The sequence below is a fragment of the Actinophytocola xinjiangensis genome (assembly GCF_001921215.1).
In the GTDB taxonomy this organism is placed as follows: domain Bacteria; phylum Actinomycetota; class Actinomycetes; order Mycobacteriales; family Pseudonocardiaceae; genus Actinophytocola; species Actinophytocola xinjiangensis.
Genome location: NZ_MSIF01000014.1, coordinates 55,699 through 113,369, shown reverse-complemented (window position 1 = coordinate 113,369; position 57,671 = coordinate 55,699). Strand labels below are relative to the sequence as shown.

General features: G+C 69.6%; 49 protein-coding genes and 2 pseudogenes (2 of these 51 only partly in view). 13 read left to right on the top strand and 38 right to left on the bottom strand.

Going from position 1 to position 57,671, the window contains the following annotated elements; genetic code table 11:
• From topA to BLA60_RS25945, 5 genes are all read right to left on the bottom strand, one after another.
• A protein-coding gene (topA, locus tag BLA60_RS25965; protein WP_075135613.1) for a type I DNA topoisomerase crosses the window boundary here: on the bottom strand, positions 1-1,191 show its beginning. 1,596 nt of this gene lie to the left of the window's left edge; only the first 1,191 of its 2,787 coding nucleotides appear in the window; its start codon is at positions 1,189-1,191; its stop codon lies beyond the left edge, outside the window.
• A 133-nt stretch (positions 1,192-1,324) separates the two neighbouring features.
• A complete protein-coding gene (locus BLA60_RS25960; protein ID WP_075135612.1) occupies positions 1,325-1,924 on the bottom strand; it encodes a hypothetical protein in 600 nt (199 codons plus the stop codon).
• Between the two features lie 42 nt (positions 1,925-1,966).
• On the bottom strand, positions 1,967-4,252 hold the full coding sequence (locus BLA60_RS25955) for a hypothetical protein (protein WP_075135611.1): 2,286 nt from the start codon (positions 4,250-4,252) through the stop codon (positions 1,967-1,969).
• 92 nt (positions 4,253-4,344) lie between these two features.
• Entirely contained in the window at positions 4,345-4,929 is a 585-nt protein-coding gene (locus BLA60_RS25950) for a hypothetical protein (RefSeq protein ID WP_075135610.1), read from the bottom strand.
• 22 nt (positions 4,930-4,951) lie between these two features.
• Positions 4,952-7,246, bottom strand: a complete 2,295-nt coding sequence (locus tag BLA60_RS25945) for a sodium-translocating pyrophosphatase (RefSeq protein WP_075135609.1) — start codon at positions 7,244-7,246, stop codon at positions 4,952-4,954.
• A gap of 264 nt (positions 7,247-7,510) precedes the next feature.
• Between BLA60_RS25945 and BLA60_RS25940 the strand changes: the two genes are divergently transcribed.
• Together BLA60_RS25940 and BLA60_RS42375 are read left to right on the top strand one after the other, a co-directional pair.
• Entirely contained in the window at positions 7,511-9,841 is a 2,331-nt protein-coding gene (locus BLA60_RS25940) for a DEAD/DEAH box helicase (protein ID WP_075135696.1), read from the top strand.
• Between the two features lie 159 nt (positions 9,842-10,000).
• A complete protein-coding gene (locus BLA60_RS42375; RefSeq protein ID WP_084735270.1) occupies positions 10,001-11,740 on the top strand; it encodes an eCIS core domain-containing protein in 1,740 nt (579 codons plus the stop codon).
• A 731-nt stretch (positions 11,741-12,471) separates the two neighbouring features.
• Here BLA60_RS42375 and BLA60_RS25925 read toward each other — a convergent pair.
• The 10 genes and pseudogenes from BLA60_RS25925 to BLA60_RS25885 all read right to left on the bottom strand — a co-directional run bounded on the left by BLA60_RS25925 (position 12,472) and on the right by BLA60_RS25885 (position 19,620).
• A complete protein-coding gene (locus BLA60_RS25925) occupies positions 12,472-13,104 on the bottom strand; it encodes a bifunctional DNA primase/polymerase (protein WP_075135608.1) in 633 nt (210 codons plus the stop codon).
• 221 nt (positions 13,105-13,325) lie between these two features.
• Complete coding sequence (locus BLA60_RS25920) at positions 13,326-13,769, bottom strand: Rv3654c family TadE-like protein (protein ID WP_245812152.1); 444 nt, start codon at positions 13,767-13,769, stop codon at positions 13,326-13,328.
• 1,025 nt (positions 13,770-14,794) lie between these two features.
• Positions 14,795-15,151, bottom strand: coding sequence for a TadE family type IV pilus minor pilin (locus BLA60_RS25915; protein WP_075135607.1), 357 nt, complete (start codon positions 15,149-15,151; stop codon positions 14,795-14,797).
• Positions 15,151-15,342, bottom strand: a complete 192-nt coding sequence (locus tag BLA60_RS25910; RefSeq protein WP_075135606.1) for a DUF4244 domain-containing protein — start codon at positions 15,340-15,342, stop codon at positions 15,151-15,153. The genes BLA60_RS25915 and BLA60_RS25910 overlap by 1 nt, the downstream gene beginning before the upstream one ends.
• A gap of 10 nt (positions 15,343-15,352) precedes the next feature.
• Positions 15,353-16,045 carry a type II secretion system F family protein gene (locus tag BLA60_RS25905; RefSeq protein ID WP_075135605.1) on the bottom strand — a complete coding sequence of 231 codons (693 nt, stop codon included), beginning with the start codon at positions 16,043-16,045 and terminating at the stop codon, positions 15,353-15,355.
• A 54-nt stretch (positions 16,046-16,099) separates the two neighbouring features.
• A complete protein-coding gene (locus BLA60_RS25900) occupies positions 16,100-17,143 on the bottom strand; it encodes a type II secretion system F family protein (protein ID WP_075135604.1) in 1,044 nt (347 codons plus the stop codon).
• Entirely contained in the window at positions 17,137-17,304 is a 168-nt protein-coding gene (locus BLA60_RS46575; RefSeq protein ID WP_425427090.1) for a hypothetical protein, read from the bottom strand. Before BLA60_RS46575 ends, BLA60_RS25900 begins: the two co-directional genes overlap by 7 nt.
• Positions 17,305-17,364: 60 nt before the next feature.
• A pseudogene (locus BLA60_RS46570) lies at positions 17,365-17,427 on the bottom strand (hypothetical protein); the annotation flags it as partial.
• Positions 17,428-17,440: 13 nt separating this feature from the next.
• Positions 17,441-19,126 (bottom strand): recombinase family protein, encoded by a 1,686-nt coding sequence (locus BLA60_RS25890; RefSeq protein WP_075135603.1) that lies wholly within the window; start codon positions 19,124-19,126, stop codon positions 17,441-17,443.
• Positions 19,123-19,620 (bottom strand): hypothetical protein, encoded by a 498-nt coding sequence (locus BLA60_RS25885; protein WP_075135602.1) that lies wholly within the window; start codon positions 19,618-19,620, stop codon positions 19,123-19,125. Before BLA60_RS25885 ends, BLA60_RS25890 begins: the two co-directional genes overlap by 4 nt.
• Before the next feature lie 447 nt (positions 19,621-20,067).
• On the opposite strand from BLA60_RS25885, the gene BLA60_RS43585 reads away from it, so the two are divergent.
• Complete coding sequence (locus BLA60_RS43585; protein WP_154814579.1) at positions 20,068-20,241, top strand: hypothetical protein; 174 nt, start codon at positions 20,068-20,070, stop codon at positions 20,239-20,241.
• A gap of 41 nt (positions 20,242-20,282) precedes the next feature.
• Here the strand turns inward: BLA60_RS43585 and BLA60_RS25880 are convergent, their stop codons facing one another.
• The 21 genes and pseudogenes from BLA60_RS25880 to ssd all read right to left on the bottom strand — a co-directional run bounded on the left by BLA60_RS25880 (position 20,283) and on the right by ssd (position 42,404).
• A complete protein-coding gene (locus BLA60_RS25880; RefSeq protein WP_075135601.1) occupies positions 20,283-21,038 on the bottom strand; it encodes a GntR family transcriptional regulator in 756 nt (251 codons plus the stop codon).
• Between the two features lie 505 nt (positions 21,039-21,543).
• Complete coding sequence (locus tag BLA60_RS25875) at positions 21,544-22,005, bottom strand: hypothetical protein (protein WP_075135600.1); 462 nt, start codon at positions 22,003-22,005, stop codon at positions 21,544-21,546.
• A 9-nt stretch (positions 22,006-22,014) separates the two neighbouring features.
• On the bottom strand, positions 22,015-24,894 hold the full coding sequence (locus BLA60_RS25870; RefSeq protein WP_075135599.1) for a hypothetical protein: 2,880 nt from the start codon (positions 24,892-24,894) through the stop codon (positions 22,015-22,017).
• Positions 24,891-25,937 carry a phage tail tape measure protein gene (locus tag BLA60_RS25865; RefSeq protein ID WP_075135598.1) on the bottom strand — a complete coding sequence of 349 codons (1,047 nt, stop codon included), beginning with the start codon at positions 25,935-25,937 and terminating at the stop codon, positions 24,891-24,893. Before BLA60_RS25865 ends, BLA60_RS25870 begins: the two co-directional genes overlap by 4 nt.
• 3 nt (positions 25,938-25,940) lie before the next feature.
• Entirely contained in the window at positions 25,941-26,165 is a 225-nt protein-coding gene (locus BLA60_RS25860; protein WP_075135597.1) for a hypothetical protein, read from the bottom strand.
• The gene (locus tag BLA60_RS25855) at positions 26,162-26,575 is read right to left on the bottom strand and encodes a hypothetical protein (protein WP_075135596.1); all 414 of its coding nucleotides are present in this window, start codon (positions 26,573-26,575) and stop codon (positions 26,162-26,164) included. The genes BLA60_RS25860 and BLA60_RS25855 overlap by 4 nt, the downstream gene beginning before the upstream one ends.
• The gene (locus BLA60_RS43580) at positions 26,572-26,727 is read right to left on the bottom strand and encodes a hypothetical protein (RefSeq protein ID WP_154814578.1); all 156 of its coding nucleotides are present in this window, start codon (positions 26,725-26,727) and stop codon (positions 26,572-26,574) included. Before BLA60_RS43580 ends, BLA60_RS25855 begins: the two co-directional genes overlap by 4 nt.
• 13 nt (positions 26,728-26,740) lie before the next feature.
• Positions 26,741-27,082: a hypothetical protein gene (locus BLA60_RS25850; RefSeq protein ID WP_075135595.1), complete on the bottom strand. Its 342-nt coding sequence runs from the start codon at positions 27,080-27,082 to the stop codon at positions 26,741-26,743.
• Positions 27,083-27,094: 12 nt separating this feature from the next.
• Positions 27,095-27,502: a hypothetical protein gene (locus tag BLA60_RS25845; RefSeq protein WP_075135594.1), complete on the bottom strand. Its 408-nt coding sequence runs from the start codon at positions 27,500-27,502 to the stop codon at positions 27,095-27,097.
• Position 27,503: 1 nt separating this feature from the next.
• Positions 27,504-27,917, bottom strand: a complete 414-nt coding sequence (locus tag BLA60_RS25840) for a hypothetical protein (protein ID WP_075135694.1) — start codon at positions 27,915-27,917, stop codon at positions 27,504-27,506.
• Positions 27,914-28,303, bottom strand: coding sequence for a hypothetical protein (locus BLA60_RS44900; RefSeq protein WP_211288847.1), 390 nt, complete (start codon positions 28,301-28,303; stop codon positions 27,914-27,916). The genes BLA60_RS25840 and BLA60_RS44900 overlap by 4 nt, the downstream gene beginning before the upstream one ends.
• Before the next feature lie 240 nt (positions 28,304-28,543).
• The gene (locus BLA60_RS25830; RefSeq protein ID WP_075135592.1) at positions 28,544-28,864 is read right to left on the bottom strand and encodes a hypothetical protein; all 321 of its coding nucleotides are present in this window, start codon (positions 28,862-28,864) and stop codon (positions 28,544-28,546) included.
• Between the two features lie 3 nt (positions 28,865-28,867).
• Entirely contained in the window at positions 28,868-29,215 is a 348-nt protein-coding gene (locus tag BLA60_RS25825) for an SAP domain-containing protein (RefSeq protein WP_075135591.1), read from the bottom strand.
• A gap of 42 nt (positions 29,216-29,257) precedes the next feature.
• Positions 29,258-32,230, bottom strand: coding sequence for a phage portal protein (locus BLA60_RS25820; RefSeq protein WP_162293009.1), 2,973 nt, complete (start codon positions 32,228-32,230; stop codon positions 29,258-29,260).
• A 576-nt stretch (positions 32,231-32,806) separates the two neighbouring features.
• Positions 32,807-34,360 (bottom strand): terminase, encoded by a 1,554-nt coding sequence (locus tag BLA60_RS25810; protein ID WP_245812151.1) that lies wholly within the window; start codon positions 34,358-34,360, stop codon positions 32,807-32,809.
• 19 nt (positions 34,361-34,379) lie between these two features.
• Complete coding sequence (locus BLA60_RS25805; protein WP_075135587.1) at positions 34,380-34,844, bottom strand: SAP domain-containing protein; 465 nt, start codon at positions 34,842-34,844, stop codon at positions 34,380-34,382.
• Between the two features lie 1,407 nt (positions 34,845-36,251).
• The gene (locus tag BLA60_RS25795) at positions 36,252-38,120 is read right to left on the bottom strand and encodes an AAA family ATPase (RefSeq protein ID WP_075135585.1); all 1,869 of its coding nucleotides are present in this window, start codon (positions 38,118-38,120) and stop codon (positions 36,252-36,254) included.
• A 128-nt stretch (positions 38,121-38,248) separates the two neighbouring features.
• Positions 38,249-38,614 carry a helix-turn-helix domain-containing protein gene (locus tag BLA60_RS25790; RefSeq protein WP_075135584.1) on the bottom strand — a complete coding sequence of 122 codons (366 nt, stop codon included), beginning with the start codon at positions 38,612-38,614 and terminating at the stop codon, positions 38,249-38,251.
• A 319-nt stretch (positions 38,615-38,933) separates the two neighbouring features.
• Entirely contained in the window at positions 38,934-39,278 is a 345-nt protein-coding gene (locus tag BLA60_RS43575) for a hypothetical protein (RefSeq protein WP_154814576.1), read from the bottom strand.
• 131 nt (positions 39,279-39,409) lie between these two features.
• Positions 39,410-40,249 (bottom strand): annotated as a pseudogene (locus tag BLA60_RS25785) (ATPase, T2SS/T4P/T4SS family); the annotation flags it as partial.
• Between the two features lie 1,060 nt (positions 40,250-41,309).
• Complete coding sequence (gene ssd / locus BLA60_RS25780) at positions 41,310-42,404, bottom strand: septum site-determining protein Ssd (RefSeq protein WP_075135583.1); 1,095 nt, start codon at positions 42,402-42,404, stop codon at positions 41,310-41,312.
• Positions 42,405-42,812: 408 nt separating this feature from the next.
• On the opposite strand from ssd, the gene BLA60_RS25775 reads away from it, so the two are divergent.
• From BLA60_RS25775 to BLA60_RS25750, 6 genes are all read left to right on the top strand, one after another.
• The gene (locus BLA60_RS25775) at positions 42,813-43,673 is read left to right on the top strand and encodes an HAD family hydrolase (protein ID WP_075135582.1); all 861 of its coding nucleotides are present in this window, start codon (positions 42,813-42,815) and stop codon (positions 43,671-43,673) included.
• Between the two features lie 687 nt (positions 43,674-44,360).
• Positions 44,361-46,127, top strand: a complete 1,767-nt coding sequence (locus tag BLA60_RS25770; protein WP_075135693.1) for a glycoside hydrolase family 3 protein — start codon at positions 44,361-44,363, stop codon at positions 46,125-46,127.
• Positions 46,124-47,395 carry an exo-beta-N-acetylmuramidase NamZ family protein gene (locus tag BLA60_RS25765; protein WP_075135692.1) on the top strand — a complete coding sequence of 424 codons (1,272 nt, stop codon included), beginning with the start codon at positions 46,124-46,126 and terminating at the stop codon, positions 47,393-47,395. Before BLA60_RS25770 ends, BLA60_RS25765 begins: the two co-directional genes overlap by 4 nt.
• A gap of 16 nt (positions 47,396-47,411) precedes the next feature.
• Entirely contained in the window at positions 47,412-49,193 is a 1,782-nt protein-coding gene (locus BLA60_RS25760) for a serine hydrolase domain-containing protein (protein WP_075135691.1), read from the top strand.
• Positions 49,194-49,370: 177 nt separating this feature from the next.
• A complete protein-coding gene (locus BLA60_RS25755) occupies positions 49,371-50,288 on the top strand; it encodes a MurR/RpiR family transcriptional regulator (protein WP_075135581.1) in 918 nt (305 codons plus the stop codon).
• Between the two features lie 22 nt (positions 50,289-50,310).
• A complete protein-coding gene (locus tag BLA60_RS25750) occupies positions 50,311-51,237 on the top strand; it encodes an N-acetylmuramic acid 6-phosphate etherase (protein ID WP_075135580.1) in 927 nt (308 codons plus the stop codon).
• Between the two features lie 300 nt (positions 51,238-51,537).
• Here the strand turns inward: BLA60_RS25750 and BLA60_RS25745 are convergent, their stop codons facing one another.
• Together BLA60_RS25745 and BLA60_RS25740 are read right to left on the bottom strand one after the other, a co-directional pair.
• Positions 51,538-52,350, bottom strand: coding sequence for a methyltransferase domain-containing protein (locus BLA60_RS25745; protein WP_075135690.1), 813 nt, complete (start codon positions 52,348-52,350; stop codon positions 51,538-51,540).
• Positions 52,351-52,560: 210 nt separating this feature from the next.
• The gene (locus BLA60_RS25740; protein ID WP_075135689.1) at positions 52,561-53,295 is read right to left on the bottom strand and encodes a Fic family protein; all 735 of its coding nucleotides are present in this window, start codon (positions 53,293-53,295) and stop codon (positions 52,561-52,563) included.
• Positions 53,296-53,442: 147 nt separating this feature from the next.
• Here BLA60_RS25740 and acs point away from each other — a divergent pair, with 147 nt between their 5' ends.
• The 4 genes in view from acs to BLA60_RS25720 are tightly spaced (at most 55 nt apart) and all read left to right on the top strand, a layout consistent with a single transcriptional unit that may run on beyond the window.
• Complete coding sequence (gene acs, locus BLA60_RS25735; RefSeq protein ID WP_075135579.1) at positions 53,443-55,428, top strand: acetate--CoA ligase; 1,986 nt, start codon at positions 53,443-53,445, stop codon at positions 55,426-55,428.
• Positions 55,429-55,448: 20 nt separating this feature from the next.
• Positions 55,449-56,159 carry a VIT1/CCC1 transporter family protein gene (locus BLA60_RS25730; RefSeq protein ID WP_075135578.1) on the top strand — a complete coding sequence of 237 codons (711 nt, stop codon included), beginning with the start codon at positions 55,449-55,451 and terminating at the stop codon, positions 56,157-56,159.
• 55 nt (positions 56,160-56,214) lie between these two features.
• A complete protein-coding gene (locus tag BLA60_RS25725; protein WP_075135577.1) occupies positions 56,215-56,742 on the top strand; it encodes a phage holin family protein in 528 nt (175 codons plus the stop codon).
• A 27-nt stretch (positions 56,743-56,769) separates the two neighbouring features.
• Positions 56,770-57,671 carry the 5' portion of an alpha/beta fold hydrolase gene (locus BLA60_RS25720; protein ID WP_075135576.1) on the top strand. 40 nt of this gene lie beyond the right edge of the window, so 902 of the gene's 942 nt are visible here — the first part of the coding sequence; the start codon lies at positions 56,770-56,772; its stop codon lies beyond the right edge, outside the window.

Below are 57,671 nucleotides of genomic sequence, written 5' to 3'. Positions count from 1 at the left end.
GAACACCTCACCGGCCGGGCGGATCGCCTCGTGCGCCTCCTGCGCGTTCTTGACCTTGCGGTTGTACTGGCGCGGCTGCGGGGAGACGTAGGCGTCCCCGTACAGCTCGCGGGCCTGCGCGCGGGCCGCCGCGATCGCCGTCTCCGACAGCGTCGTGGAGTCGGTACGCATGTAGGTGATGTAGCCGTTCTCGTAGAGCCGCTGGGCGACACGCATCGCCCGCTCCGCCGAGAACCGCAGCTTGCGACCCGCCTCCTGCTGCAACGTCGAGGTCATGAACGGCGCGTACGGCTTGCGCGTGTACGGCTTCTCCTCGACGTTGGAGACCGCCAGCGCCGCGCCGGTCAGCGCCTCGGCCAGCCGGCGGGCCTCGGCCTCGTCCAGGCGCAGCACGGTGGAGCCGGACTTGAGCTGGCCGTCCTGGCCGAAGTCGCGGCCGGTGGCCAGGCGGGTGCCGTCGACCGACAGCAGCCGGGCGCCGAAGTTGCGCGGCTCGGCCTCCTCGCCGGCGTCGAGCTTGGCGGAGATGTCCCAGTAGGAGGCGGGGACGAACTTCATCCGCTCGCGCTCGCGGTCGACCACGATCCTGGTGGCCACCGACTGCACCCGGCCGGCCGACAGGCCACGGGTGATCTTCTTCCACAGGACCGGGCTGACCTCGTAGCCGTAGAGGCGGTCGAGGATGCGCCGGGTCTCCTGGGCGTCGACCAGGTCCTGGTCGAGCGGGCGGGTGTTCTCGGCAGCGGCGCGGATGGCCGACTCGGTGATCTCGTGGAACACCATCCGGCTGACCGGCACCTTGGGCTTGAGCGCCTCCAGCAGGTGCCAGGCGATCGCCTCGCCCTCGCGGTCACCGTCCGTCGCGAGGTAGAGCTCGTCGACGGTCTTGAGCGCCTCTTTCAGCTCGGTGACCGTGGACTTCTTGTCCGGGGTGACGATGTAGATGGGCTCGAAGCCGTTGTCGACGTTCACGCCGAGGTTGGACCACGACTCACCCTTGTACTTCGCCGGCACCTCCGCCGCCTTGCGCGGCAGGTCGCGAATGTGGCCGCGTGAGGACTCCACGACGAAGTTCCGGCCGAGGTAGGAGGCGATCTTGCGCGCCTTGGCCGGTGACTCGACGATCACCAGCCGGCGCGGCTGCGCCCCGTTGTTCGTGCCGCCGCTCTTCGTCCCCGTAGACCCTGCCACTCGTGTCCCGCTCTCTTGTCAAGCTCACTCTCAGCTCGACAGTGTGCACGTTGCCGTCCGTGATACCTACCCCCAGGTGCTTCCCAGCACACTTCGTCGAGGGGGTATTCCCCGTTACCTGGGTAGCACACGTTCAGGCGCTCTGGCGCACCCGGGATACCGCCGGCCAGGTCGGCTCGGCGGCCTCCAGGGGCGGCCGGCCGACCAGCTCGGCCAGCCGAGCCAGCCTGCGTCTGCCCGATATTCGCAGGCCCGGACCCTCGTCACGGCCACTGTGGAGGGTGGCGGGCAGGCCGGCGCCGGCGACAACGAGAGCCAACCGCTCGTGGGTCGCGGGAGCCAGCGGATCCAGTGCCAGCCGGTAACCGCCGTCGGTCCAGTCACCGGCGGCGAGCACCCACAGTCGTAACGCCCCGCCACCGAGCGTGAGCCCGTCCGGCGCGGTCTTGCCGTCCTCGCCGCTGCTCCACGCGGCCGCCAGCGCGCTCAGGTCGGCCCGGAAGGCGGTGCGGACCAGCAGGCCCTCGGGGCAGGTGTACAGGCTCGCCTCGACACCCCGGTCGGCCAGCGCGCGCACCAGCGCACGACCCCGCCAGGTCTGACCGACGGTGACCGACAGGCGCGCGGCGACACCGCCGAACGCGGCGATCCGCCCCGGCCCGCACAGCAACCCCGCGAGGTCACCCCTGGCCGGCGGGTTGGCCTCGGCGGAGTAGAACGACAACTGCGCCACCCGCCCAAGGATAGAACACTCGTTCGATCACGGGAAGCGCGATCAGTGATCGAGCCGGAACAGCGTGCCATCGGCCGCCCTGACCAGCGCACCGCCCTCCACGCCGAACAGCCGCGCGCCGCGCAGCCGCTCGTCCTGGGCCACGACCACCGGATCACCGGCCGCCGACAGGCCGAGCAGCACGTCGTCGTCGAGCACCAGCGGCCGGCCGGCGACGTCGAAGGCGACCGTGGTCTGGTCCAGGGTCAGCGCCGAGGGCGCGGTCCCGTGCGCCAGCTGCACGGCCACCGGCACCTGGTCGGTCCCGCGCGGGTCGATCACCGCACGGGCCTTGCCCGCCGAGTCCGGGTCGAACACGAACAGGCCCTTGTTCGACACCGCCCAGCCGCGCCCGTCCGGGCCGACCGCCACCCGCAGGCACTGGGTGAACTCCGCCAGCGCCGGCACCGGCCGCTCCGCGCCGCCGGCGAACCGCACCGGCACACACGTGCCGACCAGCGGCTGCCCGCCGGACAGGTCCAGCGCCAGGTCGATGTCGTCCCCGCCGGGCACCCGGCCGAACCGGCGGACCTCGCCGCCGGCGGTGGCGTGCACCAGCCGCCGGGTCTGCAACGGGTTGGTGCCGCCGGTCTCGTCGGTCACCGGCGTGTTCGGCGGCACCGTCTCCAGCCACCACACCCCGCCCGAGCCGTCCGGGACGATCTCCCGGCGGTCCTGCTCGTCGATCCGCGGGTCGTCGATCCGCCGGCCCAGCGTGGTCCGGGCGCCGCTGGGAGCGACCGCCACGACCGTGCCGTCCCCGGTGACCTCCGCGCGGCGTCCGTGCACGTCAAGGGGCAGCGCGGCCGTGGTGTCGTAGCGTGCCGCCAGCGGCACCAGCCGTGCCGGCTCACCGACCTCGGGGTGGGCCGCGCAGTCGGCCGGCGGGTCGGGCAGCTCCTGGACGGCGTCGGCCGGCAGCCGCCACAGGCCGGTACGGGACACCGCCAGCAGCGAGCCGTCGGCGGCCTCGGCCAGACCGCTGAACGCCCCCACCACCCGGACCGCCGGGGCCGCCCGCAGGACCCCGTCGCCGGTGACGGTCAGCAGCCGGGAATCCCCGCCCGGGCTGGTCGCCAGCCACCAGCCGTCCGCGCCGGCCGGGGCGACCGAGTCCACGTCGACCAGGTAGGACTCCACGGCACGGTTGTTCAGCCAGCAGGTCTCGTCGTAGCCGCCGGCCAGCGGCGCCCAGTCCCCGTCGCCCTGGCCCGTGGACACCAGCCGCGCGCCCGGTAAGTGGTCGCTGGCCACCAGCCGCCGCGAGCCGGGGTGCTCCCGCACCGGGAACGAGCCGCCCGGCGCGTTGCCGATCAGCGCAACCATGCTCGGGGCCGCGACCTCGGGCAACGAGTCGGCCGCGACGTCCTCGCCCGGGGTCAGCCCGTCGGTGACGTCCAGCCGCCGCAGCACCGGGTCGCCCCGGTCACCGGTGGTCACCAGCATCGTGCCGGCCGCCGACAGCGGGCCGGCCGACAGCGCCCCGCTCACCGTCGCCGCCTTCTCACCCGGCGCGACGACCCGCACCTCGCGGTCCGGGCCGCGCACGACCAGCCGGCCCTCGACAACGCCCTCCAGCGAGACCTGGGAGTCGTGGTTGCGCACCAGCACGACCACCCGGTCGTCCTCGACGGTCACGATGCCCTCCGGCAGCGACACCGCCGGTCCGCCGGGCGCCGGGACCAGCCCGTAGTGCCCCTCGGTCGCCGGCAGCAGCGACGCCCCGCCGCGCGGGGGCTCCGTCGAGCGTCGGTCGGCGGCGGCCAGCACGAGGTCCAGCGGCGCCGCGTCCGGGCGCTGGTAGCCCGGGTCCTCGACGGTCACGAACCACACCGGGACGGCCAGCAGCGCGGTCGCCGCCGCCAGCACCCGCCGCCGGCCGTCCAGCGTGCCGACCAGCAGGGTCAGTGCGCCGCCGAACAACACCAGTCCCGCGCCCAACGTCACCGCCGACCCGACGGCGAACCCCCACGACCAGACCGTCGCCACCGCCACCCCCGACCCCACCGCGCCCGCCCCGGCCAGCCACCACCACGTCGTGGGCGACTCCCGCCGCGAGTCGTTGGCCACCGCCACGACCACCACGAACGCGGTCAGCACCAGCAGCCACACCACGCCGCCGCCGACGACCTCGGTGCCGCGCAGGGTCTGCCGGCCCTCCTCGGTCAACGCCCCGTCCTGGTACCGCAGGGTCACCGCCGGCGCGCGCCACCACGGCAGCCACAGCGCACCGGCACCCAGTGCGGCCAGCAGCGCGCCGCCCCAGGCGATCCAACGAGTCCGGTCCATGTCGCCCCCAGGTGACGAACGAACTGTGACAAACGAAACGGTCCTGCCCCGGCATCATGCCGGGGCAGGACCGTCCGCGTGTGCGATTCGACTCAGGAGACCGAGTTCTGGAGCTCCTTGCAGGACGCGGCCTCCTTGAAGGCCTTGTCCAGCTCCGAGTTGTCCTCGAACTCGCCCGTCGGGTCGAGGTCGGACAGCGACTGCAGGTTCCCGACGGCGGTCGTGACCGCCTCCTGGAAGCCCTGCGGGTCGTCGACCGACGCGCCCTCGACCGTCGTCTTCGCCTCGGTCACCGCGTCCTTGGCGTTGCCCACCTGCTCGATGAACTTGTCCAGCGACGCCGAACCGTTGTCCACCGGCGGCGGGCCGGCGTCCTCGACCGCGCTGGCCATGCCGTCCAGCGAGGTCTCGATCTTGCCGAGGAACGCGACCAGCGAGTCCTTCGCGGCCTGCGGGCTGGACTGGTCCATCTCCGGCGGGGTGCTGATCGCCTCGATGTCGTCCTTGATCGACGTGCAGACCGTGTCGGCCCAGGCGACCGGGTCGCCTCCGCCGCTACCGCCGCCGTCGCCGCTTCCCCCGCTGCCGCCATCGCCGCTGCCGGATCCGCTGTCCGAACCACAGCCCGTGACCGCGAAAGCGATCAGCGCCGCGAACGCGACTACCCGTGACTTCACTCGTGCTCCTCTGGTTGCAGGGTCAGGAGACGCCGTTGGAGACCGGCGAATCCGCCGGGTTCTCCGCGATCGCCGTACCGCGCCGCTTGGAGATGAAGACCGCACCAGCGATCAGCAGCGCCGCGACGATGGCGATGGCCACCCGCAGACCCGTGTTGGCGTCAGCGCCGACGGAGAAGGTCACGACCGCGGGAGCGATCAGCAACGAGACCAGGTTCATCACCTTGATCAGCGGGTTGATCGCCGGACCGGCCGTGTCCTTGAAGGGGTCGCCGACGGTGTCACCGATGACAGTGGCGGCGTGGGCCTCGGAGCCCTTGCCACCGTGGTTGCCGTCCTCGACCAACTTCTTGGCGTTGTCCCACGCACCGCCCGCGTTGGCCAGGAAGACCGCCATCAGCGTACCGGTGGCGATCGCGCCGGCGAGGTACCCCGCCAGCGGCCCGACGCCCAGGCCGAAACCGACGGCGATCGGGGCGAGCACCGCCATCAGACCCGGCGTCGCCAGCTCACGCAGCGAGTCGCGGGTGCAGATGTCCACCACGCGGCCGTACTCCGGACGGACCGTGCCGTCCATGATGCCGGGGTTGGCGTGGAACTGGCGGCGCACCTCGAACACGACCGCGCCGGCCGCCCGGGACACCGCGTTGACCGCGAGACCGGAGAACATGAACACGACGGCCGCACCGATCGCGATACCGACGAGCACGTCCGGGCTGAACACGATGAAGTCCATCAGGTCCAGTGTGGACGCCGCCTCGGCCAGTGCCTCGGTGATCGCCGTCAGGTACGAACCGAACAGTGCCGTGGCCGCCAGTACGGCGGTGGCGATCGCGATGCCCTTGGTGATGGCCTTGGTGGTGTTGCCGACCGCGTCCAGCTCGGTCAGGATCGCCGCGCCGTCACCCTCGACGTCACCGGACATCTCGGCGATGCCCTGCGCGTTGTCCGACACCGGACCGAAGGTGTCCATGGCCACGATGACGCCGACCGTGGTCAGCAGACCACAACCGGCCAGGGCGATCGCGAACAGCGCCACGAACAGCGACCCGGACAGCAGGAACGCGCCGTAGACCGACGCGCCGATGACCAGCGCGGTGTAGACGGCCGACTCGAAACCGACCGAGATGCCGGACAGGATCACCGTCGCCGCACCGGTCAGCGAGGACTTGCCGACATCCTTGACCGGCTTGTACTCGGTGCCGGTGAAGTAGCCGGTCAGCCACAGGATGACACCGGCCAGCACGATGCCGATGATCACCGCGACGGCCGCGATCAGCGCCGGGCTGCCGCTGGTGTTCGGGTCGGCTGCCTCGGTCAGCTCGGAGAACGACGTCGGCAGGAACACGAACGCCGCGATGGTGCACAGCACCGCGGAGATCAACGCGGAGATGTAGAAGGAGCGGTTGATCGCCGTCAGGCCACTCTCGCCGGGCTTCGCGCGGGTGATGTAGACGCCGATGACCGCGGTGATCACGCCGAGCGCCGGCACGATCAGCGGGAACAGCAGGCCCTGCGCGCCGAACGCGGTGGAACCCAGGATCAGCGCGGCGACCAGGGTCACCGCGTAGGACTCGAACAGGTCGGCGGCCATGCCGGCGCAGTCACCCACGTTGTCACCGACGTTGTCGGCGATGGTGGCGGCGTTGCGCGGGTCGTCCTCGGGGATGCCCTGCTCGACCTTGCCGACCAGGTCGGCGCCGACGTCGGCGGCCTTGGTGAAGATGCCGCCGCCGACCCGCATGAACATGGCGATCAGCGCGGCGCCGAAGCCGAAGCCCTCGAGCACCTTCGGCGCGCCGCCCGCGTACACCAGCACCACGACCGCGGCACCGAACAGGCCCAGGCCCACGGTCGCCATGCCGACCACGCCACCGGTGCGGAACGCGACGCGCATCGCGATCTCACGCCCGCCCTCCTCGCGGGAGGCGGCGGCGACACGCAGGTTGGCCTGGGTGGCCAGCCACATGCCGAGATAGCCGATGCCGAACGAGAACACGGCACCGATCACGAAGAACAGCGAGCGGCCTATCCGCTCACCCCAGCCTTCCGCCGGCAGGAAGAAGAGCACGACGAACACGATCGACCCGAAGATCATCAGCGTGTTCCGCTGACGCTTCAGGTACGCGCCGGCGCCCTCCTGCACGGCCTTGGCGATGTCCTGCATCTTGGAGGTGCCCTGGCCAGCGGCCAGCACCTCCTTGAGCAGCACGTAGCCAACGGCCAGGGCAGCGAGAGCGATCACGGCCACCACGACCACGACGCCGCGATCACCGCCGGTCAGCGGCGGGCCTTCCGCTAGGTACTGCCAGGACATCGGTCCTCCAGGTACTTCTGCCTCTGTGGGCGCGATCGCCGGCCGGCCTGGAGCGGCCGTGGCAAAGCCCCTGTTCGGGACGGGTGCGCCACCAGGTATTGATGGGACGACGGCGGAGTCTATTGGTTGGGGTGGCGGCGTTCGCGAGCCGTCCCGCCAACTGGGGTTTCCACGCCTTTGACGAGGTCAGGCATGATCGATTTAGAGTATCGATCAAGTCCGGGGCCGGTGGGTGCGTCGGTGGCGTGTGCGAAGCTGCGTGCCGTGGGTACACAGGCAGGCGCGGGCCGTGGCACCCGGTTGCTGGAACGTGTGCTCGCCGGGGTGGTGGCGGGCGAGCAGCCGTTGCGGCACGTCAGGGAACTCCCGCAACGCCCGGCGACGTCCGTGGAGTGGCCGGGGTGGGTGCCGGAGTCGCTGCGCGCGTCGTTCGCGCGCGGCGGTGTCGTCGCGCCGTGGGCGCACCAGGCCACCGCCGCCGAACACGTGCGCGCCGGCCGGCACGTGGTGATCTCGACCGGGACGGCGTCCGGGAAGTCACTGGCCTACCAGCTGCCGGTACTGGCGGCGCTGGGCGAGGCACCGAAGGCGACGGCGTTGTACCTGTCGCCGACCAAGGCGCTGGGCGCCGACCAGCTGCGCGCGCTGACCGCGCTGTGCGACCCGTCGGTGCGCCCGGCGGCGTTCGACGGGGACACGCCGCTGCAGGAGCGGGACTGGGTGCGGGCGTACTCGCGGTGGGTGTTCACCAACCCGGACATGCTGCACCGCGGGATCCTGCCGGCCCACGCGAAGTGGGCCCAGTTCTTCCGTCGGCTCACCCACGTGGTGGTCGACGAGTGTCACGGGTACCGGGGTGTGTTCGGCTCGCACGTGGCGCTGCTGCTGCGCCGCCTGCGGCGGGTGGCGCGCCGGTACGGGTCGGACCCGGTGTTCGTCCTGGCGTCGGCGACGGTGTCGCAGCCGGCGGCGTCGGCGACCCTGCTGACCGGCGTGCCGTGCGTGGCGGTCACCGAGGACTTCTCGCCGAGGGGCGCGCGCACGGTGGCGCTGTGGGAGCCGCCGCTGCTGCCGGAGCTCGCCGGGGAGAACGGCGCGCCGGTGCGCCGCACGGCCGGCGCGGAGACCGCGCGGATCCTCACCGACCTGGTGATCGAGGGCGCGCGAACCCTCGCGTTCGTCCGGTCCAGGCGAGGCGCCGAGCTGACCGCGTTGTCGGCACGACACGCGTTGTCCCAGGTCGACGCGTCCCTGCCGGACCGAGTGGCGGCCTACCGCTCCGGTTTCCTGCCCGAGGACCGCCGCGCCCTGGAACGGTCCCTGGCCGACGGCACCCTGCTGGGCGTGGCCAGCACGAACGCGCTGGAACTGGGCGTGGACATCGCCGGCCTGGACGCGGTGGTGGTCGCCGGCTACCCCGGGACCCGGGCGTCGTTCTGGCAGCAGGCCGGTCGCGCCGGCCGGGCCGGCGACAGCGCCCTGGTGATCTTCGTGGCCCGCGACGACCCACTGGACACCTACCTGGTGCACCACCCGGAGGCGGTCCTGGACACCCCGGTCGAGGCCACGGTGATCGACCCGACGAACCCGTACGTACTGGCCCCCCACCTGGCCTGCGCCGCCGCGGAGCTGCCGCTCACCGAGGCCTGCCTGGCGGATTTCGCCGCCCCAAGGCGGATGCTGGACGACCTGGTCGCCGACGGCGCCCTCCGCCGCCGCCCCACCGGCTGGTTCTGGACCGCCCGGCAGCGCCCGCATCCCGACGTCGACATCCGAGGCTCAGGCGGCGACCAGATCGCGGTCGTCGAGTCCGACTCGGCCCGGATGCTGGGCACCGTCGACTTCGGCTCGTCGTTCACCACCGTCCACCCCGGAGCGGTGTACCTGCACCAGGGACAGTCCTACGTGGTGGACGACCTGGACCTGGAGTCCGGCCTGGCGCTGGTCCACCAGGAAGACCCGGAGTGGACGACCCAGCCGCGCACGGTCGTGGACATCACGGTTCTGTCGACGGACACCACCACCGATTTCACCGACACGACAACGGTGTCCCTCGGCGACGTGGCCGTCACGTCCCACGTGGTCGGCTACCTGCGCAAACTCCCCACCGGCGAGGTCCTCGACCAGATCCCCCTCGACCTCCCCGAGCAAACCCTGACCACGAGAGCGGTCTGGTACACCCTCACCTCCCAGGCCCTGGCCGCCACCGGCCTCCCCAAGGCGGAGGTCCCCGGCGCTCTCCACGCCGCCGAACACGCCGCGATCGGCCTGCTCCCCCTGTTCGCCACCTGCGACCGCTGGGACATCGGCGGCGTCTCCACGGCCCTGCACCCCGACACCGGCGAAGCCACGGTCTTCGTCCACGACGCCCACCCCGGCGGCGCCGGCTTCGCCGACCGCGCCCACGCCTCCCTCACCCCCTGGCTCACCGCCACCCGCGACGCCATCGCCGCCTGCGAGTGCCCCGCCGGCTGCCCTTCCTGCGTCCAGTCCCCCAAGTGCGGCAACGGAAACGACCCGCTGAACAAGGAGGGCGCGATCACCGTACTGACAGCGATCCTCACCGCCGTATCGGCACAAACCCAAGCGGCCTGAGACCAGCACCGAACGTTCGGCCCAGGAGAACGCGAACGAGCACCGTCGGCCTGGTCGTCAACCCCGACGTTGCCCTCACTCTGCCCTCGGGTACCTGGCGTGACCGCCCGCGCCTCAGGTATCCAGAGGGGAGCCGTCTTCCCACCGAGGGAGAGTCGCATGCACGCCGAAGACCAGGCCAGGGCGGCCGGGGCACGGAAGGGCAAGGCACCGGCCCACCAGCCTCAGCCCGCGCCCCGGACACCACTCCTCGCGTTGCAGCGCGGCATCGGCAACGCGGCGGTCGTCCAGCTGCTCCGCCGCGCCGGACACCCAGGGGCCCAGGAGCGACACCGGCATGGCCCCGACGGCAACCATCAGCAGACCGCTCTGCCCGTACAGCGCTCCGCCGTCCATGACGTTCTGCGCGCCGGCGGCCGCCCCCTTGACGACGACACACGCACCGAGATGGAAGCCCGGCTCGGCGCGGACTTCTCGGACGTCCGTATCCATACCGACAGCACCGCCAGGGCTTCCGCCGCCGAGATCGGGGCACGGGCCTACACCTCGGGCGACCACGTGGTCATCGGCGACGGCGGAGCCGACAAGCACACGCTGGCCCACGAGCTGACCCACGTGATCCAGCAACGCTCCGGCCCCGTCGCCGGGACCGACCACGGCGACGGCCTCACGATCTCCGATCCGCACGACCGCTTCGAGCGGGCCGCCGAGGCCAACGCGCGCCAGGTCATCTCCGGCGTGCGGCCGTCGATCCCGGGAACCACCGCGATCGACCAGCGTGAGCCGAGCGGCCGGGCGGACGAGGAATCGGTGCAGCGCTACGTGGTCGTGCAGCCGGGTGGGGCCGGCTACCCCACCCTGGGCTCGCGCGACGAGGAAGGCCAGGAACGGGAGCCCGGCGAGGACTTCTTCCCGTCGCAGCACGCAGTCGGAGGCAGGTACGTCAGCGAGTCCGGTGAGCCGAACATCCAGTACAACGGCGCCGTGCCGCTGCGCATCTCGGCAAAGAGCGACCTGGCCATTGAGGACGTCCAGAACCAGGCCAAGGCGTTCTTCGCCACCGAGAAACGCATCGCGGAAGCCGAGAAGTACCTCAAAGGCATCGTTCAGATCCAGCAGGCCGAAAGTGGCAACTACCTTACCCTCCGTCGAACACGGAAGGTCCTCAAGATCAAGAACAGGGCAGAGGAACTGACCCTCTGGCAGGTCGAGCCGGTGGTGATCCGGCAGCCCGCCAGCTACAGCACGGAGACCGAGCCGACCGTACAACGCGGCATCGACGTCCGCCTCGCCCAGCGCTGCAACGAGATCGCCTACGAGGTGACGCACCGGATCGGCCCGACCATGCTGCCCACCGTCGGTGAGGAACGGTATTTCGCGGCCGTCATCAAGATCCTCGGCGAGCTGACGGATACCAAGGCCTCGCAGCGGCAGACGAATCTGAAGCGGATACGGGAGGCGGCCATCGGCAAGGTCCCCAAGCCCGTCGAGCAACAGGCGTACACCAACCACCTGGCCGACCTGCTCCAGGAGGCGATCCAGCTGCGCCAGACCGCGCCGGACAGGTTCCTGGCGGCGGCTCGCAAGTTCGACCTCAACGAGTTCATCCCGCCGCCGGCGGTCGGCGACGTCCTGATGATCAAGGCGCTGCGTGGCGACGCCACGTCCGGCGGGCTGGACTTCCACTTCGCCGGTGTTGTCGCCCGCAGCGGAAATGACTACATCACCATGGAGAACTTCGCCCGGCACGAGAGCGAGGAGACGCTGAGCGCGGGCGACCCGCAGTGGTACTTCCAGATGTACGGGACGGAACAGGACACACAGACCTGGCACAAGCAGTGGGGATGGGAGGACCGCTTCCAGGACCGGCTCGTGCTCAGCATCCTCCTGGGGGACTGACGACCGGCTGTGGGACAACCCGTGAATTTGCGTATGGTGCAGGTACGGAAGTCTGAGGAAACGCAGGTATACGAAGAAGTCGTACTCGCGTGGTCGTGTCCACATGGGAATTGAACACCGGGGAATCGGTCGTCCGGACCCGCCGCTGATCACGGTCCGCCGCTCGCGTGCTGTCCAGAGTCGCTGGTCAACACCCCGAACAACGTCAACCCGTTGACCGGCAGCGGGGACTCCCACGGCAGGCTGCCCCCGCGGCTCACGGCAGGGTTCCCATCGGACGCGAAGCCGGTCCCAAGCCATCCGGTGCGCTATGCGGCGCTGAACGGAAACACCGGAAAAGGCAACGCGCCGGGGGCCGGAGCGGGATCCGGCTCTCCCGGCGCGTTGCGCCACGCCAAGCGCGCGAGGTACGGCCTACCACCGCACAGTCCTCACGCCCAGAACCACCATCGGCCGGGCTCCCATCACACGCGAGGACCGCGGGGAGGCTGCGTCTCCACGTGCGATGGTCATCCCTGGGGCCAGGTTGCGCCGATGGCCTCTCCCGGGTCGCGCTGCGGGAGGCTGTTTCCTCCAGCGAGCGCTTGGCTTGCTGCCCGTTCCCCGTGTCGACCGCTGGTTCGGGAGCGGTGTCGAACGGTGGAACGGGGTCGCGGCGGGTCGGCGTTCCTGCTGAGCGCCCGCCGCGTGCCCACCAGGGACGGCCCTGGCGAAGCGGGTGGTTCGGTGTGTCAGTCGGCGGTGACCAGGCCGGCGGGCTGCCGGGCGGTGGCCATGCTGTGGGCGAGTGCGTCGAGCAGCGCGTCCTGGACGGTGTTGGAGGCCGGCATCTGCCAACCGCACACCTCGGGGCGGACTCGCCAGTGCACGACGCCGTGCTGGACCGGGGTCGGCGGCAGCGGAACGTGGCTGCCGGCGGCGTGGTGGACGACGCCCGGGGTGCCGGCGAGTGTGCTGTCGAGCGGCTGCCCGGCGTCGACGAGGAAGGTCCACCGGTCGTCCGGCGTGGCGATGATCGGCACGGGAAGACCGACGGCGCGCAGTTCGCGGGCGGCGGCGCGGCCGAGGTCGCCGGGGACCTCGATGGCGTCGAGGGTGACACCGGTGGCGAGCAGGACGCTGTAGGGCTGGCCGTTCCACCAGGCGGCGACCTGCTCGGGCGCGGTGCCGATGCGGTCCTGCCAGTCGTCGTGGACGGGGTGCGGGCCGGTGTTCTCGGGGTGCTCACGGCCCGCCCAGTGCGAGCCCGTCGGATAGGTGCCAGGCAGTACCGGCCAACCGCGCCACGCGAGGCCGATCGCCTGCGCCCGCAGCTCGACGCGGAAGGCTCCGCGCCAGCTGTCCGACCATTCCGTGTCCAACATGTCGGGTGCATGCCTCCTTGGGTGCGAGCGCTCGCTTCATCGCGAGGTGCTCTAGGTCTCACTTAACGGCAGAGAGGACGTTCTACGTAATGCGCTGTCGACAACTGGTAGCTGTGGCACGGTGAACGAATAACCAAGAGCCGACGGGCTGAAGCCCCGGGAGCCGGTCATCGCAGTCCCACAGGCAGGCCATTTGCCGCTCACCGTGCCGGGACGACCGTTCATCTTGGGCCAACGGGCCGTTCGACCGGTCCCGCCCGGGCCCGAGCTTCCGCAGGACCGAAACTTTCCAGCACGCCAGGCGGTACGGCAGAGACTTCCACGAGCGCGTCCGGCCACTCGACGCGACAGGACGTCATGGTGACCCGCATTCGGGTGCTGACCCACTGGGCTTTTCCGCAGGCCACGTCCTCGCCGTCACCCACATTGCTGGCGGCGGCGAGTGCCGACAGATCGGCCGCCGCAACGGCCCGGTGTCGGGTGTTGACGCCCACGCCGGCCCACACCACCGCGATACCCAGCGCGAACAGGACAGCGATCCCGGCGACGGCCCACAACGTGGCCGATCCCCGGTCACGCCCGGCCGTCGAGTTCGGGAGGAACCGACCCGCGTCCTCCGCTCCCGTCAGCCGCAACGACGCTCCCCCAGCGATGACCGCCACCACGCGCGGCCACCGCCGCCCCGCCACGAGCCGGTCGATCCTCCGCTGCCCGGGCCCCGACAGTCCACCCACGACCCGCCCGATCGCTCCCAGCACCGCCCACGTACGACGGCCGAATGCAGAGCGCTCCAATGCGGCATTCGCCATCGCACCGTCAACTGGGTCCCTCTCATCCCTGACACGAGCAGATGTAGAGCGCTCCAACCTGGCATCACACAATCTCGCCTCGACCGGCCGGCAATGCCCGTCCGACGGACCGAGACCGGCGGAGGAACAGGGTTCGGTCGACGGGCAGAGTTCGGCCGACAGGCGGGGTTCGACGGACGAGCGGGTTTGCTCCGATTGGCGAAGCTGGTCGTTGGGACGGAGTTCCGCCGACGAGCCGGATTCGACCGGCAGGTCGAATTCTGGCGATGGGGATGGCGATCCGGGCCGCACAGCCGCATCGACAGCTGTCGACAGGTGAGGGTTCGGCGGAGACTCCGCCACCGAACCAACGTTCGCCGGCAGGCAGCAACCCGATGGCGCCCAGGGACCGGTGGGGCAGGGATCCCTCGGCCGTCGCGGATTCGTCGAAGGACCGAACTCCGCAGACGGACAGGTCCCCGCCGGAGGCCGCCGGCCTGTTGTCGGCCGGCACTCCGTTGACGACCCGACCTCGCCCGACGGGTACGGGCCCGACGACGGACCGCACTCCGCTGACCGACGAAGCCCCGTTGGTGGCTGGGGGCCCGGTGACGGATGGCGACCTGTCGGCGGTCGGAGGCCCGACGACGAACGAAGACCCGTCAGCGCATGAAGAACCGGCGACGGATGGAGACCCGTCGGCGGTTGGAGGCCCGGTAGCGGATGGAGACCTGTCGGCAGCTGGCAGCCCGGCGACGGACGGAAATCTGTCGGCGAATGAAGAACCGGTGACGGGCAGAGACCCCTCGACGCAGGAAGAACCGGTGACGGACGGAGGTTTGTTGGCGGGCGGAGGTCGGTAGGTGGGTGGGTCATGGTGTCGGCCTTTGGGGGTCGGGGGTTTATGGGGTGGGTTCGCTGATCGCGTAGGCGTCGGCGGTGAGGTGGAGGCCGGGGATGAGGCCGGACATCGGGGTGGCGGTGACTGTTACGTGGATCTCGTCGGCGGTGGTGGTGATGGTGATGGCGGCTCCGTGGGGGGCGATGCGGCTGGCGGCGGATCTGGCGTTGTCGGGTTCGCCTCTGGCGGTGAGGCGTGCGGCTTCTCGGGCCGCGTCGATGCAGTGGAGTTGGTCGATCGCGGCGGAGATGATGCCCAGGGAGAGGGCCAGGGCTGTCACGAAGGCGGCCAGGGCGATGGCCGTCTCGACCGTGACGGCGCCGCGGTCGTTGGTGGCGGGGGTGGTCTCGGCAAGCATCAGGGCACGGTGAAGGCGCGTTCGACCAGATCACGTAGGTGACTGGTGAGGGCCTCGCCCTTGATCAGGCCCAGGAGGAGCGCGGCGAGGGCGGCCGCGGCCAGGAGGGTGAAGACGTACTCGACGGAGACGGCGCCGTCGTCGTCGGACAGAAAGAGTTCCCGGGGGTGGCGGCGGTGTGGAATGCGCACGGTGGTCCTTTCAGGGGGTCAGCTGGGTGGCCAGGCCGGTCACCACTGGTGCGATGCCCAGGCAGACGAAGGCCGGCAGGAAACACAGGCCCAGCGGCGCGGCGATGAGAACGCCCGCTCGCTGCGCCGTCGCCTCGGCGGCGTCGTCGGCGGTCGCGCGGACCTTGGTGGCCAGGGCGGTGGTCGCGTCGGCCAGAGCCGTGCCGGAACGTGCCGTGTGACGGGCGGCTCTGGCGAGGGCCGCCGTCGACGGGCAGTTCAGGGCGGGGAGCCAGGCCGTGACCGGGTCCGCGCCCAGAGCGAGCAGATCGGCCGTCGAGCGGAGGGCTGTGGCCTCCGCCGCCGGGAGGTCGTCGACCATGGCGGTGATCGCGATCGGGATCGGAAGGCCGGCGCGGAGACAGGCGGCCAACAGGTCCCAGGCGGCGGCCAGAGCCAGCGGATCGGTCGCGGGTGCCCGGGGGCGCATTCGACGACGGAGAAACCACCAGGTCACGGCGACCACCACGACCCCGATTGCCAGGCCGGCGGCCATGGCGACCAGCAGGCCCAGGGAGACGGCGAAGGCGACCCGGGCGTGGACGGGATTCGGTGACCATGACTTTCGCTTTCCGTAGAGGGACTTCAGGCGAACGGAACTGGTGCGCGGAACAAGAACGAGGGCCGCCGCCAGCAGGACAAGCGCGACGCTGGTCGGGTTCACGGCGGCACCATCCCGGCGACGGTGTTCATGGGACGAGGCCGAACAGTTCGCTGGTCACAGTGGGGCCGCCTGGTGGGTGAGGTGGGCGCTCCAGGTGATGCCGAGACAGATGAGGGCGACGCCGGTCAGGAGGAGCAGTCGGCCGGGGGTGGTGGAGGTGAGGACGTGGAGGGGGTGGGCACCCATCAGCTCGCCGAAGATCAGGCCCAGGGCTGGGAGGAGAGCGAGGACCGTCGCGCTGGTCCGGGGGCCGGCCAGGCGGGCCTGGACCTGGCGGGTGAAGCGGACGCGTTGGTCCAGGTCTCTGACCAGGGTGTCCAGGACGTCGGCCAGTGGGAGGCCGTGGTGTTGGGACAGGGACCACGCCCGGGAGATTCGCGCTACTGCGGTGGCGGCGGACGGCGGGGCGCCCGTGAAGCGGGCGGACGCGACGGACTGCGGGGCACCGGCGGAGCGAGCAGTGGCGGCGGACGGCGAGGCGTGGTTGAAGCGGGCGGTGGCGCCGGTGAAGCCGGCAGCGGCGGTGGGCGGCGGGGTGCCGGTGAAGCCGGCAGCGCCGGCAGACGACGGGGTGCCGGTGAAGCGGGCGGACGCGGCAGGCGACGAGGTGCCAGTGAAGCGGGCGGACGCGGCAGACGGCGAGATGCCGGCGAAGCGGGCAGTGAGGGTGGGCGACGGGGTGCCGTTGAGGCGGGCGGCGGTGGCCAGGGCGCGGAGCGGGGCGGCTGCTTCGGGGAGAGCGTCCTGGGCGGCGGAATCGGCGGCGTCGGCGGGGTGGGCGCCTGCCCGTAGGGCTGCCACCAGGGAGCGGATCGCCTCGGCCAGGGCCTCCGTGGTGGTGAGCGAACGGGCGATGGTGGTTCGGGAGCGCCAGCGGCGGCGAGCCGTGACGGTGGCGAGGGTGGCCGCGATCGCTCCCGGCAGGGCGGCCACCAACCAGCCCGTGGCGGCGCAGGCCGTGGTCAGCACGTGGGTGTTGAGGCGCGGACGCCGGTGGCGGCGTGGCGTTCTGGGAGCGGTGAGGGTGTTGAGGCGGGTGCGGGCGCGCGAGATGGGCCAGCAGAGGGTGGCCACGGCCAGCAGGGCGGCGGTCAGCATGGTGGGGTCACTCCCCTGGCGCGCAGGAGGTCGGTCAGGGCGGCGGTGGAGTGGGTCGGGTTCGTGGCGCGCCAGGCCGGGGTCACGTGGACGGCGTCGTCGCGGCGGGTGAGGACGCCGATCTCGGACAGGTGGCGGGCGCCGTCGGGGCGGCGGCGCATGTGGAGGACCACCTGGAAGGCGGCGGCGAGTTGGCTGTGCAGGGCCGGGCGGGACAGGCCTCCCAGGGCGGCGAGGGCCTCGAGTCGGGCGGGGAGTTCGGCCGGGGAGTTGGCGTGGACGGTGCCGGCGCCGCCGTCATGACCGGTGTTGAGGGCGTTGAGGAGATCGCAGACCTCGGTCCCATGTCGCGGGGGTAACCGCCTTCTGCGCCGGCAGGCTGGCCGGCAGGCGACCCGTGATGCGCAAGGCGGGCTGGGAGGACTGCTCCAGCACCGTCACGTTGACCCCGAGCAACCGGAGTACGTCGCGCCGGTCCTCCATCCTGATCTGGGGCAACCGGGTCGCCGCCTGCTCCGCCAGCCGCGCGAGGGCTACCGCGCGGTCTTGCCCGGACTGCCGGTCACGCCGCGCAGCCTGCAGCCGGTCCCGCTCCTCCTCCAGCCCGGCAAGTTCCTCCTCGATCTGCCCTACGGCGGCTCGGAGCAGGTCCGGGGAGATGCCCGACTTGAGCGCGTCCGCCGCGCGGCTGACCCTGGCCCGTTGGAGCTGGGCAATCTTGCGCTCGATCGCCGGCAGGCGGTCGGCACCCCTGCGGGCGCGGTCGCCCTCGACCCCCAGGTAGTCAGCCGCCATGGCGACCAGCCGGGCCGGGTCGGTCAGCAGCCCGGAGACCTCGTCCCAAACTCGCCCGTCCAGCCAGTCCGCGTTGATCCGGGGGCAGTCGCACAGTCTCTTCTGTGTCGCGTTCGACTTGCGCCGGTTGCACCGGTACTGCCGCAGGTCGCGGTCCTTGCGGTACACACCGCCGAGTGACCCACCGCAAGCGCTGGTGGCCCCCGACAGCGGGTAGGGCTTGCTCTCGGCCTTGTAGCCGTACGCGCGCAGGCTGAGGGCCAGCTGGATTTCGTCGAACCGCTCGGGCGTGATGAGTGGCTCCAGCTGCATTTTGATCGTTTCGCCGTAGTACGGCGTCCCGTCCCGTCGTACCCGGGTTCGGTGCTTGCCGGACGGACGCGAGTCAGGCTTGCCCCAGTAGACCTCGCCCAGCAGAGACCGGCTGGACAACACCCGACGCAGGTTCGAGTGCGACCAAGGTCCCGGTGTCCGGTTCTCGGGCCGGACCGCGCCGCCACGGGTCGTGTACCCCATCGCGTTCAGCCGGTCGGCCACCAATCCCGTAGTCAGCCGTTCGCCGTCCTCGGTCCGCTCGTCGACCAGCAGCGTGATGGCTGTGAGCAACATCTCAACTTCGGCGTCGTCGATCTCAACCTGCGCCTTCGGCTTGACCCCGGGCGCGGTGGTCGGCCAGACCAGCCGGTAGCCGTAGGGCGGGGCGCCGCCGGGCCAGCCGCCGGCCGACGCGCGAGCCCGCTGCCCGTTCGCAAGCTGCTTGATCAGCGCGCGGCGGTCGTGCGAGGCCACCACGGCCTTGATCCCACGGGTCAGCAGCTGCGACAGGTTCTCGGGGTCGTACAGCTGCCCGTCCGCGTGAACGAACGCTTCTTCGCGGTCGAGCGTGCGGAAGATCTGCTGAAACACGAACTCGTCCCGGGCGATCCGGTTCAAGTCGATGGCGACCGCGACCCGGACGCGCCCCGCCGCGACGTCGGCCAGCAGCCGCCGCATCTCGGGACGCTGCTCCAGCTCCTCCCCCGAAACACCGGGGTCGATGTAGACGTCGTGAACGGGCAGGCCGAGGGCCGCGCACACGGCGCGACCCTTGCTCACCTGGTCCGGGATGCTGGTCTGTTTTTCGCCGGCTTGCCTCTTGGTCGAGACCCGGGCGTAGACCCCGGCCGGCAGCCCCTGGGGGTCGGTCACTTCGCGGCCTTCCGGTGGGCGTGGCAGAACTCGGTGCCGATCTCGGCCCGCCGCTTGCACTTCTTGCCGGCCTTGGTCGTCCCGCCGCACTCACCCAGGGCGGCCACCTTGTCGCCGCTGGCCACCTCGGCCGGGGTGTCCCTAACGGGCTCAGCGACCTTGGCCGGCTTGCCCTTGCCGGCCTTCTCCCAGCGCCTCCGCGCGGCGCTGTCGACCTTGTTGGCCAGGCCGGCGCTGAACTCCTGGGCGACCCGGTGCACCACGATGTTGATCCGGTCCTCAATGTCGGCCTTGGGGTCCCAGTCACCCAACCCGAGCAGGTCCACCAACCCCTCGGGCATGTCCTCGCCGTACACGAGCTGCCCCGCCAGGTCCGACACCAGCCGCTGGTCGTGGCCCATGCGGAACCGGGACTTCTTGGCCACGGCGGCGCCGCAGTTGCAGGCGCACACCCGAGGAGTGGCGGCCTCGGTCACGGCGGTGGTGGTGGTCATTTCCCGTTCTCCTTAATTCGCCCGTTTCCTTACCTTCGTGGTAAATCCCGCGAAGAATTAAATTCAACCACCCGAATAAATCGCCCACAAGTAATTGTCAGCCACATATCTTGTGTGCTTTTCTCCGGGGCGGATCCCGCTGTCTAGCAGGGGTTATTGGCTTAAGCCGACGCCGGGAGGCGCAGTGAAACGGGCTATTCAGGAAATCAAAGCGAACCTTTGGGTCGGCGTGGTTCTGGCCGGCTTGGCCGTGACCCTCACCGGGGCTGTCCTGTGGGCCGGGTCGCCCACCGTGACCGGACCGCCCACCCCCGTCCCCGCACCAGTGGCACCTGACGGACGCGCGGAGGCTTGTCGGGCACTGCAGGGGTTCGCCGGGACCAACGGCTACCCGAACGACCCGGCCGACGTTGAGCGGGACCGGCACCGGGCTTGCCAGGCGGAGACATGAGCCGGCGGCCCGCGCGCCCGCGCCCGCTGTCGTGGCACTTCATGGTCACGGCGTGGATCACCGCCCTGTCGGTGATCACGATCATTTGGGCCGGCGACCTGGCGCTGACCGAGGGGCCGTGCCTGCCTCGGCTGTGCCAACCGGCCGACCCCGCTCGTCCGCTTCCGTGATCAACGTGGGCACCCTCGCCTCGGCCGCACGCCGGGTCCGTCTACGTGGCAGGGATCTCGTAGGCCAACGAGAACCGGTCAGCGGACATCACGATGTCGTTCACCTCGACCGCGCGGCCGTCGACAGTGAAGGCCACGCGGGTCACGGTGAGGACCGGCACGCCAGGCGAGAGCTGCAACACGGACGACTCGTGCGGCGTCGGCATTCGAGCGCCTACAGCCTCGGTGAACCGGTCGAGCTGGTGGCCGCCTTCCTCCAGTCGCGAGTGGGTCCCGCCGGGACCGCTGTCCGGCTGCTCCATCGCGGTTCCCTTGGTGACCGACCTCGGGAACCGCGAGACGGCCAGCTGCACCGTGACGCCGTCAGCGTCCATCACGCGATCCCGAACGCACAGCTCGGTGCCGACCGCCACGCCCAGCAGTTCGGCCATTCGGGCGTCGGCCGGCTCGAAGGTGACTTGCACCTCGACGCTCGGAGTGAAGCCAGCGGCGGCAGCGTCACCGAGGAACGCGCCCCGGCCCGCCTCCCGGGCGGACCGGGACAGACGAGCCAGACGCATGACACTCGTTGCTCGCCGGACGAACACGCCGCGCCCGTGTTCGGCGATCACCAAGCCCTCGGTGCGCAGCAAGTTCACGGCGTCACGGACGGTCGGACGACTGACGCCGTACGTGTCGACCATCTGCCGTTCGGAGGGCAGCCGGTCACCGGGCGCCAGCTCTCCGGAGGCGATGCGAGCGCGCAAGTCGTCGGCCACTTGCCGGTAGGCGGGCAGGCCGCTTGTCCGGTCGACCACGACACCACCTCCCGGGGCTGGTTAACACGTCTTGACGAGCACCGAGAGTACCCACGGCTGGCACGTTTGAGTCATGCCCCGCAACTGGTATTGACCAGTTGCGTTTGTCCTGGTAGCAACTGGTTAAGACGTCCTATCCAGTTGGAGTTCCGGTGCCCCTCCCGACCGTCCCCACCGATCACGGGCGCCCCGGCGTGACCACCCCCGCCGGGGCGCCCGTGCGCCATGAGGAGGAGCCCTCCGGCTGCCCGTGCGGGGTCGGTCGGCCACGGAAAGCGAAGCGGATTGCCACCCCCAGCGGCGTCACGGCGGCGCCGATCCTCGCCAAGCCACCAGGGGTGCGGCACCTCGCAGTTCAGCGACGTAACGAGCGCTGGCACACCCTCTGCGGGAAGCGAGTGCCCGAGGACCACCAGTGCCCGACCGAGCCGGAGCTACAGGCCGCCGGGGTATGGACACTGCGGTCTTGCGGCGAGTGTCACCAAGCGTATTTAGCCGACCACACCTAGACCGGGATCACCGTGACTCGGCGGCTGGAGAAGGTGCCGGTTCCCCCGTTTACACGGTGCTGGGCGACCACGTTGTAGGTGTTACCCGGGGTGAGACTGCCTATCGTGACGTGAGCCGAGTCGCCCGCGTCGGCCGTACCCGTCGTCTGCTTACACCAGTCGTCGGAGCCGGACAGGATCGCCGTACCGGCCCCGAGCGTAGAGCCAGTGCCGATTCGCACGCTCATAAGCGTGATGTTGTTGCCCGAGTTGCGTAGACGGCCGTAGAACACGATCACTACCATGCCGGACGTGGGCGCCACGAACGGGGTGCCGCACGTGCTCCCGCTGGTGAGGGCGGTGACGTACGACGTCGAGGTAGTCGTGCCGGGTGTCATCTGGCCGTTATCCACGCCCACACCGAGAGCGGCGTTGAGGGCCTGCGCGGTGAGCGGCTGGCCAGCAGCGAACAGGGCCACGGAGTCCTCCTAGAGCGGCAGGTAGTGGGGATCGGCCAGGGACACTTTCGTGCCGGCCGACCAGGCGCGGGCGACGCCGTTAACGGCTCGGGTGACGGTGAACGCCTGCGGTGACGAGGCGCCACTGATGGCCGTGACGGTGCAGCGCTCCCCACCGACGAGCACGTCGAATGGGAAGTGGTCCGGGTCGGTGGTCCACAGACAATCGGTGGTGGCCACGTCGAACGTGGCGGCCGACGAGGTGATGTCGTCGTCCAGGGCGCTGGTGTCGGAGTCCAGGCGCACCGTGTCCTCGTCGAGCACCGCCACGTTGTACGGCGACGCCGGCACGCAGTTCATGGCCAGGGTGGGCACGTAGGGGTGCAGGGTGAGGGTGTAGCCGGGAACCAGTTGGTCAATGGGTTCGAACCGGCGGCGCGCCCCGGCGTTGGTGACGCGCACCCGGTCGCCCACCCCCACGGACAGCAGGCGTTCCAGGGACAGCACGCCGTCCGCTGCCTTGACCGTGATCGTGGGGTAGCGGTCCCCGTCGACCGTGCCCAGGTGCAGGCGCCAGTGCGCCAGGTCGGGTAGGTGCCGGTCGAACGCGGCGTTCACCGTGGGCGCGTCGGTGTACCGGCCGATGGCCTCAACGCTCTTGGCCCCGGACTCCTTCACCGCCCGGTAGGTCGACCCACCCTCGCGCTTCACTGTGATGTCGTTGCGGGAGCCTTGGTCGTCCCGGACCGGGTCGAACGGGGCGAGGACCGCCCCGCCCTCGTAGTCCAGGTCCAGGATGTGCCCCTGGTTGTAGAGGCTGGACCGGGTGCGGTACTCGAACCGGTAGGCCCCCTTGGCCTCGTAGAAGCGGCCCATGTCGAAGTCGGTGACGTCCTGCCAGGTGTCCAGCAGCGTGTCCCGGCGCTGGGGACCCAGGATCCCGGCGGGAACGATGCCCTGGCAGTAGGTGACCGGTTCGCCCTCCTCGTAGGCCAGGCGGGCGAAGCGACGCGGGGGGTTCTCCTGGGCGTAGCCGGAGATCCGGTCCGTGATGTTGATGTACGACAGCACGGCGGGGACTACCGCGAGGTGCCCGAAGCCGACGTCCACGTAGCCGCCGCCGGGGTTCACCTGCGCGCTGGTGATCTTCCCGAGGGCGGTGACCCCGGTGGCCGTCGCGGTGGCTGGGCCAGCAACCGAGGTGCCGCCGGCCGACGTGTAGCCCACCGTCAGTAGCGAGTACTGGACCGTGGTCGGGCCGGTCTGCTCCAGGTTGAGCGTGACCAGGCGGGGGTTGCCGCGCATCCCCATGTCGTAGGGGGTGCTGAACAGCTGGGCGCCCGTGGTCGCCGAGTAGGCCGACAGCACGAGGTCGCCGTCCCCGCCACCGGTGGCGTAGTTCAGCGCCCACACCTCCGCCGTGCCGGTGCAGTAGAACTGGACGATCGCCTGGCCGGTGCCTGCCTCGTCAGCGTCGGGGAAGCGGGCCAGGAACGCGAGCGTGAACGCTTGGTTGGTGTCGGTGTAGTCGGGGACCGTGCCGTACAGCTCGGCGTTGTTCAGCTTGACCAGGGGGGCGGAGCCCGCGAACACGTCGAAGGCGGCGAACTCGGGGGTGTCCACCCGAGTCTCCATCGGCGCCCCGCCGAGCAGGCCGGAAGCGGGACTGGTTGAGCCCCGGTCGTCCTCCATCGGCCAGTACGCAATGGGTAGGTCGTCCTCGGTGGCCAGCCGGTACGACGCCGCCACGTCCCGCAGGACGATGGGCTCCAGCGTGTCCGGGGTGAAGGTGATCTGGCCGCCGCTGTTGGCGGTCACCGTGAACAGCTGGTCCTCCTTGTACCGGCCGGTCTCGTCGAGCAGCCGGAAGAAGCTCCCGACCGGGACGTCGTCGGAGTCACCCACCGCGCCTTGCATGGTGTTCGTCGACCCGACGCCCGAGGTGGACGTCATGGAGCCCTCGCGGATCCAGCCCTGCGGAGAGGTCCAGGACCGGAACGCGGACGACTTGAGCGGGTCCGACCCCTGCGCCACCCGGCGGCCGATGCCGCTCGCGGTGATGGCCACCGTGGGCGCGGCGTGAGACTCGTCAGCCACGGCCGGGTTGAACTCGGCGACCTCCCCGTAGAACACCGGGATGCCGACCCGGACGTCGGTGTACTCCATGACCCACGGCATGGTGTTCGTGTTGCCGGCGTCGAGGGTGGAGGCGAGGAACGTTGCCCCGGCTCGCACGGTCGCGCGGGTGCACTCGACCTGCCAGTCGAGCGGTTCGGGGTCCCCGTCCGCCCACACCTTGGCGCGCACAACCTGGCCCTCGACGAGCACCACCACCGAGAACGCATTGACCGTGAACAGGGTCCCGTCCGGGTAGACCCGGGTGTCGGCCAACAGCCGGCGGTCCGAGCCCGCCACGCGCTCGATCACACCCACCTGGACGCTGTCGGTGGTGTGGTAGACGACCTGCACCCACAAGAAGTTGTTCGCGTCCAGGTAGCGGAGCTGCAGCACCGTGCCGGCAATGCCGCCGGTCACGTCGGACACCGGCAACTCGACGTGGTACCGGGTCTCGCTGTTCCAGAACTCGCCGGGGACCTGGTCGGCGTCCGCCCCCGGGCCATCCGCGATCGTGTGCGTGAACGACACCGGCTCGGTGAGCGGCACGGTCACCCGCACTCGGGTGTTCTCCTTCAGGTCCCCGAACCACTGACTCATCGGGTTGCCCGGGTCGTAGTCGCCGTCCGGGTCGTTCAGGGTGAACGTGGCCTTGCTCGGTGAGGTCTTGGCCGCCTCGTCCTTGGCGCCGGCCGTGATCTTGATCGGGGGGCTTTGCCGCACCGTGCCGCCGGTCGAGGCGTCGAGGGTGCGCCAGTCCCCGCCAAGGTAGGCGTCAACGACCGGGGTAATCATGCCGCCACCGTGATATCACCGGATCGAACCAACTTCATGAACGCGGTAGCGAACGCGCTGTCTACGTCGCCGGAGAACGCGACCGTGGCCGCTCCGCCACCCCCGCCCTGGCCCCGAGGGACGACCCGCTCACCGGCTTGCAGGATGGCCAACTGTTCGGACCCGATCATGCCGGGGACCACGCCACCCGTGTGCAGCCGGGGAATCTGAGGGATGTTCGGAATGTTGATGCCGGGGATCAGGTTGGCGCCGTTGATCAAGCCGTTGATGGCGTTGATCGCCGTGTTCAGGATCCCGATGACAAAGTTTACGGCGCCCTTGAAAGCGTTCTTGATCCCGTTCCCGATGCCGGAGAAGATGCTCACGATCCCGTTCACAACCCCCCGGAAGAACCCCGGGAGGCCAGCCCAGACACTCTTGATCCAGCCCACCACCGAGCCAACCGCACCCCGGATTGCGTTCCATATCCCGATGAAGAAGTCCCGGAAGGCGGCGGACCTGTTCCACAGCAGCATGAACGCTCCGACCAACACGGAGATCAGCCCCACCAAGAACATGATCGGGTTTGCCCGAATCACCGCGTTGAGTACAGCTATCGCCGTAGACACGGCTCCGGTCACGGCGGCCCACGCGGTCTTGGCCGTGGCGACAAGCCAGGTCGCGGCCGTAGTCGAACTGAGCCACCCCCAGAACGTCGCCATGGCCGGAATCAGGAGATTGACCATGCCCGAGGCCAGGTCACCGACGCCGGTACCCAGCAGCAACAGCCGTTCGCCCAGCCCGAGACTGTCGTCGGTGAGGCCCTGGAACCCGTCCTGCAGACCGGTGATCGTGTCCCGGAAGCCCATCGCGCGGGTGTCGGTGGTGTCGAACCCCTCGGTCAGCCGCTCCTGTGCGTTGCTGCCCGAGTCGGCCATCTCCTTGCTCGACCGGTCTACATCGTCGGCCATCGACTTTGACGCCGCGCCGACCCGGTCGAACGCCTCGGTGAGCTTCTTCTCGTCGCCCGCAAGAGTCAGGGTAACGGTGGGCTTAGACGCCATGGGTCAGCCCCCGATCAGCTTCGTGAGGATGGTGCCGACTGCCCCGCCCCCGGCCGCCGCGAACCCAGCAGCGGTCCACTTGGCGCGCTCCAACGCTCGGATTCGGGTCTCGTGGTCGGTGTGCTGGGTGGCCGCGCGGGCAGCGTCGGCAGTCTGCTGGTGATTCCAGGCGTCGAGTTTGGTCTCAATCCGGGCGACGGTGACCTCCAGCGAGTCCGGGGTGTTCATTCCGACACCTCGACTCCGGCTTGGCGAGCAACGTCGATGAGCGCGTCGGTCAGAATCTCGGCGAGCCGCTTGTAGTTGGCGCCAAGGGCCGGGTAGATGTACCGGCCCTGCTTGATGTACGGCCGGCTCACCGCCTTGCCGGGACCTACCCGCCCGCCGAAGTCCAACCACGGGTAGTACGGGACGCGCTTGGAGCCACCTTGCACCCGGGACGCGGTGCGCGTCGACCGGGCTTTCACGGTGGCCTTGGCGCGGCCACTCCGGGAGGGCACCTGGGGGCGAGCCTCGCCCGCGATGAACTCGGCGCCCTCGTTGTGCGCCAGCCGAAGTGCCTTCGGCAGATCACTGTTGATCTTGCGGAGGTTACGATTGAACTCGGCCAGGCCCCGGACCCGGATTGGCTCGATCATCGTTTCCTCCCCTGCGTTTGCTGGTTTGCCAGTTGCTGTTCCTGAGCCTTGCGCCCGAAGTAGACGCCCCACCGCATGAACTCTTCCCAGCTCATCTCGTCCAGCTCGGCTACCGTGCGCCCGAGCTTCTCAGCAAGGAAGAACGCGAACATCGCGTCCGGGTCGTCAAGTTCGAGGTACGCCGCTTTTCTGGGCACCCTCCGCCATCCCGGACAGTTCCTGGATCGCCTCCATGACCGCGACGCCATCGCCGGCCGGGGCGTTCTCCAGCCACTCGGCCACTTCGGCGGCGGTCATCACCGGGTCGACCATGCCGGCGGCGATGAAGTGGTTCTCCACCGCGTGAATCTGGACTTCCCGGCCTCCGCCCCTCGCGGCTGCCCTGGCCTGGGTCACCTCGCCCCGGGTAAGCCCGCGCACGGTGACCGTGCCCTCGCCGAGATCCACCTCAGCGGTCTTGTCCGCGCGTTGCCGCTTGAGCAACGCCGATTTGTCGAGTCTGGCCACTGTGGACGCTCCTTACGAGGACTGGGTGCCGTAGGTGATGCCGCCGGTGATCTGGAGTTCGGCGGTCCAGGTAACGATGTCCGCGACCGGGAACGTCTCGTTGTAGGCGTTGACTACAACATCCATGGTGTCCTCGGGCCGGCTGGCCCCGGTGCCCTCCGGGCGAATGACGCACTCCACGGTGGTACCCAGCAGCGGCATGATGACCGCCCGAGGTCCGGTCAGCGCGGTGTTGTCGTACCGGCCGCCGATGGTGACAGTGCCGTCCCGCAGGCCGCCGACGTACGTCTTGTCGTCGGAGCCGTAGGAGGTGTCCTCGTGGGTGTCGGCCTCGCGGTTGTACGTGGTCGAGTTGGTGTACGCGCTGATGTCGTCGCCGCCGAGGCTGACGTATGTGTCCTTCGCGTGCACGGTGCCCATGTCAGCTCCCTGAACCGGTGATGTTGATGGTGAACTCGACGCCTTGGTAGGTCACGCTGGCCACCTGCCAGGCGCCGAACTCGGCGGACGCAACACGAACGGTGTCGCACGTGGTGTAGGGATTCGCCCCGCTGGAGTCCAACGCGGCTTTGACCGAGGAGGCGCCTGACCCATCGGCGTACGCGGCGATCTTCTCGGCCGCGACCCGATCGACCGACCGGGACACCAGGACGAGCACTCCCAAGTCAATCGTGTCCGACCCTCGGCCGTACCCCCCGTCGTAGGTGATCGCCTCGGGCAAGCTTACGAACGCGGCCGGCGGCGTGATCTTGTCCGGCGGGAAAGCGTATGCGCGTAGGCCGACAATCGAGTCGAGCTTGCCGGCCACCTCCTCCATCACCTCCTGAACGTTCACCTCGCCCACACCCTTCTGCGGTAGCCGTCGAGGGTGACCGCGACGTCGGGGTCCACCTTGGCCAGCAACCGCATCTCCGACCCGACTTCGGGGGAACCGGCGACACCGAACGGGGCGGACCGCCTGGCGACCAGTCGGGACGCTTGCAGCAGGGAAGCTTGTTCGACCGCCACCGGCACGGTGGTCCAGCCGAACCGAGCGGTGACCCGCACGCCGTCCGGCTGGCCGAACCGGGCACCAACCGCGAACGCGTCGGGGATTGCCAGCTCGGTCCACGGCCGCCCCTCGGGGCCGGCGTTCCGAGGACGCAACACCGGCCCCACGACCGCGACGAACTCACCTGCGGCGTGCTGCTCGGTGGCGACCTCGAACCCAGTCTCGGTCATCAGGTCGTCGATCGGGACCAGCCAGGTTCGGCGGCTCCTCGACCAACGCGCGGTGTAGTAGCGCGCTTCCGGCGTGGCTACCAACCCGAACTGACGGTTGGTGTGCCGGTCGATCGCACGCGAGGAGGCAGTAACGGCACGCTCCAGTTCCGCATCGTCAAGGTCATCGTCGATGCGGAGGTACTCGGCCAGGTCGTCAGCCGTGCAGTAGTCCGGAGCCCATGCCACTGTTACCAGCTCCTACGCGCCAAGCCGGATTGCGGCGACGGTGAGCGCGGTGACACCGGAGTAGGTGACCGCCACCGAGGCATCGTTCAGCCCCTCGTTCGGGACCGGAATGACTGCGGTGTCGCCGGCCGCAATCGGCACGGCCACGCCACCCACGGTCACGGTCTGCGAACCGGAGTGCCCGTTGATTGCGATCAGGGCGACCGTTTCCAGCTCCCAGCCGCCGACCGACCTCGTGCCCCCGGCGATGGTGTCGCCGCCGCTGTTCGCGGCGGCAAACGCGACGTCGGCGTTGCCGGCGTTGGTGACGTTCTGAATGGTGATTGCTGCCATCGTTCAGCTCTCCTGTGGCTGATCGGGGACCCAACCGCGTTCGGTGAGCACATGCCCACCAGCGCGCGGCCGGTCAACGTCCCGGGGCGGGTTGACCCGGATCCGCTTGACCGGGGCCGGCTCGGTGGTCGACGGGTTGCGCTGCTCGCCCTCGGCTTGCAGCGCTGCGGGGACGTCCTGAACCGTGACCACCGTCCCGGCCGGCTCCTCGTCGGACTGCCTCGACTCGTCGTCCTCCATCAGCCGGAGGATTACGTCCTCCTTCTTGCCGGTGGCCAACAAGTCACGCCGCTTGCACTCCGCTTGCAGCGCCGGGTAATCCCACTCCTCGTAGTCCGGGACGGTGTCCACGTCAGGCTCCAGTGATCGTCGTCGGGTCAACGCGCGTCATGGTCACCCGACCGCCGTGGTGTCGTAGCGGATGGCGGACAGACCGACCGGGCGCAGGAGCCGGGTGGCGAAGTACCCGAACAGCGCCAGGTCGATCCGGGCCGGGCCGCCGCGCTCCTCGAACCGGAAGGTGAGCAGCGAGGATTCCCAGGCCCAGACGTCGCTGCTGTTGAAGATCAACACGTCGGCGTCGCCGGCAGCGTTGCCGGTCATCGACCAGGCCGGCTGGTGCGGCAGGCCGTCGACGAACCAGCCCTGCGTGACCGCGTTCCCGACACCGGCTGTGTTCTGCGCACCGATGCTCGGCAGCAGCGGACGACCGTCCGAGCCGACCGCCGTCGCGAGCCCGGTCGTACCCTGCTGCGACAGCATCGCGCGGTTCGGCGCCCCGAACCGCCGGAACGGGTACAACGCGAGCTGGCTGCGGATACCAGCGATGAGGTCCGCCCCGTCCGCCGTCCCACTGCCGCCGTTGCCGTCGCCGCCGCTAACCAGCCGTGCCTGGGCACCGGAGGGCACGAACCCGCTAGTGATCGTGCCGCCCTGGCCGTTCGAGCCGTTCAGCTCGGCGTACACCTTGGCCTCGGTCTGCTGGGAGTAGGACTCCTGCATAGCCTGCATCGCGATGGCGTCGATGGCCGGGTTGGCGCTGTCGACGATCTCGCGGGTCAGCTCGAACAGGCCGGAGATACCACCGGGCGTCACGGTCACGGTGCTGATGTCCATCGTGCCATCGGTCGGGTTGGTGCCCTCGACGTGATCGGAGGTCATACCGCTCGACGAGACGAACTTGGGGATAGTGAACGGGGTGGCGTCGGTGAGCTGGCCACGGGACACAGCCTCGACCAGCGGACGACCCCGCATCAGCTGGGTCACGTACAGCTCGGGCCGGTAGCCGGGCGGGATCACGGCGGAGGCGTTGCCGGTGTCGGCGCCGAACATGAGCGCGTCGTTGGCCTGCTTGGCGAACTCCTCGGTCTGCCGGGTGTACTTGGCCAGCCGCTGGCGCGCGTCGTGGTCGCTCTCGGTGCGGGCCTTCCAGGCGTCGCGGACGAACGACGGGCCGTTGCCGTTCATCGTGTACACGGGGGCCTCGCGGGTCACCTCGACCCGACCGGCCGGCACGGTCTGGCGTGGCGGCACCGTGGTTGTGTCGACCTGCGGCAGCTGGACGTTCTGCATCGCGGCCGTCACCGACGCCTTCACGGCCTCGGTCAGGCCGGCGGTGAACGTGGCCATGTCGAAGCCCTGGGGCGCGGTGGGGGTCCGCCCGGCCGGGGTGCCAGGCGCGGTGTTCGGCTGCACAGCGGCCGGAGTGGTCATGACGATCGGTCCTTCCTGGGGGGACTGTCGGGATGCGGCGACCGAGGTAACCCGGGCGTCGTCGAACGCGGGAGTCGCGGTGAGCGCGATCTTCCGCAAGGTGGCGGAGCGGACCAGGCGCAGCGATCGGTCGTCGGGGTGGGAGTCCCACCCGTCGCCGGAGCTGGTGAAGTCGGCTTGGATCGACAGGCCGTCGTAGACGCCGTCCTCGGCGAGCGCCAGCAGCTCGTCACCGGCCGGGCCGCGCGCCACCTTCAGCGTGACGTCGAGACCGGCGCGGGTCGCCTGGATGCGTACGGCCTTGCCGACCTCGGTACCGGGCACGTGGTCCCGGTCGAGCTTCACCCTGGCCTCGTCGGTCCAGTGCAGGCTCCCGGGCGGGAACGACCAGCGGGCGCCGGCACTACGAGCCACGGTGTCCCACGGAACCGCCAGGCCCGAGATGGTGCGCCGTTCGGCGTTCACCCGGAAGTCAATGGCCTCCCCGGTAACGTCGAATTTGATTGGGCCGTCGTCGACGGGCGCGGTGAACGCCAACACGGGTCGGGTGGACTGCTGCACGGTCTCCTCCTGGGGCGGCGTCGGCGTGCTGGCCGGCGCTGGCGGGGTCGGTGCGCTGGGCTTGGCCGCCGCGCGGACGCGCTCAACGGGCAGGTCTTCCAGTTCGGCAATCCGCTCGTCGTCGTAGACGCCTACGCGGCGGCCGGTCTCGTAGGTGCGCATCCGGGTTTCGGTGTCGCTGCGGAGGAATCCGCCATACTCGGCGCGCACGGTGTAACCCGGCGGCGTGACGTCCGGCATCGACAGCCGGTCCTCGATCGCGGACACGTACGCAGCAAGGGTGAAGTCGATCAGATCCAACCGACGCTGTTCGGCGTTCGCGTAGGTACGGCTGGTGGTGGACACCCCAAGTTCCTCGGGGTCGATGCCGATCAACCGGGAGATCTCCAGTACCGCGTAGTCCCGGGCAGCGGCCAGTTGGAGCTGCTCCGGGTTCCACGTGAGCTGGTTGGCCTTGAGTGCCCCGAGGTAGGGCCACGCGCGCCGCGAGATGGAATCCTCGAAGTTGTCGAGAATCTCTTCAACTTCGGCATCGTCGCCTGGGTCAGTGCCGTCAGCGCTGGTCAGGTAGCCCAGCGGCATCCCGGTGTTGATGTGTCGCGCGGCGGCTTGTTCCAGGGCGAGGGCAGCTCGAATCACCCGTGCACCGGCCACTAGCAGCGCGTCGTTCGGGGAGTCGATTCGGATCAACTGAGCGTCCGGCACGAACTCGGTCGCCTGGCCCTGGGTGACGCCGTCGCTGGAGACGTACACCCGGGCGTTCTCGCGAACCGTAACGGTGCGAGGGTCGAGCCTCACAACCTTGGACGGGTACCCGTTGGCGTCGAACTCGGTGATCCGAAGCCAGGCGCGGCTCTCGAACAGCATGTCCTCGACGACCCGGGTCATGGTCACCGAGCGGGCGACGTCGGCCTCGGGCTGCTCCAGAAGTTCGCTCGGCACCCTTCGTCGCCGGCTGTCGAGCCGCTTCAACCGCAGCGTGCCGAGAGTGCCGCAGATCAGGTCCCGACCGCGCTTGACGGCCGGGACCGACATCGCCTGCGCCCGACCGACGCGCGGCACGGCCGCGACCTCGCCGAGTATGCCGGTCATCTCCGAAGGCAGGTTCGCCGTGAACATCAACGACGACGTGACCGGGCGCTGCCATTTCGGGGTGCCCTGACTGCCGGTTTCCCGGGGCATGGCTACGGATTCGTCAACACCGGGCGCAGCGCGCCAGTTGGTAAGAGTCCGCCACCATCCCATAACCGAAAGTACATATTAGACAGTGGGTTTGGGACAATTATTAAACTCGCTCGCCCTCCCGGGTCACCTGGGGCGACCCGCACAGCAGTACGTGTCCGACCATCCGGACTTGCAGCGTGCCGCTAATTCGGGTGGCCTGAATGTGGCCGATACGAACGTGGCCGCCCCACTCAAGGACGAAGGGACGTGGGCTTCCAGCGAAGGCGAGCAGGGCCTCCGTGTACGCGTCGTCGGAGGTCGCCGCGATGTGAAGTAGCGGGTCCGAGCCGTCAGGCGCCGTACGGATGCAGCAGACGGACGGGTGCAGGGTGAGCCACCTGCCTTCACTGCCGAAATCAGTGTGGTCGACCAGGAGGTGCAGGCGAGTTAGATTCAGAACGTCGGTGAACATGGGACGCGGTTCCTTCCGTTGGGCGGGTATTACTAGTCTGTTCGCCTATCTCGGTTTCGCTTGGAACTAATCACCTTCGGACGAGGCGGCATCGGCGGCAGAGTGCGCGCCAAGTGCACAGCCCCGGCCGCAGCGTAGGCACCGTTGATGTGCCCAGGCCCCTTGTGCGTGAACACGAAAGTGGACCCGCGAAGGAGCTTCTCGGCCCCCAGAACGTGTTTATCGATCATGGGGTCTCCCGAATGCACGACACCCCCGGACTTGACCAGGTCGGCGAACCCCATGCAGACCGCAGGCACTTCCTGGCGGATCGCCTCGACCCTCACCCCGGCCGGTGGCCACGAGGACTGACGGTTAACCCGCTTGTGTTTGGGGTCCGCCAAGTCGGCCGCCACCGCTGCGGCGGGACCCGAAGGGAACCAACCGAACACACGCGGCCGGATCCTGCGCAGCAGCCCCGGCAGGTCGCGCCTCATCTCCCTGGTGCAGTTCGGTCCGCTCCACGCCTTCACTGCCTCGACCCGAACCCGGACAGCTGGGGCCTGCTCGGTGCCCTCGTCCTGCCCCCCGGCTGGGTCGTCGTTGGACTCGCTGGCTTCGCTGGGCACCTCGGCCTCGTCGTCCTGCTCGGGCAGCACCGCAGCCACCACGAGGCAGGCGTGCTGCCCGTCAAGCGACACGTCCACACACGCGGCCAACTGGTCGCGCAGGTTCGCCATGTCGCCCGGGTCAAGACCGGCCTTCCAGCCCACGGGGTCAACGGCCGGGTTGAGGACCGGGACCTCCATGCACATGTATTCGATCTTGAACCCGGTCAGCTGGTCCCCACCTGCAGCCTTGGCGCGCTTGGCCGCGCCCAACAGCGAGTCCCCTTGCCACCGCCGGTTGAAGTTCGGGTTCGCGGCGGCCAGCGCTACCGGGTCCTCAGGGTCTGCCCCGTCCGGCGACGACCACTCAAACAGACCAAGCCTCGGGTCACCTTCTCCCGAGTCGATGAACTCTAGCGCTGACTTGCGAAGGGACCGCAGGACCACCGCCTTGCGGTCCCCCTGGTTCGACAGACAGACGATCTGGGCGTTGTCGACCGAGTTGGTGGTCGGCTCGGCCGCGTTCCACGCGGTCCAGTCCTGATGCTTGCGCAACTCGTCCAGGCCCAGCCGGTCCACGGTGAGGCTCCGGCCGGCGTCGTCGTTGCTGGCCGCGATCTTGTACCGGGTGTTGTGCACGGTGGTGAAGCTCTCCTCACCGTTGCGCAGCTGGATACCGCGCGGCGCGATCTCCTCGGCCAGCATCGGCACCCGTTTCGCGGTGTCGACTGCGGCGTGCCAGGTCTCCTTGGCGTACTCCAGTTTCGAGGAGGTACCGAGGACAGTCGGCTTGTCCATGCGGGTCCCCGGCAGGTCGACGAACAGCCACCACAGGATCAGGACCTTGAGGAAGTGAGTCTTTCCGTTCTGCCTGGCCACGAGCACCAAGACGACCCGAAATCGCGGCCGACCGTCCGGCAGCAACTCGCCAACGTGGATGGCCAACCACTCTTGGAACGGGTCGAACGGCTCGCCGATCTGGCGCGCGAACTCGCACACCTCGAACCCGTAGCTGGTTTCAGGCGTGAGAGGGCGAAGAGGTGGTGTCCACAGCCTGGGCTCCGTGCTCCCGAGCACGACGTCTCCGCTCTCGGAGTTCGTCCATTTCGGATTTGACAGCACCACCACGAGCCGCACCTCCCCCCTTGATCGTCAACGCGGCGCGGCCCTTGGGGGTAGCACCCAGCGACTCCAGCACCGCCAGCAGCTTTGGCCCCAACTCGTTCAGCGCGTCCTGTGCTACCTCAGCCTCGTCGATAACCGCCGCGTACCGCTGGGCCAGCTTGACCGCCCCGGCGTCGCGCGAGTTATCCGTGAGGCCAGCGAGCGCCAGCGAGACCGCACCGAGCATGGACAGCGCGGCCGAGTCGGCCGCCTGACCAGCGGACAACCTGTCGACGAGTTCAGCCTTCTTGCCGAGAGCGGACAGGCCGCGCTTCTTGCACTCGGCTTGAAGCTCCGAATAAGACCAGGTCCCGTACAAAGCGCACCTCCCGTCACGACTCCTCGTCCACGGAGTTAACCACCTGATAATTAGCGGCCGGAATCCCTGGCTCATTTTGGAGAGAGAAAGAACAGGGAACGGTGGGTGTCCGAATAATTACTCAGCAGGAAAAAGACCACTACCATTTGGTTCGCGGCTGCGGCGGCGGGTCACGTTTATTCGGGTCACCGAGAGCCCTGTTGCACTCAGCGCAGACCGCCATCAGGTAGTCGGGGTCGTCCCCGCTCACGGCCTTGCCCAACACGTGGTGAACCTGGGTCGCCTTGCCGGTACACACCCCGGCTATCGCCAGGTTGCACAGCCCGTCGTTCCCGCCCTGACTCTTCGGTCTCAGGTTGTGGGTCAGCACCAGCGCGCGAACCTTGCGCCACGCGCTGGTGCTACCGCCCCGCCAGGCCCTGCTCATCTCGTGTCCGTCCTAGTCGTCGAAGCTGTCGAACTGGCACGACCCAAGGTGACCTCGGTCCAGTTCGCACCGGAACGGGTGACCCTGGCTGGGCCGAACCTTCGGGCAGGTGGTCAGCTCGTACCACTGCCTGCTTTCGTCACTCAACATCCCGGCGGCGGCGAGTCTGCGGGTAGACCTGGGCATAGAACTCTCTCCTGTTCCGGTGTCCTCCTAATTTCCGAGCCGCCAGCCAGACGTGTTAGTGGGTTCGCCCTTCCAGGATCAGGGCAGCCTTGCCAGCCTGCCGCTGACGCTGGTGCTTCCAGTTCGTGTAGTGGGTGTGGCACCTGCCCTTGGCGACCCGGACTCGCCGGCACTCCTGGACCTGGCACTGGCGGTCAGGGTCGTCGGTCTCCTGCTTGCGGTACCAGGACCAGTGGTGGCTTTTGCACCGACCCTTGATCGCACCCGGTCGCCCACAATCGTCGGTCAAACATTTCACCTGGGTGTTAGTCATCGGCTCGGTCCCCCGGTCCCTTGTCCAACGCAGCTAGCACTAGTTCAAACATGTCACTCGACCCCGCGACTCCCCACAGCTCCCATTCCCAGTAGTCCGCCGGGTACATGTACCTGACCCACCCGGCCTCGCCTGACCAGTACGTGGCCGCGCCGGGCTTGAGGCTAAACAGGACTTCACGTAAAACTGGATCTAGTTCCCTTTTCATCTCTTCTCCTTGTTCTCACGGAACCGAGCACGGGTGCCCCGGATCCAGGCTGGGGGCAGTCGGGGGACTCCGTACCCCCGACGACTGCCCCCTGGGTGCCTCGCGGGCAGTTGAGGGCAACTGCCCCGGGCAGTTCACATACCCTCTGACCTGCGTGGGGGCAGTCTGACGGGGGCAGTTGCCCCCTTGGGGCAGTCACTGCCCTCGGAGACCCCACTGCCCGGGGCAGTTCGACGGCGTGTCGTGCACACCAAACATCCGGGCGTGTCGCGGTCATGAACGGGCCTTTCTAACTGCCACGACCTGCCCCAGAAAGGTTTTGCTCATTTTCACGCCGTTGCCCTTCATCCACGCGTGGATGGTGGGTAGACCTGCCCGAGGGTCAATCCCGGCAGCGTCTAGTCGAGCTACCAACGCGACCGCGTCTGGTCCCAATTCCTCCAGGGCCGAGACTCCGGACTTTTCGTCCCGGGTCAGTACCTCGCCATCCACGACCACCAACGACGTGACCGAGTCGCCGTCCTCGTCGGTCTCGGGCAGCGTGACCGACCGAAGCTCAACCTTGAACTCCGGCGGTGCCTGGTCCTCCTTGACTTTGGTGCACCGGATTCTGGCGTGTTTGCGGCCGTTCTTCTCGCCCTCGATCCGCCACACTGTGTCCATCGCGGCGGGCACCGAGGAGGCACCGCGCGAGCGATCGGATTCGGACCACCCGGTGTGGTGCACCGTGGTCACGGCCGCGCCCAGTTCTACCGCGAGCCGACGCATGGCGTCGGTGACCAAACCCATCTCGGTCGGGCTGTTCTCATCCATGCCGACTGTTGATGTGGCCCGGGTATCAAAGATGACCCAGTCCGGTTCGAACTCGGCTTCGGTGAGTCTGTCCAACAGGGCGTCGACCGCGACGATCTGGAACGGATACGGCAAGACCATCAGGTTTTTGTTCGGGATGGTCAGGTCGTGGTGTTGGGACCACGCTCGGATCCGCTTGTGGATGCCGAGTCCACCTTCCGAGGCCACGTACAACACCCGCCCCTGGCGGACGCGGTGACCATGCCAACGGGGTCGGCCAGTCGCCACGTGCAAGGCCGCGTCCAGCATCACGAACGACTTGTACGACCCCGACGCCCCGAACACCTCGCCGATGGTGTTCTTCGGGACCATGACCTTGATCAGGTAGTCAGCGGTAGGGAGTTGTTCGAGATCGTCCAACGAGACCGGCCGGGCCGACGGGGATAGCGCCGCGAGGGCTGTTCGACGCTTAGCCTCGCGGCGGACCCGGTCTTTGTGGACCTCCCGCCGTACCTCGTCGTCAAACGCGAGATCGGCCACCGTGGGCACCGAGACCAGCTGGTCCAGGGTGTACCCGGTCTGCAAGTGGTCCGCGACGTCGGCGCCCTTCTGCGGCAGGTTCGCGCGCCACACCGTGACCGCGCCGCCGGCATGGCCCACGACCTCGGTCAAGCTCGCCTGGACGTCGTAGGCGTACTGTTCCCCGCCCTTGTCGTTGTCCTTGACAACTCGGACATCGGTCGCGCCCTCGAACCACCGGGTGAAGTCGTGCAGGTTCCAGTTCTGCTCTCCGTCGTGGTTGCAGGTGGCGGCCTCGCCCACGGCCTCCAGAGCGTGAACGTCCTTCTCGCCGCCGACCACCCAGACTCGTCGACCGTCCTTGATCGCCGCCAGCAGTTGCGGCAGTCGGTACGGGACCGGGGTCACGTGTTTCGGGATGCTTGCGACTTTGAACTTCTTGGGGGTGTCACCTACTCCACACCGGAAGGTCTTGGGCTCGTACCGGGCCTTGGTGAACAAGACCTCGCCGTGTTCGTTGGTGTAGGCGTAGACCTCGGTGATCCTGCCCAGCTCGGTGTCTCGCGCGGCCGTCGTTGACCTCTCGGACTCTCGCCGGCCCCCGGGGCGCGGGACCTCCAACCCAGCCTCTCTCAGGGCCGACAGCACCTCTTCTTGGGTACATCCCGACTGGCACTTGAACAGAACACTCCCGTCGCCCTTTAGGGTCAGCGAAAGGCTGGGGGTGTTGTCGTCGTGCGCCGGGCACTGCCCGTTGCGCTGATTCCCGGAACCCTTGGCGTTGACGTACGCAGAGATCTGCTCGAACAGGTCAGACTGAACCTTAGGCATTCGAGTCTCCCCACGTGTCGACAAGGAGACTCGGCTCCGTGTTATTCTTTTTTAGACGGCCTTGTTCCCCGTCTTCTTTCCGGGTTCGCCAGGTGGCCCACTCTCCGCCCGTGGAGTGGGCCACTGCCTTATTCGGCGCCATTGCCGCACCCCTGGTGCAGCGAACAGAAGAGGGAGCCGATCAGGGCGTCTTGGCGGCACTGCTCGGAGAGCCGACTTACCACAGTCATCGCCGTGCACCGGGTTTGCGCATGAGCCTCGGCTTGGTCGATTGGTCCGAAAAGCTCGTCGATGCGGCCCAGCCCGAGCGCGGCAACGATCACGGGCAACCGATCAATGGTGGGCTTGGTTCGGCCGTTTTCCCAGCTGTAAGCCTGGACCTTGGCGACGCCACAGGTCCGCGCGAACACGGCGGCAGACAGCCCGGCCGCGTGACGCAACGCCTTGAGCCGGTGGCGGTCGAAGACCATCGACCGGGCCTGCTCGGGGGTCACCGGGGCTCACCACCGAACAGCACGCGCAGCAACTCCGCGTACTCGGCGGCCGACATCTCGGCGGACTCGAACTCGATTTCGTCAGGCATCGTTACTCCGCGCTCGGAATAACGAATAACCGAGCTGGAGTGCAGCTCACCCCTGTACAGCTAAGGATGGCTGCACGCGCTCGGCTGCCCCTGGCTCGAAAGCCTCTTAGGTCTTACGCCACTAGCCGGCCGTTTCAGTGAAGGCGTATCCGGTCTCGCGCTTGCTGGTATTCGTTAGTGAATTAGGACCAGCTCAGTCAAGCATGACAGTAACGTGACCGACAAGTGAGCTATAGTCCTGCCTTCTCGGCCTCTGCGGTCAGGACAAATTCGCCCTCAATGGTATCCTCGAGTACCCCGGCATCAAACAGGGCTAAAAACGTTCGGTCTTGCTCCCTTTGAGCCGCTCGCATGACTAGACGCGCTTCTGCTAGTCCGACATCCCGAAACCTAGCTTTTTGTTGGTCCAATTCTTCTTGTAGGAGTTCGATCTTTTGACTAAGGTCGGGGTTCACCCTCTCGGAGAGATCATCGAATTCGATTCCAAGCACCTCGTTTTCAGCTTCAAAACTCACAGTTTTGGCAACTTCCCACTCGCCTAGCAGGCGTTGGGCTTCCTCTTTCGAGACTTTCATTGGGGCTCCTTTCTAGAGCCCGTCGACGTTACAAACCCGAATATGGGCGCAACAGACAAATCAGACAGCCACTTGGTCACAGTTTGGTCACGCCACGGTCAGCAGCCGGAACGGCACGTTCGGTACCGTTGGTGACCCGTCAGACGTGGCGCCTCGGCGCCGCGGGTCTCGCCGACGACCAGGCGGTCCGGGCGCATCCGCAGACCCTGTCTCACCAGGTCGGACAGGGTGACCTCGCCGGCGCCCTCGACGTTCGGCGGGCGGGCGATGAGGCGGACGAACTGGGGATGGTCAGGAGCCAGCTCGCCGGCGTCCTCGACCGAGACGATCCGCTCCAGCGGATGCACGCTGGTGAGCAGCGCCGACAACAACGTCGTCTTGCCGGCGCCGGTGCCGCCGGTGACGACGAACGCGAGGCGCGCGTCGACGATCGCGAGAAGCAGGCTGTGGCCGACGGCGTCGAACGTGCCCAGCCGGCGCAGCGACTCCAGGGAATGGCCCGCGCGGCGCAGCACCCGCAGCGACAGACACGTGCCGTCGGCGGCGATCGGTGGGAGGACCGCGTGCAGACGGACATGGCCCGGTAGCCAGGCGTCGACGAACGGCTGGGCGTCGTCGAGCCGGCGGCCGCAGGCCAGCGCCAGGCGCTGCGCCAGCCGGCGGACCGCCTGCTCGTCGGGGAACGTGACGTCGGTGCGACGCAGGCCGCCCTGGCCGTCGAGCCAGACCTGGTCGGGGGCGGTGACCAGGACGTCGGTGACGCCGCTCGTGCGCAGCAACGGATCCAGCGGGCCCGCGCCGACGAACTCCTGCCGCATCAGGCGAAGCGCGGTGAGCATGTCGGCGTCACCCACCACGCCACCGGACTCCGCCCGGACGGCGTCCGCCAAGGCGGCGGGGGTGATCTCGGTCGCGGCGCTGGCCAGGCGGCTGCGGACGCGGTCGATCAGAGGTTCGGGGGTGCTGGTCATGCCGCTGAACCTCCGCAGGTCAGGCAGGGGCCGGTGGGGCTGGTGAGGCAGTGCCAGGTGGTGGGATGGCCACGGCGGCAATCGGTTGGGCGGTGGGGGAAGCGTTGGGCGTGGCGGCCCACCAGGCGGCTGGTTCGGCGACGGTCGGCGAGGTTGATCACGGTGGCGAGGTTGGGGAGTTGGAGACGGTCGGTGGTCGCTGGCTCAGGGCTGGTCGCGGTGGCGGGGCTGCGATGAGACTCGGTGGAGCAGGCGGAGTTCGGTTCGTGGGTGAGGCCCGGACGGGAGGCAGTCGGGGACTCCGCGGGAGCGGGGCCGGCGGCGTTCGGTTGATGGACGGCGCTCGGGGGTTCGGTGGGATCGGCGGCATTCAGATGGCAGGAGGCACCTGCGGACTCCGCAGAAGCGGGGACCACGTCGTCCGACTGGTCGGTGGCGCCCGGGTAGACAACGCTCCCGGACTCCGCACGGTTGACAACACTCAGCTGACAAGTGGCGCCCGGACGGGAGGCGCGCGGAGGTTCGGTGGGACTGGGGCAGGCGTGATTCGGCTGGTGGGTGGGGCTCTCGGCGCGCGGTGATACGCCGGGGGTCGGGCGGGCGGCGGGCGGCAATCCGTTCGGTTGGTGGGTGGGGCTGGGAGCGGCTGCGGGCGGCACGTGGGTGGGGCGCGGCAGGTTCCCCCGGTCCGTGGGGGTTGAGGCGGTGGGGTGTGCCCGCAGGTTGCTCGGGTCAGTGGAGGTTGAGGTGGTGAGGTGCCGCCGCGCGTTCTCCGGGTCAGCCGAGGTTGGGGCGGTGGGGTGCCGCCGCAGGTCCCCCGGGTCAGCCGAGGTTGAGGCGGTGAGATGCCGCCGCAGCTCCCCCACGTCAGCCGAGGCTGAAGCGGTGAGATGCCGCCGCAGGTCCCCCAGGTCGGCCGAGGTTGGGGCGGTGAGATGCCGCCGCGCGTTTTCCGGGTCGGTGGGGGTTGGGGTGGTGGGTTGTGGGCGCTGGTCGGGGTGGAGAGGGGCGGGGTGCCGTTCGTGGGGGGTGAGGGGCTGGTTGTTGGGGGTGGGAGTTGTCATGGGTGGGCTCGCACGGGTCGGGGGGAGCGGGGTGGTTGGGCGGAGAGTTCGGTGAGGGTGGCTCTGGCCGCTCGGGTCAGGGGGCCTCGCGGGCGGGGGGTGAAGGTGCCTCGGTCCAGGGACTGGGGGAGGGCGGGTTCCGGGCGCATCGTGGTGAGCAGGGGGAGGTTCACCGCCGTGGCCACCTCGCTGGGGGTGAGGCCGCCCGGTGAGGGGCCTCGGACGATGAGGCTGGGGGTGATGCCCAGGGCTGACAGGCGATAGGTGAGCAACCGCGCCGACACGCAGGCTCGGACCTCGCCGGGGACGATCATGACGGTCAGGTCGGATCTGGTCAGGGCGGTTTGGGCGGCGGGGTCCAGCTGGCGGGAGACGTCGCAGATGACGATCTCGCCGGCTCGGCGGCCGGCCTCCAGGACCGCGGCCACGGCTTCGGGGGCTGGGGACGCGCCTTTTCTGGCCCCCGACAGCACGGTCAGGCGGGCCTGGCCTCGTGTTCTGGTGGGGAGCGCCTCGTGGAGGGAGGAGGCCGCCACCCGACCCGCGCGCAGGTGCAGGTCGGGCCAGCGGAGACCCTCGTCCGACTCGGCGCCCAGGACGAGGTCCAGGCCACCGCCCAGGGGGTCGCAGTCGATGAGGAGGGTGTTGTGGCCGGTGCGGAGCGCTGTCAGGCCCAGGGCGGCGGCGAAGACCGACGCGCCGGCGCCGCCTCGGGCGCCCAGGACCGACAGCGCCCTGCCCGCGTCGGGGGCCGGGGCCTCGGTGGCGTCGGCCAGGGCTTCCGCCAGCCAGGGTTCGGCGCCGGGGAGTTCCAGGACGCGTTCTGCGCCCACGTGAACGGCCTGTTCCCACAGGGAGGGGGGCGCCGGGTCGGGGGCTATCAGGTAGACCGACGCCCTTCTGGGGAAATCCATGCACTGGCGGGCGGCGGCCTCGTCGAGGATCACCAGGGGCGCGGTGTGCCACATCCGCCCAGCGGTTTCGGCGTTGGTCGCGCGTCGCACCTCACAGCCGGTGGCGGCCGCCAGCTTCAGCACGTCGTCGAGCAGGTCCTCGTTCTCGACGAAGGCCAACGGGCTCGTCTGGTCCACCTCGGTCCCCGATCGTGTCCTGGGCCAGGTTCGGTTCCTGGCCTCGACAACACGATCGGTGCCCGATCACGCCGGCTCAACGGCTGGTGATCAACATGTGGACAACCCGCTCGACTGTGGACAACTGGGCTGTTCGGACGCCGGAAGACCCAGGAAGGTCGGGGGGTGCGGGTACGCTGGCGAGTTCGTCCCAAACGGACAGACAGCGGATGAGAGACGACCCCCGCCAGGGGGGAGGGACGGGGGTCGTCAACGGTTCAGCCCCGGGGGGTCGGGCTGAACCCGCCCAGCACAAGCTGGACGCCACCACTGTATCCCGTCCCATCGGAGCTGTGGTTGCAACTTGCTCAACGCCAGCCAACGAGTCACAGACATCCGACGTCTGAACGGCCTGTCTCACCAGCGCGAATGATCGCCCGCTCCTATGCTGACACGGTGACAAGTAGCGGAGAAAGCCCAGCGCAACCCCGTCGCGAACCGCTGCGGGCAGCGGCGTTCTTCGACCTGGACAAGACCATCATCGCCAAGTCGAGCACGCTCGCGTTCAGCCGACCCTTCTTCCGCAACGGGCTCATCAACCGGCGAGCCGTGCTCAAGGGTGCCTACGCCCAGTTCGTGTTCGCGGTCTCCGGCGCCGACGCCGACCAGGTCGAACGCATCCGCGCCCACCTGACCTCCCTGTGCACCGGATGGGACGTGCAACAGGTCCGGGCCATCGTCGACGAGACCCTGCACGACATCGTCGACCCGCTGGTCTACGCGGAGGCCACCGAGCTGATCACCGAGCACCGCGACGACGGCCGGGACGTGGTCGTCGTGTCCGCCTCCGGTGACGAGATCGTCACGCCGATCTCCGAGATGATCGGCGCCACGCACAGCATCGGCACCCGCATGGTCGCCACGAACGGCCGCTACACCGGCGAGATCGAGTACTACTGCTACGGCGAGAACAAGGCCACCGCCATCAAGGACCTCGCCGCCGAGCACGGCTACGACCTCGACGAGAGTCACGCCTACTCCGACTCCATCACCGACCTGCCGATGCTGGAGGCCGTCGGGCACCCGACGGTGGTCAACCCGGACCGCAACCTGCGGGCGCTCGCGCTCGAACGGGGCTGGCCGATCCTGGAGTTCACCAGGCCGGTGTCGCTGCGTTCCCGCTTCCCGACGCCCTCGGGCGCGGCCGTCGCGGTCACCGCGATCGGGCTCGGCGCGATCGCCACCGCCGGCGCGACATTGTATGGCATCCACCGGCGACGGAAGCGATGAACGAATCTCACGAAAATCACCGGAAAGCAACCAGCAGAATACGCCACGGACGCGAATCCGTCGACACCTCCGAACGTCTGTAACGGTGCACCAGAATGGGGGTCTTGAAGTGACCTCCAGCACTGGGTAAAAAGGACCTGCGGACCCCCGGCCGGCCAGGGCCGGAGCGGAAGAGAAGCTCCCGGCCACCCCGGATAGGGCTCCGTGCACGGAACACCGAGCACCCACGCGGAGCACGCCGCGGGAGGCATGTCGTCAAGGGACTGCGTACCGGGACGCCGGGCGCCGAGGCCAGGTAGGTACGACAACTGTTGCACGCTTGGTAGTCGAATGTTCCGTGCCGGGCGATTGGGCGATCTCTGTCCGTGGATTTCCACGGGTCGGGGTCGCCCAGCCCTATTTCTGGGGAGTTTTCGAATTCGGGCGCGAATTGGCCGGGCGGCGGGCCGGCGGCCACCGGGCCGCCCGGGCGGGCCCGGGACCACGCGCGGGCGGGTTACGTTTTGGGCCGAACGCCCGCTTGCTCGCGACCGGTGAACGTGGGTAACTTACCGGTTGCTGCATGTTCTCGGTTAAGAGGTTACGTAGTGGTTCCGTTGGCCGGCCAGGGAGGCCTTGGTGGTCATTTCTCGTACGTCAGCACGCCTGAGTCTCTCCTTGGCAGTGACCGCGATCGCGAGCACGGCCATGGTTAGCGGGGTCGGTTCCGCCTCCGCCGTGGCGCCGGAGGCGACCACCGCGCAGGGCGACGCGCTCGCCCAGGCCACCGGCCGCCTGCGCGGCATGTCGCTCGAACAGAAGATCGCCCAACTGTTCGTCGTCTCGGTGTGGGGGAAGTCCGCCGACGAGGCGCACCCCACCAACCAGGCCGAGTACGGCGTCGACACGCCGGCCCAGGTCATCGAGAAGTTCGGCGTCGGCGGCGTCATCTACTTCAACAACAGCGGGACCGACAACGTCGACAACCCCCGGCAGATGGCCGCCTTCTCCAACGGGTTGCAGCGGGCCGCCATCCGGCACAACACCCACCTGCCGCTGATCATCTCCATCGACCAGGAGGGCGGCAACGTCACCCGGCTGGAGTCCCCGGCCACCGAGTTCCCGGCCAGCATGGGCGTCGGCGCCGCGCGCAGCACCCAGGACGCCCGGACCGTCGCCACGATCAACGGCCGCGAGCTGCGGGCGATGGGCATCAACCAGAACTTCGCCCCGGTCGCCGACGTCAACTCCAACCCGCTCAACCCGGTCATCGGCGCCCGTTCCTTCTCCTCCCGCCCCGAGCTGGCCAGCCAGATGGTCGTCGCCGAGATCGAGGGCTACCAGGAGGGCGGGCGCGCCAGGGACACCGTGTCGGCCTCGGCCAAGCACTTCCCCGGCCACGGCGACGCCGAGACCGACAGCCACACCCAGCTCCCCGAGATCGACCGGACCGAGGCCGAGTGGCGGCAGATGGACCTGCCGCCGTTCCGGGCCGCGATCGACGCCGGCATCGACTCGATCATGACCGCGCACATCCAGGTCCCCAGCCTCGACCCGTCCGAGCGGCCGGCCACGCTCTCCAAGCCGATCCTGACCGGGCTGCTGCGCGAGGAGCTCGGCTACCGGGGCGTCATCGTCACCGACGCGCTCGGCATGGGCGGCGCCAACGTCTTCCCCGCCGAGGAGATCCCGGTGATGGCGCTGGAGGCCGGCGTCGACCAGCTGCTCATGCCGCCGGACCTGCCGCTGGCCCTGGACGCCGTGCGCGCCGCGGTCGACAGCGGGCGACTCACCGAGCGCCGCATCGACGAGAGCGTGCTGCGGATCCTGCTGCTCAAGCTCAAGCGCGGCATCCTGACCAGCCCGTTCGTCGACGAGAAGAAGATCGACACGGTGGTCGGTACGCCGGAGAGCCTGGCCACGATCCAGGAGATCACCGACGGCACGCCGACCGTGCTGCGCAACGACGCCGGCCTGCTGCCGATCACCGGGAACCCGGGGAACGTGCTGGTCACCGGCGTCGGCGACAGCACGTCTGGGCTGACCCACCGCAGTCCCGAGTGGCTCGCGGGGTCCCTCGGCGAGCGCGGCCTCACCGCCACCGCCCTGCCGACCGGGACCAGCCCGAACCAGGCCACGATCGACGGCGCGGTCGCCGCGGCCGGCACGTCGGACCTGGTCGTCGTGCTGACCAACAACCTCAAGGACCGCGCCCAGCAACGGGCGCTGCTCAGCGCCCTGCTGGCCACCGGCAAGCCGGTCGTCGCGGTCGCCTCGCAGATCCCCTACGACGCGGGCTACGTCGACGCGCCGACCTGGGTCGCCAACTACGGCTGGCGGGCCGGCGCGCTGGAGTCGCTGACCAAGGTGCTGCTCGGCGAACGCTCCCCCACCGGCAAGCTGCCCGTCGACGTCCCCGTCGGCGGCGACCCGGACACCATCCTGTACCCGTACGACACCGGATTGACGTGGTGAGCATGGACCGTCGACGTTTCCTGGCCGCGTCCGCGCTCGCCGCGCCGGCGGTCACCCTCGCCTCGGCCGGCACCGCGTCGGCCGGCGCCGACTCCCGGGGCGGGGGCCGGCGGGTCGTCACCGCCTCCGACCAGCTCGCCGCCGACGGCTGGCGGGCGTTCCGGAGCCGCAAGGTCGGCGTGCTGACCAACCCGACCGGGGTGCTCGCCGACCAGACCCACGTTGTGGACTCGATGGTCGCCGCCGGGGTGCCGCCGACCGCGGTCTTCGGCCCGGAGCACGGGTTCCGGGGCACCGCGCAGGCCGGCGGGTCCGAGGGCGACTACCTCGATCCGCGAACCCAGGTCCCGGTCTACGACACCTACGGCGCGTCCGTCGACAAGATCGCCGGCCAGTTCACCAAGGCCGGCATCGACACGCTGGTGTTCGAGATCGCCGACATCGGCGCGCGTTTCTACACCTACATCTGGAGCATGTACTACGCGATGCAGGCGGCCGTGCGCACCGGCATCGACTTCGTCGTGCTCGACCGGCCCAACCCGGTCGGCGGGCGCGCCGACGGGCCGATGCTCGACCCCGCCTACGCCTCGGGCGTGGGGCGCAAGCCGATCGTCCAGCAGCACGGCATGACCGTCGGCGAGCTGGCCAGGTACTTCGACGCGGAGTTCCTGCCGGGCGACGCCGGTGGGCGGCTGGCCAGCCTGGAGGTCGTCAAGGTCCGCCACTGGCGCCGCGACCAGCTGTTCGTGGACAACGGCCAGCAGTGGGTGCTGCCCAGTCCGAACGTGCCGACCCCGGACACCGCCTACGCCTACCCCGGGACCTGCCTGTTCGAGGGCACCGTGTTCTCCGAGGGCCGCGGTACGACCCGGCCGTTCGAGATCATCGGCGCGCCGGACATCGACTGGCGCTGGGCCGAGGCGATCAACGAGGCCGGCCTGCCGGGGGTGCGGGTGCGTGAGCAGTACTTCGTGCCTACTTTCAACAAGTGGGTGGGCGAGGTCTGCGGCGGGGTCCAGGTACACATCACCGACCCCTACCGGTTCCAGCCGATCCGCACCGCGATCACCATGCTGGTCACCGCGAAGCAGACCCATCCGGACGTGTTCGCCTGGCGGCCGGACAACTTCATCGACAAGCTCTCCGGCTCCGACCGCCTGCGCCTGATGATCGACGCCGGTGCCGGCGTGGACGAGGTCATCGGCGCGTGGCGTTCCGAACTCGCCGCCTTCAACTCCCGGCGGGAGCGGTACCTGATCTACCGGTGACGACCCCGAGGTGGCCATGTCCAGGCGAAGTGTCCTATCCGGGCGGGTCCTCGGCGCGTTGGTCGCCGTGCTCGCCACCGTCACGACCACGTCCGCCGCGGGGGCCTCGGTGAGCGCCGAGGCGGGCGGCGGCGGGCCGGCGCACGGCCGGTTCGACAATCCCCGGCACGGTTTCGCGCCGCCTGGCACGGTGCTGCGCGACGCCGCGCCGGCCCGGGTCGGGCTGGATCCGGCGCCGATCGAGGAGGCGGTGGCGACGGTCGGCGGGTGGACGACGTCCCACCCGACGCCGGGGACCGCGCACCCGCTGTACTCCGGGGCGGTCACGCTGCTGGCGCACGACGGCGCGGTGGTCAGCCGTTCGGCGACCGGGTACGCGGTGCGTTACGCGGACGCGGCGGGCACCGAACTGCCGCAGGAGCAGCGGGTGCCGATGCGCGGGGACACGATCTTCGACATGGCGTCGGTGACCAAGCTGTTCACCTCGATCGTGGTGATGCAGCTGGTCGAGTCGGGTGACGTGGACGTGGACGCGCCGGTGGCCGACTACCTGCCGGAGTTCGGGGTGAACGGCAAGGAGTCGATCACCGTCGCGCAGCTGCTGACGCACACGTCCGGGCTGGTGTCGTGGGTGCCGCTGTGGTCGCGGTACCCGGACGTGCCGTCGCGGATCCAGGCGGTGATGGACATCGCGCCGCGCACGACGCCCGGCACGAACTACGAGTACTCGGACCTCAATCTGATCACGCTGGGGGTGCTGGTCGAGCGGTTGACCGGTGACCGGCTGGACGAGGTGGTGGCGCGGCGGATCACCCGGCCGCTGCGGATGACCGACACCGGTTTCAACCCGCCGGCCTCGAAGCTGGACCGGATGGTGGCGACCGAGTTCCAGGCGACGCCGCCGCGCGGGATGGTCCGGGGGTCGGTGCACGACGAGAACGCCTGGTCGCTGGACGGTGTCGCGGGGCACGCGGGGATCTTCTCCACGGCCGACGACCTGGCGGTCCTGGCGCAGACGATCCTCAACGGCGGCAGCTACCGGGGGGCGCGGATCCTGCGTCCGGCGACGGTGGCGGCGATGCTGGACAACCACAACGAGGAGTTCCCGGCCAACGCGCACGGCTACGGCTTCGAGCTGGACCAGATCTGGTTCATGGGCGGTTTGACCGGTCCGCGCACGGCCGGGCACACCGGGTTCACCGGAACTGACCTGGTCATCGACCTGGCGTCGCGGTCGTTCGCGATCCTGCTGACCAACCGGGTGCACCCGAGCCGGAACTGGGGTTCGATCAACCTCGCCCGGGAGACGTTGTCAACGGGACTCGCCAAGGCGCTGGCAGTTGAACCCGAACGTGGACGTGATTCCTGGTACACGGGCATCGGCGACGCGTCTCAGTCCACTCTCACTACTGTCTCTCTGCGCCCGAGCGGACACGTTCGGGTGGTCTTTGATGCCTTTGTGGACTCTGAAGTCACTGACAGGTTAATGCTTGAGGCAAGCGCCGACGGTCTCACCTGGGAGCCCGTTCCGCTGACCGTTTCCGGCCGCGGAGCGCCCGAGGAAGAGGTGGTTTCACTGTCCGGTACAGGTCACCGGGACTGGTGGACCGTGCGTGCGCAAGTGCCCCACGCAGCGGAGATCACGTTGCGCTGGCGGTTCGTCACCGACGCCCGGTACACCGGGCGTGGAATCAACGTCGACAATCTCATCATCACCGACCGTGACCAAATGCTCCTCAACGGTGAGAAAGAACCCCACAGAGTGCGACCGGAAGGTTGGCAGCTCAGGTCACGATGAGGTCCAAAACTGGTTGAAACGCTAACAACCCGGGGCCAACCGTCGATTCCGATGTTGAGCTAGCACGACGTCCCCTGAAGTTTCCGCTTCAGACGGGTAGCGTTGTCCCAGGACAACAGCTGCCCTGTTGTTGACCCACATGCCTGTTAGTAAGTTTCCCACGTGAGCGCGAGTGTCATGACCACACAACACACTGAGTCAAGTCCTCTGGTCCGAATCCGGTCACTGCTGCCCGGTCTGGCCCGCGCGGAGCAACGCGTGGCCAAGGTCGTTCTGGACAGCCCGTCGACCGTGGCGCGCCGGAGCATCACCGAGGTCGCCGAGGCCGCCGGCACCAGCGAGACCACCGTCACCCGGTTCTGCAAGGCCATCGGGGTCGGTGGGTATCCGGAGCTGCGGATCGCTCTGGCCGCCGACACCGCCCGGTCCGAGGCCCGCGCCGAACGCGACCTCGGCGGCGAGATCTCCACCGACGACGATCTGGCGACCGTCGTCGGCAAGGTGACCTTCGCCGACGCCCGAGCGGTCGAGGAGACCGCCGCCCAACTCGACGTCACCGTGCTGGAGAAGGTCGTCGAGGCCATCGCCTCGGCCTCCCGCGTCGACGTCTACGGCGTCGGGGCCAGCGCGTTCGTCGCCGCCGACCTCCAACAGAAGCTGCACCGGATCGGCCGGATCAGCTTCGCGTGGAGCGACACGCACATCATGCTGACCTCGGCCGCCGTGCTCGACAAGGGCGACGTCGCCTTCGCCATCTCGCACACCGGCGCCACCGCCGACACCGTCGAGGCGCTGCGCGAGGCCCGCAAGGCCGGTGCGATCACCGTCGCCCTGACCAACTTCCCGACAGCGCCGATCAGCGAGGTCGCCGACCTGGTGCTGACCACCGCCGCGCGGGAAACCACGTTCCGCTCCGGCGCGATGGCCAGCCGGATCGCGCAACTCACCGTCGTCGACTGCCTGTTCATCGGGGTCGCCCAGCGCCACCTCGACAACGCGATGAAGGCACTGGACGACACCAGGGGCGCGGTGGGCTCCCACCGGTTGGAAACCCGCCACGACGGTCGCCGCAAGGCGCGGGAGACCGGAAAGTGACCATCCTTGGGGGAGGCAGCAAATGACCGTGCCACGGCAGGCCGTGCACGTCGATTCGCCGACCGAACGGCGAAATCCACGCACGACCGACCTGGACCAGCTGTCCACCCTGGACATCCTGCGATCGATCAACGCCGAGGACCGCCTGGTCCCCGACGCGGTCGCCGCCGCCCTGCCGGCACTGGCCAGGGCGGTCGACTTCGCCGCCGAGGCACTGCGCACCGGGCACCGGGTGCACTACGTCGGCGCCGGCACGTCCGGCCGCATGGCCACCCTCGACGCCGCCGAACTCGCCCCGACCTACAACGCCCCGGCCGAATGGTTCATGGTCCACCACGCCGGTGGCGCGACCGCGTTCAGCAGCGCCGTCGAGGACGCCGAGGACGACGAGGAGGCGGGGGCCGCGCACCTGCGGGCCGCCGCCGCACCCGGTGACTTCGTCCTCGGCCTCACCGCGTCCGGGCGGACCCCGTACGTGCTCGGCGCGCTGCGCTCCGCCGGCGCGCTGGGAGCCAGGACCGGCCTGGTGTTCAGCAACCCGCACGCCACCCGGCTGATGGACATCGACGTGCTGATCGAGGTCGACACCGGCCCCGAGGTCGTCGCCGGCTCGACCCGGATGAAGGCCGGCACCGCGCAGAAGATCGTGCTGACCGCGTTCTCCACCGCCGTGATGGTGCGACTGGGCCGCACCTACTCGAACCTGATGGTCAGCATGCGGGCCACCAACGCCAAGCTACGCGGCCGCACCCTGCGCATCCTGCGCGAAGCCACCGGCCACGACCAGCACGAATGCGCCGTGGCACTGGACAAGGCCCACGGCGACCTCAAGGTCGCCCTGGTCCACCTGCTGTCCGGTGTGGACGCCGAGGCCGCGGCCACCGCACTGGACAGCACCGACGGCCACGTACGCCGCGCCCTGCACGCCCTGGGCGCCGACGCGGTCTGACGTCACGCTCGCGGGGTCCGGCTCAACGCCGGACCTCGCGTGAGCGCCACCATCGGGTACAGCTCGTGGAACAGAACCCGACACCTTTCGGGTGGCACCGGCCGATCGGCCGGGACGGCAGGCTCCTGCCGTCCCTCAACAGGGTGATCGAACGGCACGGAACTGCCTGCCGCCCGGACAGCGAACGCACCAGCACCGACATCGTCTCCAGGGTGCCGCCCGTCTCCCCCGGTCGGATCGGGGCGGCGACCAGGTCCACCCACCCGCGCTGGTCGGTCCGGTGCCGGAGCCTCGCGGTGCTCAGTGACCGGATGGGCGGCGGCCCCAGGTCGAGATCAGCGGGGCGAGGGTCAGGTCGAGTTCGCCGGCGTTGATGGCGGTCAGGTGGGCGTCGATCTCGGTGGTGTCGGTCAGGCCGGCGGTGAGGAGTTCGTCGCGGACGTGTCGGATGGTCGCCGCCTCCAGGTGGTCGCAGGCCGGGCCGCCGACAGGGAACGAGCCTGAGGCGGCGACGTCGACCAGGCCCGCCGCGCGCAACGCCCCCGGCAGGGTGCGGCCGAAGCGCAGGTTCGCGCCGCGGCGTGTCATCAGCTCGCGGACCGCGTCGCGCAGGCGGTTGGCCCGGCGCTGCGCGGGGCCGCTGTCGTCCAGGCACGCCAGCGGCTGCAACGCGGTGTCGGCGTCCTCGACCAGCAGCCAGCCGCCGGGGCGCAGCGCCGCCACCATCGCGGCCAGTGCCCTGGCCCGGTCGGGCAGGTGGACCAGCACGAGCCTGGCGTGCACCAGGTCGAAGGTCCCCGGCTCGGGGGGCGGGTCGGCGGCGACGTCGTGGCGCCGCACCTCGTACCCGTCGCCTTCCCGCAGCCACGAATGGTCGATGTCGGTGGCCAGCACGTACCCGGTCGGGCCGACGGTCGCCGCCAGCGCCTCGGGGACGCCGGGGCCGCCGGCGCCCACCTCCCAGCAGCGCGAGCCGGGACCGATGCCCAGCCGGTCGACGTGCCCGAGGGTCACGCCGTCGAACAGTTCGGCCAGCCACACGAACCGCTCGCCGGCCTCGGCGCGCGCGTTGTCCAGCAGGTAGCCCTCCGGCAGATCAGGCGAGGACGTCATCAGCACATGGTCGACCCCGCCGGGTCACCGCGCCACGACGAACGGCGAGGGATATGTCACCCCGGAACAGCACAGGCGGGCCGAGACGCTAGGGGAATCTCGGCCCGCCACTGTGGATCACCCGATCAACACACACAGCGAGGAAGGGGACTCGCACCACCCATGGTGCGCCGGGACAACGGAAGAACGCTGGAAGGCCGCTGGAGGGACTCAACCGGCCAGCGCCGCGTCGGCGATGCTGGTCGCCTCCCTGGCGCCCGCCTCGATCGCCTCGCAGCACAGCAGCAGCCATTCGGCCAGCGCGGTGTCGGTGCCGGTGCGGAAACCCGCCGCCGCCTCGGTGTAGCGGTCCGAGCGGCGCAGGAAGAAGACCTCGGGCACCGTCAGGCCCTTCGGGTCCAGGCCGGTGCCGATCATCGTCAGTCGCGCCGCCGCCCGCGCCACCACACCGTTGGCGGCGTCGAACGGCGACAGCGCCAGCAACTCACCGTGCACGACCGCCACCAGCACCGGGCCGGGCACCGACGTGCCGCCGGCGACCAGGTCGGCCAGCAGGTCCAGGCGCCTGGACATGCCCCGGCCGGGGCGGGGGCGGCCGAGGGCGTCGTCAGCCAGCAGGTCGGTGGCCGCGAGGACGTGCAGTTTCGCCAGGGCCTGCATGGGGGCGCGCTGCCAGGTCGGCAGCATCGGGCCGATGGACTCCGCGATCCGCAGCGCCCCGGCCAGAACCGGCTCGTTGACCTCACCGGACTCCGGGATCTCGACCTCCGCGCCGTCCAGTGCCGCGGACGCCCGCGCGGCCCGCACCGACGCCTCGGCGGCGGTGGTCGGCCAGCCCCGGCGGTTGGCCTGGTGCCCGTGTACCTGGTCCACCGCCTCGCGGGCGGCGGCCACGGCGTCGCGCACGCCGGGCAGTTCCAGCAGCGGCGCCAGCGGGTCAGTCACGAAGCGCGACACTACCGGGTGACAGGCAGGCGTGGGGAACCGTCTTTTGCGTGGTCTGGACCTCTTTGATCCTGTTGCCGGAGCGTGTGGCGCACTACGGTCGGGGGCGAAAGATCTCCCATCCCTGGGTCGAGGAGGATCCGCATCATGACCGAGCAGTCCGGCCAGGGCCAGACGCTGGACAACCTGCTCACGGAGAGTAGGACGTTCCCGCCGACCGCCGAGTTCGCCGCGCAGGCCAACGCCACCGCGGCGATGTACGACCAGGCGGCCGAGGATCGTGCGGCGTTCTGGGCAGAACAGGCCGGTCACCTGCACTGGGACACCCCCTGGGACCAGGTGCTTGACTGGTCGAACGCGCCGTTCTCGAAGTGGTTCGTCGGCGGCACGCTCAACGTCGCCCACAACTGCGTCGACCGGCACGTCGAGGCCGGCAACGGCGACCGGGTGGCGATCCACTGGGAGGGGGAGCCGGGCGACGGCCGCACCATCACCTACGCCGAACTCCAGCGCGAGGTCTCCCGGACCGCCAACGCGCTGACCTCCCTTGGCCTGGTCGCCGGCGACCGGGTCGCCATCTACCTGCCGATGCTGCCCGAAGCGATCTTCGCGATGCTCGCCTGCGCCCGCCTCGGCCTGACCCACAGCGTCGTGTTCGGCGGCTTCTCCGCCGAGGCCCTGCGCTCACGCATCGACGACGCACAGGCCAAGCTGGTGATCACCGCCGACGGCCAGTACCGGCGGGGCAAGCCGGCGCCGCTCAAGACCGCCGTCGACGAGGCCGTGGCGCGCACACCGTCCATCGAGAAGGTTCTGGTGGTCCGGCGCACCGGCATCGACGTCGACTGGTCCGACGGGCGTGACCTGTGGTGGCACGACCTGGTCGACGACCAGCCCGACACCCACACCCCGGCCGCGTTCGACGCCGAACACCCGCTGTTCATCCTCTACACCTCGGGCACCACCGGGAAGCCCAAGGGCATCCTGCACACCACCGGCGGCTACCTGACCCAGACCGCCTACACCCACCGCACGGTCTTCGACGTCAAGCCGGAGTCCGATGTGTACTGGTGCACCGCCGACATCGGCTGGGTCACCGGCCACAGCTACATCGTGTACGGGCCGCTGGCCAACGGCGTCACGCAGGTCGTCTACGAGGGCACGCCCAACACCCCGCACGAGGGCCGGCACTGGGAGATCATCGCCAAGTACGGCGTCACCATCTACTACACGGCGCCGACGCTGATCCGCACGTTCATGAAGTGGGGCAAGGACATCCCGGCGAAGTTCGACCTGTCCTCGCTGCGCGTGCTCGGGTCGGTCGGCGAGCCGATCAACCCGGAGGCGTGGATCTGGTACCGGGAGAACATCGGCTCCAACCGCACCCCGGTGGTCGACACCTGGTGGCAGACCGAGACCGGCGCGATCATGATCTCCCCGCTGCCCGGGGTGACCGCCGCCAAGCCCGGCTCGGCACAGACCCCGCTTCCCGGCATCTCCGCCAAGGTCGTCGACGACCAGGGCAACGAGGTCGCCAAGGGCAGCGGCGGCTACCTGGTCCTCGACCAGCCGTGGCCGTCGATGCTGCGCGGCATCTGGGGCGACGAGCAGCGCTACCGCGAGACGTACTGGTCCCGCTTCGCCGACCAGGGCTACTACTTCGCCGGTGACGGCGCCAAGTACGACGCCGACGGTGACATCTGGCTGCTGGGCCGGGTGGACGACGTGATGAACGTGTCCGGGCACCGGATCTCCACCACCGAGGTCGAGTCGGCGCTGGTGTCGCACCCGACGGTCGCCGAGGCGGCGGTCGTCGGCGCCACCGACGCCACCACCGGCCAGGGCATCGTGGCGTTCGTGATCCTGCGCGGCGGAGTCGCGCAGGACGAGGCGAAGGGCGCCGACGCGATCAAGGCGCTGCGTGACCACGTCGCGAAGGAGATCGGTCCGATCGCCAAGCCCCGACAGATCATGGTCGTGCCGGAGCTGCCGAAGACCCGCTCGGGCAAGATCATGCGGCGGCTGCTGCGCGACGTCGCGGAGAACCGCGAGATCGGTGACGTGACCACGCTGGCCGACTCGTCGGTGATGGACCTGATCTCCACCGGTCTCAAGGCCGGCTCGGAGGAGTGATCAGCGGTTAGATCCAGGGCATGACCGAAACGCACCCCGGCGCGCGACACCAGTCCACCCTCAGCTCCCGGCTGAACTGGTTGCGCGCCGGGGTGCTCGGTGCCAACGACGGCATCATCTCGGTCGCCGGCCTGGTCGTCGGCGTCGCCGGCGCGACCCCCGAACGGACCGCGATCCTCGTCGCCGGAGTGGCCAGCCTGGTCGCCGGAGCGCTGTCGATGGCCGGCGGCGAGTACGTGTCGGTCAGCACCCAGCGCGACACCGAACAGGCCACGCTGCGCTACGAGCAGTACGAGCTGGAGACCATGCCGGAGGCCGAGGAGCGGGAACTCGCCGAGATCTACGAGGACAAGGGCCTGTCCCCCGGCCTGGCCGCCGACGTGGCCCGCGAGCTGACCCGCCACGACGCCCTGGAAGCGCACGCACAGGCCGAGCACGGCATCGACCCCGACCAGCTGACCAGCCCGTGGTGGGCGGCGGCCGCGTCGCTGGTGGCGTTCACCGTCGGCGGGCTGCTGCCGCTGGCCGCGATCATCCTGCCGCCCGTGCAGTGGCGGGTGTGGGCGTGTGCGATCGCGGTGGGCGCCGGGCTGGTGCTGACCGGCGTGGTCAGCGCCCGGCTGGGCAACGCGCCGGTGCGGCGGGCGGTGGCCCGCAATGTCGGGGTCGGCGCGTTGACGATGCTGGTGACCTATGTCGTCGGTGTGCTGTTCGGCATCTCCACCAGCTGACCGGCGCGGCCGAGTTGCCCCGCCCGGGCGGCTTCATTGATCGGCGCATGGCACGATGGCGCACGTGACGAGTGCGCGCGAGAACACCAACGGCCTGCCGCGGGTCCCGTCCATCCCACTGGCCGACGAGTCGGCCGGCGAGGGTGACCAGTCGATCGGGAACCTGGTCAAGGACGCGACAGCGCACCTGTCGACGCTGGTCAGGGCCGAGGTCGAGCTGGCGAAGTCCGAGGTCGCCGGGGAGATCAAGAAGGGCCTGAAGGGCAGTGTGTGGTTCATCCTCGCGCTGGTCATCCTGCTGTACAGCTCGTTCTTCTTCTTTTTCTTCGCCGCTGAGCTGCTGGCGGAGTGGCTGCCCCGCTGGGCGGCGTTCCTGATCGTGTTCGGCGCGATGCTGGGCGCGGTGGGGCTCGCGGTGCTCATGGGCGTGCGCAAACTCAAGTCCATCCGTGCGCCGAAACGCACCATCGAGACCATGCGCGAGAACGCCGCGGTCCTGCGCCACCGGGGCGAGAGCGAGCCCGCCACCGAGGGCGGCGCCACCCTCGCCCGCCCCGACGGCGACGCCGTTCGCCGTGTCTGAGGGGTCAGTGCCCTGAGCGCCACCGCCGTGCACACCCGCCCCGACCCGTCGACCGTCCGCATCGACGGCCCGTGGCAACACCGTGACGTCCACGCGAACGGCATCCGCCTGCACGTCACGGAGACCGGTGAGGGCCCGCTGGTCCTGCTGCTGCACGGTTTCGGCGAGTTCTGGTGGACCTGGCGCCACCAACTGACCGCGCTGTCCGGTGCCGGCTTCCGCGCCGTGGCCGTCGACCTGCGCGGCTACGGCGACTCGGACAAACCCCCGCGCGGCTACGACGCCTGGACCCTCGCCGGTGACGTCGGCGGCCTGGTCAAGGCCCTCGGTGAGCCCAAGGCCCACCTGGTCGGCCACGGCTGGGGCGGTCTGCTGGCCTGGACGGTGGCCGCGTTCCACCCGCGCCTGGTGCGCTCGGTGAGCGCGTTCTCGGCCCCACACCCCCTGGCCCTGAGCCGCGAGATCCGCCGGACCATGCTGCGCCGCAAGGCCACCAACCAGGCCAGGGCGCTGGGCCACCTCTTCCGCGCCCAGATCCCCCTGGCCCCCGAACGCTGGCTCACCCGCGACGACGCCGCCACCGTGGAGACGCTCCTGCGCACCTGGTCCGGTCCGGAATGGACAGTCCAACCCGGATTCGACGACGTCGCCCGACGGCTTCGTTCGGCCATGCTGGTTCGCGGGGCGGCCCACAGCGCGCTGGAGTACTACCGGTGGGCCGTGCGTTCCCAGCTGCGGGGCGAGGGGCGGCGGTACCGGGAAGCCATGCAGCGGCGGATCACCGTTCCGGTGTTGCAGGTGTCCGGGGCGCTGGACCCGTGCATCCTGCCGGCCACGATTCGGGCGTCGGCCAATTGGGCCCACGGGCGAACCGAAACCCATCTGCTGGACGAGGTCGGGCATTTTCCCCATCAGGAAGCGTCGACGGC

Coding starts and splice junctions, on each gene's coding strand:
- BLA60_RS25955 (WP_075135611.1), bottom strand. CDS start 4,252: ATGGACCGGACTCGTTGGATCGCCTGGGGCGGCGCGCTGCTGGCCGCA.
- BLA60_RS25945 (WP_075135609.1), bottom strand. CDS start 7,246: ATGTCCTGGCAGTACCTAGCGGAAGGCCCGCCGCTGACCGGCGGTGAT.
- BLA60_RS42375 (WP_084735270.1), top strand. CDS start 10,001: ATGCACGCCGAAGACCAGGCCAGGGCGGCCGGGGCACGGAAGGGCAAG.
- BLA60_RS25925 (WP_075135608.1), bottom strand. CDS start 13,104: ATGTTGGACACGGAATGGTCGGACAGCTGGCGCGGAGCCTTCCGCGTC.
- BLA60_RS25915 (WP_075135607.1), bottom strand. CDS start 15,151: ATGCTTGCCGAGACCACCCCCGCCACCAACGACCGCGGCGCCGTCACG.
- BLA60_RS25900 (WP_075135604.1), bottom strand. CDS start 17,143: ATGCTGACCGCCGCCCTGCTGGCCGTGGCCACCCTCTGCTGGCCCATC.
- BLA60_RS46575 (WP_425427090.1), bottom strand. CDS start 17,304: ATGCGCCGCCGCCCCGACGGCGCCCGCCACCTGTCCGAGATCGGCGTC.
- BLA60_RS25885 (WP_075135602.1), bottom strand. CDS start 19,620: ATGACCACCACCACCGCCGTGACCGAGGCCGCCACTCCTCGGGTGTGC.
- BLA60_RS43585 (WP_154814579.1), top strand. CDS start 20,068: ATGAGCCGGCGGCCCGCGCGCCCGCGCCCGCTGTCGTGGCACTTCATG.
- BLA60_RS25870 (WP_075135599.1), bottom strand. CDS start 24,894: ATGATTACCCCGGTCGTTGACGCCTACCTTGGCGGGGACTGGCGCACC.
- BLA60_RS25865 (WP_075135598.1), bottom strand. CDS start 25,937: ATGGCGTCTAAGCCCACCGTTACCCTGACTCTTGCGGGCGACGAGAAG.
- BLA60_RS25860 (WP_075135597.1), bottom strand. CDS start 26,165: ATGAACACCCCGGACTCGCTGGAGGTCACCGTCGCCCGGATTGAGACC.
- BLA60_RS25855 (WP_075135596.1), bottom strand. CDS start 26,575: ATGATCGAGCCAATCCGGGTCCGGGGCCTGGCCGAGTTCAATCGTAAC.
- BLA60_RS43580 (WP_154814578.1), bottom strand. CDS start 26,727: ATGTTCGCGTTCTTCCTTGCTGAGAAGCTCGGGCGCACGGTAGCCGAG.
- BLA60_RS25845 (WP_075135594.1), bottom strand. CDS start 27,502: ATGGGCACCGTGCACGCGAAGGACACATACGTCAGCCTCGGCGGCGAC.
- BLA60_RS44900 (WP_211288847.1), bottom strand. CDS start 28,303: ATGACCGAGACTGGGTTCGAGGTCGCCACCGAGCAGCACGCCGCAGGT.
- BLA60_RS25830 (WP_075135592.1), bottom strand. CDS start 28,864: ATGGCAGCAATCACCATTCAGAACGTCACCAACGCCGGCAACGCCGAC.
- BLA60_RS25820 (WP_162293009.1), bottom strand. CDS start 32,230: ATGACCGGCATACTCGGCGAGGTCGCGGCCGTGCCGCGCGTCGGTCGG.
- BLA60_RS25795 (WP_075135585.1), bottom strand. CDS start 38,120: ATGCCTAAGGTTCAGTCTGACCTGTTCGAGCAGATCTCTGCGTACGTC.
- BLA60_RS43575 (WP_154814576.1), bottom strand. CDS start 39,278: ATGAAAGTCTCGAAAGAGGAAGCCCAACGCCTGCTAGGCGAGTGGGAA.
- BLA60_RS25775 (WP_075135582.1), top strand. CDS start 42,813: ATGATCGCCCGCTCCTATGCTGACACGGTGACAAGTAGCGGAGAAAGC.
- BLA60_RS25770 (WP_075135693.1), top strand. CDS start 44,361: ATGGTTAGCGGGGTCGGTTCCGCCTCCGCCGTGGCGCCGGAGGCGACC.
- BLA60_RS25760 (WP_075135691.1), top strand. CDS start 47,412: ATGTCCAGGCGAAGTGTCCTATCCGGGCGGGTCCTCGGCGCGTTGGTC.
- BLA60_RS25755 (WP_075135581.1), top strand. CDS start 49,371: ATGACCACACAACACACTGAGTCAAGTCCTCTGGTCCGAATCCGGTCA.
- BLA60_RS25750 (WP_075135580.1), top strand. CDS start 50,311: ATGACCGTGCCACGGCAGGCCGTGCACGTCGATTCGCCGACCGAACGG.
- BLA60_RS25745 (WP_075135690.1), bottom strand. CDS start 52,350: ATGACGTCCTCGCCTGATCTGCCGGAGGGCTACCTGCTGGACAACGCG.
- acs (WP_075135579.1), top strand. CDS start 53,443: ATGACCGAGCAGTCCGGCCAGGGCCAGACGCTGGACAACCTGCTCACG.
- BLA60_RS25730 (WP_075135578.1), top strand. CDS start 55,449: ATGACCGAAACGCACCCCGGCGCGCGACACCAGTCCACCCTCAGCTCC.
- BLA60_RS25725 (WP_075135577.1), top strand. CDS start 56,215: ATGGCGCACGTGACGAGTGCGCGCGAGAACACCAACGGCCTGCCGCGG.